Origin of the sequence: Clostridium sp. C8-1-8, from assembly GCF_009928445.1 — a bacterium.
Taxonomy (GTDB): domain Bacteria; phylum Bacillota; class Clostridia; order Clostridiales; family Clostridiaceae; genus Clostridium_AR.
Map to the genome: position 1 here is coordinate 28,349 of NZ_JAABNO010000015.1, position 57,671 is coordinate 86,019.

General features: G+C 31.2%; 40 protein-coding genes and 1 riboswitch (1 of these 41 cut by a window edge). Of the genes, 35 read left to right on the forward strand and 5 right to left on the reverse strand.

Annotated features, from left to right (window positions below):
* Window positions 1-372: 372 nt before the first annotated feature.
* From uxaC to GXK57_RS15435, 10 genes are all read left to right on the forward strand, one after another.
* Complete coding sequence (uxaC, locus tag GXK57_RS15390; protein ID WP_160678081.1) at window positions 373-1,773, forward strand: glucuronate isomerase; 1,401 nt, start codon at window positions 373-375, stop codon at window positions 1,771-1,773.
* A gap of 252 nt (window positions 1,774-2,025) precedes the next feature.
* Complete coding sequence (locus GXK57_RS15395; RefSeq protein WP_160678083.1) at window positions 2,026-3,381, forward strand: MFS transporter; 1,356 nt, start codon at window positions 2,026-2,028, stop codon at window positions 3,379-3,381.
* An 804-nt stretch (window positions 3,382-4,185) separates the two neighbouring features.
* Window positions 4,186-5,184, forward strand: a complete 999-nt coding sequence (locus GXK57_RS15400; protein WP_160678085.1) for a LacI family DNA-binding transcriptional regulator — start codon at window positions 4,186-4,188, stop codon at window positions 5,182-5,184.
* Window positions 5,185-5,697: 513 nt separating this feature from the next.
* Window positions 5,698-7,146 carry a tagaturonate reductase gene (locus GXK57_RS15405; RefSeq protein WP_160678087.1) on the forward strand — a complete coding sequence of 483 codons (1,449 nt, stop codon included), beginning with the start codon at window positions 5,698-5,700 and terminating at the stop codon, window positions 7,144-7,146.
* Window positions 7,147-7,170: 24 nt separating this feature from the next.
* Window positions 7,171-8,658 carry an altronate dehydratase family protein gene (locus GXK57_RS15410; RefSeq protein ID WP_160678089.1) on the forward strand — a complete coding sequence of 496 codons (1,488 nt, stop codon included), beginning with the start codon at window positions 7,171-7,173 and terminating at the stop codon, window positions 8,656-8,658.
* A gap of 167 nt (window positions 8,659-8,825) precedes the next feature.
* Window positions 8,826-9,470, forward strand: a complete 645-nt coding sequence (locus tag GXK57_RS15415; protein WP_160678091.1) for a bifunctional 4-hydroxy-2-oxoglutarate aldolase/2-dehydro-3-deoxy-phosphogluconate aldolase — start codon at window positions 8,826-8,828, stop codon at window positions 9,468-9,470.
* Window positions 9,471-9,510: 40 nt separating this feature from the next.
* Window positions 9,511-10,458, forward strand: coding sequence for a sugar kinase (locus tag GXK57_RS15420; protein WP_160678093.1), 948 nt, complete (start codon window positions 9,511-9,513; stop codon window positions 10,456-10,458).
* A 318-nt stretch (window positions 10,459-10,776) separates the two neighbouring features.
* Window positions 10,777-12,579, forward strand: a complete 1,803-nt coding sequence (locus GXK57_RS15425) for a methyl-accepting chemotaxis protein (protein WP_160678095.1) — start codon at window positions 10,777-10,779, stop codon at window positions 12,577-12,579.
* Between the two features lie 182 nt (window positions 12,580-12,761).
* Entirely contained in the window at window positions 12,762-13,526 is a 765-nt protein-coding gene (locus GXK57_RS15430; RefSeq protein WP_160678097.1) for a MerR family transcriptional regulator, read from the forward strand.
* Between the two features lie 174 nt (window positions 13,527-13,700).
* Window positions 13,701-14,030 carry a hypothetical protein gene (locus GXK57_RS15435; RefSeq protein ID WP_160678099.1) on the forward strand — a complete coding sequence of 110 codons (330 nt, stop codon included), beginning with the start codon at window positions 13,701-13,703 and terminating at the stop codon, window positions 14,028-14,030.
* 243 nt (window positions 14,031-14,273) lie between these two features.
* Here the strand turns inward: GXK57_RS15435 and GXK57_RS15440 are convergent, their stop codons facing one another.
* Window positions 14,274-15,938, reverse strand: a complete 1,665-nt coding sequence (locus tag GXK57_RS15440) for a cell shape-determining protein (RefSeq protein ID WP_160678101.1) — start codon at window positions 15,936-15,938, stop codon at window positions 14,274-14,276.
* A 462-nt stretch (window positions 15,939-16,400) separates the two neighbouring features.
* On the opposite strand from GXK57_RS15440, the gene queG reads away from it, so the two are divergent.
* Complete coding sequence (gene queG / locus GXK57_RS15445) at window positions 16,401-17,291, forward strand: tRNA epoxyqueuosine(34) reductase QueG (RefSeq protein WP_160678103.1); 891 nt, start codon at window positions 16,401-16,403, stop codon at window positions 17,289-17,291.
* Between the two features lie 67 nt (window positions 17,292-17,358).
* Here queG and GXK57_RS15450 read toward each other — a convergent pair whose 3' ends face one another.
* On the reverse strand, window positions 17,359-19,110 hold the full coding sequence (locus GXK57_RS15450; RefSeq protein ID WP_160678105.1) for a methyl-accepting chemotaxis protein: 1,752 nt from the start codon (window positions 19,108-19,110) through the stop codon (window positions 17,359-17,361).
* A 255-nt stretch (window positions 19,111-19,365) separates the two neighbouring features.
* On the opposite strand from GXK57_RS15450, the gene GXK57_RS15455 reads away from it, so the two are divergent.
* A complete protein-coding gene (locus GXK57_RS15455; RefSeq protein WP_160678107.1) occupies window positions 19,366-21,060 on the forward strand; it encodes a methyl-accepting chemotaxis protein in 1,695 nt (564 codons plus the stop codon).
* Between the two features lie 175 nt (window positions 21,061-21,235).
* Here GXK57_RS15455 and GXK57_RS15460 read toward each other — a convergent pair whose 3' ends face one another.
* Window positions 21,236-22,741 carry an ABC transporter permease gene (locus tag GXK57_RS15460; RefSeq protein WP_160678109.1) on the reverse strand — a complete coding sequence of 502 codons (1,506 nt, stop codon included), beginning with the start codon at window positions 22,739-22,741 and terminating at the stop codon, window positions 21,236-21,238.
* Window positions 22,742-22,745: 4 nt separating this feature from the next.
* Window positions 22,746-23,795: a hypothetical protein gene (locus tag GXK57_RS15465; protein WP_160678111.1), complete on the reverse strand. Its 1,050-nt coding sequence runs from the start codon at window positions 23,793-23,795 to the stop codon at window positions 22,746-22,748.
* 453 nt (window positions 23,796-24,248) lie between these two features.
* On the opposite strand from GXK57_RS15465, the gene GXK57_RS15470 reads away from it, so the two are divergent.
* The 6 genes from GXK57_RS15470 to GXK57_RS15495 all read left to right on the forward strand — a co-directional run bounded on the left by GXK57_RS15470 (window position 24,249) and on the right by GXK57_RS15495 (window position 30,929).
* Entirely contained in the window at window positions 24,249-24,998 is a 750-nt protein-coding gene (locus tag GXK57_RS15470) for a DUF2161 family putative PD-(D/E)XK-type phosphodiesterase (RefSeq protein ID WP_160678113.1), read from the forward strand.
* Window positions 24,999-25,130: 132 nt separating this feature from the next.
* On the forward strand, window positions 25,131-26,771 hold the full coding sequence (locus GXK57_RS15475) for a SulP family inorganic anion transporter (protein WP_160678115.1): 1,641 nt from the start codon (window positions 25,131-25,133) through the stop codon (window positions 26,769-26,771).
* A 150-nt stretch (window positions 26,772-26,921) separates the two neighbouring features.
* Window positions 26,922-27,034: riboswitch (SAM riboswitch) on the forward strand.
* A 132-nt stretch (window positions 27,035-27,166) separates the two neighbouring features.
* A complete protein-coding gene (locus tag GXK57_RS15480) occupies window positions 27,167-27,832 on the forward strand; it encodes an ECF-type riboflavin transporter substrate-binding protein (RefSeq protein WP_160678117.1) in 666 nt (221 codons plus the stop codon).
* Between the two features lie 12 nt (window positions 27,833-27,844).
* Window positions 27,845-29,545, forward strand: a complete 1,701-nt coding sequence (locus tag GXK57_RS15485) for a DUF3744 domain-containing protein (RefSeq protein ID WP_243156449.1) — start codon at window positions 27,845-27,847, stop codon at window positions 29,543-29,545.
* A complete protein-coding gene (locus tag GXK57_RS15490) occupies window positions 29,538-30,365 on the forward strand; it encodes an energy-coupling factor transporter transmembrane component T (protein WP_160678121.1) in 828 nt (275 codons plus the stop codon). The genes GXK57_RS15485 and GXK57_RS15490 overlap by 8 nt, the downstream gene beginning before the upstream one ends.
* A 27-nt stretch (window positions 30,366-30,392) precedes the next feature.
* A complete protein-coding gene (locus GXK57_RS15495; protein ID WP_160678123.1) occupies window positions 30,393-30,929 on the forward strand; it encodes a DUF402 domain-containing protein in 537 nt (178 codons plus the stop codon).
* Window positions 30,930-31,053: 124 nt separating this feature from the next.
* On the opposite strand, the gene GXK57_RS15500 is transcribed toward GXK57_RS15495, so the two are convergent.
* Complete coding sequence (locus GXK57_RS15500; RefSeq protein ID WP_160678125.1) at window positions 31,054-31,953, reverse strand: DMT family transporter; 900 nt, start codon at window positions 31,951-31,953, stop codon at window positions 31,054-31,056.
* A 333-nt stretch (window positions 31,954-32,286) separates the two neighbouring features.
* Here GXK57_RS15500 and GXK57_RS15505 point away from each other — a divergent pair, with 333 nt between their 5' ends.
* From GXK57_RS15505 to GXK57_RS15585, 17 genes are all read left to right on the forward strand, one after another.
* On the forward strand, window positions 32,287-34,446 hold the full coding sequence (locus GXK57_RS15505) for a YhgE/Pip domain-containing protein (protein WP_160678127.1): 2,160 nt from the start codon (window positions 32,287-32,289) through the stop codon (window positions 34,444-34,446).
* Window positions 34,447-34,463: 17 nt separating this feature from the next.
* Window positions 34,464-36,620 (forward strand): YhgE/Pip domain-containing protein, encoded by a 2,157-nt coding sequence (locus GXK57_RS15510; RefSeq protein WP_160678129.1) that lies wholly within the window; start codon window positions 34,464-34,466, stop codon window positions 36,618-36,620.
* Between the two features lie 191 nt (window positions 36,621-36,811).
* Window positions 36,812-38,518, forward strand: a complete 1,707-nt coding sequence (locus tag GXK57_RS15515) for a diguanylate cyclase (RefSeq protein WP_160678131.1) — start codon at window positions 36,812-36,814, stop codon at window positions 38,516-38,518.
* A 19-nt stretch (window positions 38,519-38,537) separates the two neighbouring features.
* Window positions 38,538-39,209 (forward strand): MgtC/SapB family protein, encoded by a 672-nt coding sequence (locus GXK57_RS15520; protein WP_160678133.1) that lies wholly within the window; start codon window positions 38,538-38,540, stop codon window positions 39,207-39,209.
* Window positions 39,210-39,367: 158 nt separating this feature from the next.
* Window positions 39,368-40,540 carry a malic enzyme-like NAD(P)-binding protein gene (locus GXK57_RS15525; protein WP_160678135.1) on the forward strand — a complete coding sequence of 391 codons (1,173 nt, stop codon included), beginning with the start codon at window positions 39,368-39,370 and terminating at the stop codon, window positions 40,538-40,540.
* Window positions 40,541-40,753: 213 nt separating this feature from the next.
* Entirely contained in the window at window positions 40,754-42,304 is a 1,551-nt protein-coding gene (locus tag GXK57_RS15530) for a 2-isopropylmalate synthase (protein WP_160678137.1), read from the forward strand.
* A gap of 79 nt (window positions 42,305-42,383) precedes the next feature.
* Entirely contained in the window at window positions 42,384-44,132 is a 1,749-nt protein-coding gene (locus tag GXK57_RS15535; protein ID WP_160678139.1) for an ABC transporter ATP-binding protein, read from the forward strand.
* The gene (locus GXK57_RS15540) at window positions 44,077-45,885 is read left to right on the forward strand and encodes an ABC transporter ATP-binding protein (protein ID WP_160678141.1); all 1,809 of its coding nucleotides are present in this window, start codon (window positions 44,077-44,079) and stop codon (window positions 45,883-45,885) included. Before GXK57_RS15535 ends, GXK57_RS15540 begins: the two co-directional genes overlap by 56 nt.
* A gap of 153 nt (window positions 45,886-46,038) precedes the next feature.
* Window positions 46,039-46,515 carry a hypothetical protein gene (locus tag GXK57_RS15545; protein ID WP_160678143.1) on the forward strand — a complete coding sequence of 159 codons (477 nt, stop codon included), beginning with the start codon at window positions 46,039-46,041 and terminating at the stop codon, window positions 46,513-46,515.
* A gap of 442 nt (window positions 46,516-46,957) precedes the next feature.
* Complete coding sequence (locus GXK57_RS15550; protein WP_160678145.1) at window positions 46,958-48,988, forward strand: methyl-accepting chemotaxis protein; 2,031 nt, start codon at window positions 46,958-46,960, stop codon at window positions 48,986-48,988.
* A gap of 467 nt (window positions 48,989-49,455) precedes the next feature.
* Window positions 49,456-50,460 carry an ATP-binding cassette domain-containing protein gene (locus tag GXK57_RS15555; protein ID WP_160678147.1) on the forward strand — a complete coding sequence of 335 codons (1,005 nt, stop codon included), beginning with the start codon at window positions 49,456-49,458 and terminating at the stop codon, window positions 50,458-50,460.
* Entirely contained in the window at window positions 50,444-51,241 is a 798-nt protein-coding gene (locus tag GXK57_RS15560) for an ABC-2 family transporter protein (protein ID WP_160678149.1), read from the forward strand. The genes GXK57_RS15555 and GXK57_RS15560 overlap by 17 nt, the downstream gene beginning before the upstream one ends.
* Window positions 51,225-52,022, forward strand: coding sequence for an ABC-2 family transporter protein (locus GXK57_RS15565; RefSeq protein WP_160678151.1), 798 nt, complete (start codon window positions 51,225-51,227; stop codon window positions 52,020-52,022). Before GXK57_RS15560 ends, GXK57_RS15565 begins: the two co-directional genes overlap by 17 nt.
* Before the next feature lie 367 nt (window positions 52,023-52,389).
* On the forward strand, window positions 52,390-52,953 hold the full coding sequence (locus GXK57_RS15570) for a sigma-70 family RNA polymerase sigma factor (RefSeq protein ID WP_160678153.1): 564 nt from the start codon (window positions 52,390-52,392) through the stop codon (window positions 52,951-52,953).
* A 2-nt stretch (window positions 52,954-52,955) separates the two neighbouring features.
* On the forward strand, window positions 52,956-54,320 hold the full coding sequence (locus GXK57_RS15575) for a hypothetical protein (RefSeq protein ID WP_160678155.1): 1,365 nt from the start codon (window positions 52,956-52,958) through the stop codon (window positions 54,318-54,320).
* 403 nt (window positions 54,321-54,723) lie between these two features.
* On the forward strand, window positions 54,724-56,970 hold the full coding sequence (recQ, locus tag GXK57_RS15580) for a DNA helicase RecQ (protein WP_243156450.1): 2,247 nt from the start codon (window positions 54,724-54,726) through the stop codon (window positions 56,968-56,970).
* Window positions 56,971-57,416: 446 nt separating this feature from the next.
* Window positions 57,417-57,671, forward strand: the 5' end (the start) of a protein-coding gene (locus tag GXK57_RS15585; protein ID WP_160678157.1) for an FAD:protein FMN transferase. It continues 711 nt past the right edge of the window; the window shows 255 of its 966 coding nt (coding positions 1-255); its start codon is at window positions 57,417-57,419; its stop codon lies beyond the right edge, outside the window.

Genomic DNA, 57,671 nt, shown 5'->3' on the forward strand with positions numbered 1-57,671 from the left:
CACTGAAGGAGGTAGCTTCAGTGACTTTTTTAGTATTCTTAAGTAAATAATACTTCTGATGAAATAGAGTATAAATATGGGTGCATTAATAAAAATCGTATAAGGGTAAGAATAAAAAAGTAAAATTAAGACGCCTGCCAGAATTTCTTCACATAAGTTCAGAAAAGGCAGATGCGAAAAAAGTTCATTGAAGAAGGTCGCTTCATTGACTTTTTTTTGAAGAACTTACAGTGGTGAATAATTTCACAATTTTTTTGTTCACGTGAACATTTTCCTATTGTATTCTTGAAAGAAAACGATTATAATAACATTGTAGATGATTGTTCACGTGAACAATTCTAAAAATGATTGATAAAGAGTAGGGTGATTAATATGAAAAAATTTATGGATGAAAATTTTTTGTTATCCAATGAAACAGCAGTAAAATTGTTCCATGATTATTCAAAAAACATGCCAATCATTGACTATCACTGCCACTTAAACCCTAAAGAAATTTATGAAAATAAGAGATTTAAAAATATAACTGAAGTTTGGTTATACGGGGATCATTATAAGTGGAGAGCAATGAGAAGTAATGGAGTAGACGAAAACACTATCACTGGAGATGCAAGTGACTATGATAAATTTTTAGCATGGGCTAAGACATTACAAGTTGCTATAGGTAATCCACTTTATCATTGGACTCACTTAGAACTTCAAAGATTCTTTGGAATTTACGAGCCTTTAACTGAAAAAACAGCTCCTCAAATATGGGACAAGGCTAATGAAATTCTTAGTGGAGAAGATTTTAGTGCAAGAGAACTAATTAAAAAATCAAATGTAGAAGCTATATGCACTACTGATGATCCTGTAGATTCTCTTGAATATCACATAAAGCTTAAGGAAGATACAAGCTTTGATGTGAAAGTATTACCAACCTTTAGACCAGATAAAGGTATTGAGATAAATAGAGCTACATTCTTACCATGGGTTAAAAAGTTAGAAGAAGTTTCAGGAAAAGAAATAGCTAACTACGAAATTTTCTTAGAAGCTTTTGCTTCAAGAGTAGAATTCTTCCATTCAGTTGGATGCAGAGTATCAGATCATGCTTTAGACACAGTAGTATATGCAGATGCTACTAAGGAAGAAGCTGCTGAGATATTTGCAAAGGCATTAAAGGGAGAAGTTGTAAGCTTTGAAGAAGAAAAGAAATATAAAACTTACACTTTAGGTTTTATAGCTAAGATTTATCATAAATTAGGTTGGGCTATGCAGCTTCATATCGGAGCACTTAGAAACAACAACACAAGAATGTTTAATAAGCTAGGAGCAGATACAGGTTTTGATTCTATCAATGATGGAACTGTAGCAGAAGCACTTTCAAGATTCTTAGATTCATTAAACAGAGAAGATTTACTTCCAAAGACTATACTGTACACTCTAAATCCAAAAGATAATTATGTTCTTGGAACAATGCTTGGAAACTTCCAAGGTGGTGGAATACCAGGAAAGATACAATTTGGATCTGGATGGTGGTTTAACGACAGCATAGATGGAATGCTTCAACAAATGAAGGCTTTAGCAAACCTTGGATTATTAAGTAGATTTGTAGGAATGCTTACAGATTCAAGAAGTTTCTTATCTTACCCAAGACATGAATATTTCAGAAGAATAGTATGTAATCTTATTGGCGAATGGGTAGAAAATGGGGAAGTTCCAGCTGATATAGAACTTTTAGGTAATATAGTTCAAGATATATCTTATAGAAATGCTAAAGAGTATTTTAAATTATAGAAATTAACAGTGTAATTTGCATATAATTGTTAACGTGTGCAGTAATGGAAAGATATCATTGCATACGTTGACAAATATATATACACAATATATATTATTCGATAACAAATATAAAAAGGTATTATAAAATAATTTTGTGTAAACGTTATTGAAAAACTTATATCAAAAGCTAAGTGTGGGTATTAAAAACAATTAAACAAGAGTTATAAAATTTTAAAAATATAAAATAATATTAAGAAAGAGGTAACTAGTATGAGTAAGTTAACTTTAAAAGAAAAGATTTCATACGGTCTGGGTGACTTTGGTAATGGCTTTATGTTTGACCTTGGACAAGCGTATTTGCTTAAGTTTTATACAGATGTATGTGGAATAGCATCAACTGCTGCAGGTGGAATATTCCTATTCACTAAGATATTTGATGCATTTATGGACCCTATAGCAGGTATAGCTATAGATTCAAGAAAGAATATAGGTAAAAATGGTAGATTTAAGCCAATTATGTTTTTCTCAAGTATATTACTTGCTATCCTTACTGTGATAACCTTTACTACACCAGTGGGAGCATCAGCTCATCAAAAATTAATATATGGATATGCTACATATATGATATGGGGACTAATGTACTCATTTACTAATGTTCCTTATGGATCATTAGCATCAGTAATGACTCAAGATGTTCAAGATAGAGCAAACCTAGCTTCCTTTAGACAAGCAGGTTCAGTATCTGCGCTATTAATAACAGGTGTTGCATTTATGCCAATAGTTACACATTTTTCAGATTCGAAAATTGGCTTCCCTATAGCTGCTGGAATTATGTCACTAGTAGGTGTAATATCCTTCTTTGTAACATTCAAAAATACTAAAGAAGTTGTAGAAGTTAAGAGAAGTAATGAAAAAGTAAGACCAAAAGATTTTGCAAATGCAGTATTTACAAACAAGCCATTATTAACATTAATACTTATGACAGTATTTTCAATATCAGCATACAACATAAAAACTTCGATGATGGTATACTTCTGTCAATATTACCTAGGAAACGCTGCACTTTTATCTAGAACAAACTTCTTCACAATAGGTAGTTCAATAGTTGCAATTTTATTTATTCCTACATTAGTAAAGAAATTAGGAAAGAAGAAAACAGCAATATTAGGATTCTCAATGAGCTTTATAGCTGATGGATTAAACTTCATATTACCAGTTCACATAGTTCCATTTACAATACTTATGGCTATATCATTCATAGGAATAGCTCTACCAAACGGTGCTACTTGGGCCTTCGTTTCAGACGTTATAGATTACGGTGAATGGCATACAGGTGAAAGAAGAGAAGGTATAACTTATTCAGCATTTAACTTCTCAAGAAAGATAGCTCAAGCAATAGCTGGATCACTTTCAGGTTTTGGTTTAGCATTAATAGGATATGTTCCAAATGTAAAACAATCAGCTCAAACTCTATTAGGTATGAAGGGATTATTAATGTTATATCCTTGTATAGCTTTAATAATAGCTGCTATAGTACTAGGCGTATTATACGGACTGTCAGACAAAAAATATAAAGATATAGTTGCAGATCTTCAAGCAGGAAGATATGAAAAGAAAACTGTATAAATAAATATATCTAATTGAATCACTTAATCAGATATATATTTAACTTGATAGACCTACTTATTTTTCTATAAAATAAGTGTTAGCAGTTGTTGTATATATCTAGGTTACGCTTTTAGGTAAGCTACCAATAAAAAGTTATTATAAATCCACCAAATTATATAGTGCTAATAGGTTACCTAATAAAACGTTTCTTCCTAAATAGATATAGTGAATTCCATAGGTTAAGTGATGCAACTATATAAATTAGTCAAACAAAATATATAATTATAAATACTATTTTCCGCTACTTATTTTAATTATATATTTAAATTGACATATAATATCTCTATAATTAATGAAAACGCAAGTATTTAAAATAATTAAGTGCTTGCGTTTATTTTTTTTATTTCAATAAGGCTTTTAACAAATACTATTTCTGGTAGCCTTTTATATTTATATAACATAAAGTTGTGAGCAGATATGAATACAGGATATAGGAAAGTTTTGAAAGATTTTCACGTTTTCAATTAATTGTAGCTGCTAATGTATTGACATAGGGTTATAATGTTGTTAACCTAAAATTTGATGGCTATTTTATTCAAAATAGAATGTGTATATGGTAGTACTTAATCATATTCTTAACAAGGGATATGTTTAAGAATATTGTTTAAATTAAGTGGTTATATAACAATAGCATTAACCACTTAATTTAAACACCATTATTGAATAGCGACTTAACAAGGTACTATTAATAAAATACTAATGGAAATAACAGTGAAATTGATTAAATATACATAAAGTAAATAAATAAAAAAGGGTGAAATCATGAGCATAACGATAAAAGACATAGCAAAATTGGCAAATGTATCTCATACTACAGTATCTAGAGCACTAAATGATAGTCCTCTTATAAATGAGGAAACTAAGAGTAGAATTAAATCTTTAGCTGCAGAGCTTAATTATGTACCTAACTATAGCGCTAAGAGTTTAGTGTTAGATAAATCTTATACCATAGGTTTATTTTTCTCTAGCATAAGTAAGGGAACTTCCCCTAGTTTTTTCTATGAGATCGTAAGAGGAGTAAATAGTGCAATAAAAGAAAATTATAATCTTGTAGTACGTGGTATAGATGATTATAAGGATTTTTCAGGAATCAATAGCAAAAGGTTTGATGGAATTGTGCTTATGAGCCAAAGTGACAATGATAACGAATTTATATATCATGTATGGCAAAATCAAATACCGCTTATAGTATTGAATAGAGAAGTGGAAGGAAACTCTTTGATAAATATACTTTCGGATGATGAGGAAGGCGCGTATAAAGCTGCTAAGTATCTAATAGAAAATAACCATAAAAACATAGCTATAATAGAAGGAAAAGAAGAGTTTAAGTCGAGCAAAAAAAGAAAAGATGGATTTTTAAAGGCCTTGATAAAGTATAGTGCTCCGGTTAGGAATGAATATATGGTAAGAGGTAATTATGATATAAAAGGTGGATATGAAGCTATGAAGAAGTTATTAGCTTTGTCAACACCACCAACAGCAGTTTTTTGTTCAAATGACGATATGGCCATTGGTGCTATAAAGGCAATTGCAGAAAATGGACTTGCGGTACCAAGAGATATTTCTGTGGTTGGGTTTGACAATATAGATTTTGCCCAATATGCGACACCTGCTCTTACTACTGTAAAAAGGCCTATGGAGGAAATAAGTATAATAGGTGGTAGAAGGTTAATAGATATAATAGACAACAAAGAATATAGAGGTGAGAAAGTTTATATTAAAACTGAGCTTATCGTAAGAGAATCAACGGCTAAATTATAAAATAGGGCTGTGTTAACGGAACTTGTTGAAATTAAGTTGTTAGTCATCCGATGCTTTGACAGAATACAGAAAAAATGAACTAAAAGAATTTGGTTCGTTTTTTGCAGTCTAGGAAAATATATAATTTTATGCTAGATAAACCTAGTAATATAAGGGTGAAGAACAACCATTTAGGATAGGCAGTAGATAAATCTTATTAGCCTGTTGGATTTTCATTATATACATTCAGAAAAGGCAGATTCACAAAAAATCTCACTGAAGAAGTTCACTTCAGTGAGATTTTTGCTTTAAAACTATATTGTTAAAACAAATACAAGCAAAATTGGAAAGTATAATCAAAAACTTATAAAGTCTCTAAAATTATTGAAATAAATATTTATAAAACTTATTGTTAACGTGTGCATTAGGTGCTATAATGTGAATGTAGAGAAAATAAATATAACAAAGATTGTTAATAAAAATTTTTTAAACTATTTTGCACACGTGAACAAACGTGTATGGAGGAGTCGGAAAATGAAATTAAATAAAGAAAATTTTAAAGAATACAAACAATATCCAGAAAAAGTTTTACAATTTGGAGAAGGAAACTTCTTAAGAGCTTTTGTAGATTGGCAAATAGATAAAATGAATAAAGAAGCTGGCTTTAATGGCAGCGTTGTTGTAGTTCAACCTATAGAATTTGGTATGGTTGACAAATTAAATGAACAAGATGGTTTATATACTCTTTACCTACAAGGGATAAAAGATGGAAAAGCTGTTAAAGAACATGAAGTTATAAATAGCATCAGTAGAGGAATTAACCCATATACTCAATATGACGAATATCTAAAGGTTGCTGAAAACCCAGAATTAAGATTCATAATATCAAACACAACAGAAGCTGGAATAGCTTTTGATGAAAATGATAAGTTAGAAGACAGACCACAAAAGACATTCCCAGGAAAGTTAACTGCATTATTATATAACAGATTCAAAGCTTTTGATGGAGCTAAGGAAAAGGGCTTGATAATAATACCATGTGAACTTATAGAGAAAAATGGTGAGAAGCTTAAAGCAATAGTTCTTAAATTTGCTGAACTTTGGAACTTAGGAGAAGCATTTGTAAACTGGATAAATGAAGCTAATACCTTCTGCGGAAGCTTAGTTGACAGAATAGTGCCAGGATATCCAAGAGATACTATAAAAGAAATAACCGAAGAATTAGGTTATGAAGATAATCTAGTAAATGTTGGTGAACAATTCCATCTGTGGGTAATCGAAGGTCCTGCATGTATAGAAAATGAATTCCCAGTAGGAAAAGCTGGATTAAACACTATATTTGTTGAAGATATGACTCCATATAGAACAAGAAAGGTTAGAATCCTTAATGGTGCACATACTTCATTAGTACCAGTTTCATACCTATATGGATTAGAAACAGTTGGTGAATCAGTTGATCATGAAGTAATAGGTGAATTTATAAAAGGTGTTGTATATGACGAAATAATTCCTACTTTGGATCTACCAGTAGAAGAATTAAAATATTTCGCTCATGCAGTTCTTGAAAGATTCCAAAATCCATTTGTAAATCACTATCTAATGAGTATTGCACTAAACTCAATGTCAAAGTTTGAAACTAGAGATCTTCCTACATTATTACAATACATAAACAGAAAAGGAGAACTTCCTAAGAAGTTAGTATTCTCACTTGCAGCATTGATAGAGTTCTATAAAGGCAAAAGAGGAGAAGAAGCTATAGCTTTAGCTGACGATGCAGATATATTAGATTTATACAAAAATGCATGGGGTAGCTGTGATGGAACAGAAGCTGGTTTAAGGCAAGTAGTTACTACAGTTCTTGGCTATGAAAAGAACTGGAAGATGAACTTGAATGAAGTAAAAGGCTTAACAGATGCTGTTACTTATTACCTTGAAAAGATAGAGACACTAGGAATTAAGGAAGCACTTAAAGAAGTTATGTAATTATAAATAGAGAGAGGTAATTTCATGAAAAGTGTTCTTAAAATAAATGAAAATGATAATGTAGTTGTTGCATTAATGGACTTGAATAAAGATCAAAGTATAGAAGTTGATGGTAAGGTTATTACACTAAAGGAAGACATTAAGAGAGGGCATAAAATAGCTATAAAAGCAATAAATCTTAATGAAGATGTTGTTAAATATGGATTTCCAATAGGACATGCTATAACTGCTATAGAAGAAGGCCAATGGATTCATACACATAATACGAAAACAAACCTTGATGGAATAAAAGATTATTCTTTCAATCAAAAGTTAGTTGACAACATTTATAACCATAAAAATCTGACCTTCAAAGGTTATAAAAGAGCCAATGGTAATGTTGGAATAAGAAATGAACTATGGATTGTTCCTACTGTAGGCTGTGTTAATGGTATTGCGGAGAGAATGCTAGATAGACTTAAGAAGGAAGTAGGAGAACTACAAATAGACAATACTTTAGTTCTTAAGCATAACTATGGATGTTCCCAATTAGGTGATGACCATATAACTACAAGAACTATTCTTGGAGATGCAGCTAAGCACCCAAATGCTGGAGGAGTTTTAGTTCTAGGACTTGGCTGTGAAAACAATAATATGGCTGAATTTAAGAAATCTTTAGGTGAATTTGATGAAAGCAGAATTAAATTTCTAGTTTGTCAAGAAGTATCAGATGAACTTGAAGAAGGAGTAAAGCTATTAAAAGAGTTATATGAAAATATGAAGAATGATGTTAGAGAAGAAGTACCTCTTTCTGAGCTTAAGGTTGGTCTTAAGTGTGGAGGATCTGATGGATTCTCAGGTATAACAGCTAATCCGCTAGTGGGAAGATTTTCAGATTTCCTTGTAGCTCAAGGTGGAACAACTATACTTACTGAGGTTCCAGAAATGTTTGGAGCTGAAACTCTACTTATGGATAGAGCTTTAGACGGAGAAGTTTTCAATAAGGTAGTTCATCTAATTAATGACTTCAAAGAATACTTTATAAAGTACGACCAACCAGTATACGAAAATCCTTCACCAGGAAATAAAGCCGGTGGAATTACTACATTAGAAGATAAGTCTTTAGGATGTACTCAAAAAGCTGGTACAGCTACTGTAATAGATGTGCTTAAATATGGAGATACCCTTAAGAAAAAAGGATTGAACTTATTAAGTGCACCAGGCAATGATTTAGTTGCTGCTTCTGCTTTAGCATCAGCAGGGTGTCAAATGGTTCTATTTACAACTGGTAGAGGAACTCCATTTGGATCATATGTTCCAACACTAAAGATATCAACTAATACTCAACTATACAATTTGAAGCCACACTGGATTGATTTCAATGCAGGAAGTCTTCTTGAAGATAAAGATGCAGAGCAAGTTTTAAAGGAATTTATTGATCATATTATAAGTGTAGCAAGTGGAGAGCTTGCTAACAATGAAAAAAATGATTTTAGAGAATTAGCAATATTTAAAACCGGTGTAACACTATAAAGAAAATTAAAAAAATGAATATATAAGCATACGCTGCTTTTTATAAATACTTTACTTTATAAATACTTCTGCCATTTGTACTTTAAAGCAATAGTAATCTCTTAAAGTAGCGTATCCCAAGATATTTTATTAGTAGGTATTACATCTATAAATATTAGGAGGACTAAATGAAAAGAATACAAACTATTCAAAAAATAACTGAATGCGGTGTAGTAGCTGTTATAAGAGCGGAGTCTAAGGAACAGGCTATAAAGATAATAGATGCAGTAAAAGAAGGCGGAATAAAGGCTCTAGAAATTACAATGACAGTGCCTGGAGCAGTAGAGATAATAAAAGAGATATCAGAGATTTATAAGAATGAAGATTTAATAATAGGTGCAGGTACAGTTCTAGATCCAGAAACAGCTAGAGCATGTATTCTTGCTGGAGCAGAATTTATAGTAAGTCCTTACTTTGATGCAGAAACTGTTAAGCTATGCAATAGATATAGAGTAGCAGTAATGCCAGGAATAATGACTGTTAAGGAAGCTGTTGCTGCACTTGAATATGGTGTTGAAGTTCTAAAGGTTTTCCCAGGAAATGCTTATGGGCCTTCAATAATAAGTTCCTTCAAAGGACCTTTGCCACAAGCTAACTTCATGCCTACAGGCGGAGTTAACTTAGAAAACATAAAGGATTGGGTAAAAGCTGGAGCAGTAGCTGTTGGAACAGGTTCTGATCTAACTAAAGGAGCAAAGACTGGCGACTATGCTTTAGTTACTGAAACTGCTAAAAAGTTTGTTGATGCATTAAATAAAGCAAGAGAAATATAATATTATTTCTAAAGATTATTTGAGAGATGGTGTAAGCACGATGGAAGTATTAACTTTTGGTGAAACTATGGTTCTTTTCAATCCTGAATCTAATGGACCATTAAGATATGTTAATAGTTTTGGCAAGTCAGTAGGAGGAGCAGATTCTAATGTAGCGGTAGCTCTTGCAAGACTTGGACATGATACAGCGTGGTTTTCAAAGTTAGGAAATGATGAATTTGGAAGACAAATCCTCAATGTAGTAAGAGGCGAGGGCGTTGATACCTCTAGAGTTAAGCTTGATAACGAAGCAAATACTGGTATTATGTTTAAGGAAAGAATAGGTGGAGACAATCCAAGTGTTTATTACTACAGAAAAGGATCTGCAGCAAGTAGACTTTCTGTACAAGATATAGATGTGGATTACATTAAAAAAGCTAAGATAATTCATGTTACTGGTATTACTCCAGCTTTATCTGAAAGTGCTAGGGCCATGGTGTTTGAGGTTCTTAAGATAGCAAAAGAAAATAAAATAACAGTTTCTTTTGATCCTAACATAAGGTTAAAGTTGTGGACGATTGAAGAAGCTAAGCCTGTACTTTTAGAAATGGCAAAGATGGCTGATATAATTTTCCCAGGATGTGATGAAGGGGAGCTACTTTTAGGAACTAGTGATGAAAAAGAGATAGCAGACGAGTTTATGTCAATGGGAGCTAAGATAGTAGCGGTAAAGCTAGGAGCAGAAGGCTGTTATGTAGCTAACAAAGATGAAGCTGTTTACGTTAAAGGCTTCAAAATAGAAAAGCTTATAGATTCTGCTGGGGCTGGAGATGGTTTTGCAGCTGGATTCTTATCAGGAGTTCTGAAAGGCCTAAGCTTAGGTGAGTGTGGTAAGCAAGGAAATGGAGTTGGAGCAATGGCAACTCTTGTTCAAGGGGACATGGAAGCATACCCATATATGGATCAGCTTATGACCTTTATGGGGAAAAAGAAAGTTATAGATAGATAAAGATATATATAAAGTAATCATATAGATTACTACGATTCTTAAGGATAATAAGTATATTATAAGAAAATGTTTTTGGACGAACATTATATAAAAAGCTGTGCATTAGAGTAACTCTATGTACAGCTTTTTACTTTTGTAACTTATTATAGTATAATTACTTGAAGTTTTGCTTTTTTATACAATATTGAGGTTAAGTTATAGTATTGCCATATTGAGTTTAACTTTAGTAACATTATCAAATAAAGTATAAATTCCTCAAGGAAATACTTAAATATTAATTGATAATCAACGATAATAAACAAAAGGAGGATTGATGAGTTGAATAATCATAAAAATTTATTTTTTAGATCAGTGGCTAGTATTGAAGTTTTTACCTATATAGTTCCAGTTCCACTGGTAGCGTACATAATATTAATTCTTGGGAAATACTCTGAAAGTTCCTCTGCTATATTAGGCTATTTTTTTGGACTTACGATGGCAACGGTAATAACTTTAATTCATGGTATTTTAAATAAGTTATTTTATAGAAAGATTGAAAGTGACTTAAACCATTATGAAGCCTTAACTGAGGAAAAGATTAGATATCATAGAGCAACTTTATTAAGATATCCATTTAAAGAAGGTATTTATACTTTTATAAGATGGTTATATGGAGTAATGCTAGTACCTGTGTTTGCAGGAGTTTTTACTGAAATAACTAGTTCTAGACTTATAGTGTGTGCGGCAGCTGCTATAATGGCAGCCCCATTAGGTTTTGTTATAAATTATTTTGGAGCTGAGGCTATTAACTATAATATTCTATCTAACCAAGTTTTCTCTAATATAAGTGGAAATAATGAGGAAAAGAAGGATTTTAAGCTCACAACAAAGTTTTCAATGTTAGCAATTGTTATATTCTGGCTTTGTTTTACAGCGTTCTTTAGTATTAGCTATGCTAGCATAACTGATATACTAGATAAGAATAATATAATTATACACTATGGCGTAATCTCTGTTGCTATCTTATATGTGACGGTGTTTAGTCTCTTGAGATTCCATAAGATTGTAAAGAACAGATTAGGAGATATGGTTACTGTAATAAAAACAATTTCTGAGGGAGACTTAACCGTAAATATAAGTACAACCTCCAACGATGATTTAGGAGAAATATCTGAAGCTATACTGCTCATGAAAAATGCATTGAAAAATATAGCTTTAGGAACAGTTAGTGAATCAAATAATATTTCAGATACAGTTATTTTTACAACAAATAGTATGGAAGTATTATCTAAGGATATAGAGAAGGTTGCATCTATAACAGAACAGCTATCTGCAGTAACAGAGGAAACCGCTGCATCTACAATTGAAATTAGTGGATTTTCTAAAGAGATAGAAAATAATATAGAAAAGGCAACCTTGAAAGTTAACGACGATGCAATTTTAGTTGAAAATATTATGAGTAGAGCTAAAACTCTAAGGGTAAATGCAGTAAATTCAAAGAAGAACGCTGATGATGTTTATGAGTTGACACAGAAAAAGTTATTAAGTGCAATGGAACAGATAAAAACCGTTGATAAGATCGCAGTATTATCAAATTCTATACTAGCTATAGCAAACCAAACTAATCTTTTAGCACTAAATGCTGCTATTGAGGCTGCAAGAGCTGGAGAGGCAGGAAGGGGATTTTCAGTTGTAGCTGATCAGATAAGAGTATTAGCTGAAAACTCAAGTAAATTTATTGGAGAAATAAAGGTTGTCACAGAAGAAGTTATGGTGGCATCTAAGAATATTGTGGAATCTTCAAACGAGCTATTAGGGTTTATTGATAATCAAGTTATAAATGACTATGAGTCTATGGTTCAAACTGGGGAGTACTATATGGAAGATGCAACTAGGGTTGAAAATCTTATAAAGAATATTAGGAGTACCTTCCAGATGTTACTCTCTTCATCATCAAATATATCTAGTATCATAGAGCAGGTATCTCAGGCAAGTGATTCTATAGCAGAGGGTACTCAAGATATAATGATTAAGGCACAAGATGTTTTATCAAGTGCTACAAAAGTTAAAGATAATACTCAATTATCTAAGGAAAGTACGATAAACTTAATGGAGATGACTTCAAAATATAAAGTTAATTAGAATTAAGGAAGATTTGTAAAAGAATCACTGAAGAAGATATCTTCAGTGATTCTTTTACTATGCATTAAAGCTAGTAATCTTAACTAGATATAATTTTATCAATAGAGAAATAAAAGTTTATTTTTAGTATTGACATTAACGCAACGTAAAAGTTTATATTAATAATATCAGGAGGTGATGTTGTGGAGTACACAGTGCAAAAGTTAGCACAACTAGGGCGGATAAGTACAAGAACTCTAAGATATTATGATGAGATTGGAATTCTAAAGCCGGCAAGAATCAACTCATCAGGATATCGTATATATGGTCAAGAAGAGGTGGATAAACTGCAGCAAATACTTTTTTATAAAGAGTTAGGTGTAGATTTAGAAAGTATAAAGGATATAATAACTAACCCTGCTTTTGATAGGGCAAAGGCACTGAAAGAGCATAAGCAAAAGCTTCTTGAGAGAAAGGCTCAACTGGATCTATTATTAGACAATGTTGATAAAACTTTAAAAGCAATGGAAGGAGTAATTACAATGAAAGATAAAGAAAAATTTGAAGGGTTCAAACAAAAGCTTATAGATGATAATGAAGAGAAATATGGGAAAGAAATACGAGATAAATATGGTGATGACACAATTAATAAATCAAATACTAAGCTTAAGGGAATGACTGAAGAAGAATATGAAGAAGTTACTAAGTTAGGAAATGAAGTTATAGAACTTCTTTCCAAAGCTTTTGCAACAGGAGATCCAGCAGGAGAACTTGCCCAAAAGGCTGCAGAGCTTCATAAACAGTGGCTTAGTTTTTATTGGGATAAGTATAGCAAGGAAGCACATGCAGGAGTTGCGCAAATGTATGTAGAGGATGAAAGATTTAGAGAATTTTATGATAAAGAGCAGCCTGGGACAGCAGCGTTTTTAAGAGATGCCATTTTAGTTTATACTGGAATGAAAAAATAAATATCATTGTCATACCAAACTTTTCAAAGATGTATTGGAATGATAGATAAACAAAAGAATCGCTAAATAAAGTTGCTTTAGTGGTTCTTTTATTATTTAATCGCCAATATTGCTATTGACTATTTGAGGCACTAGGTTTTAAATGGTTTATATAGAATTTTATGGGGGAATGTTATGACTTTAGTTTTTATAATTTTTATAGCTTGTAGCATATTATTTATTTCCTTGGGAATTATTGTGTATAAGTTAAAAAAGATAGAAATACTTTCATATTATGATGGAACGAAAAAATATGATAGAGATACTCTTGCAAAGATAGCAGGAAAACATCTAATTGATATGGGAATATGGACTCTTATTATTAATGTAATATTTATGTTTTTATGTAGGATACATTTTGCTTTTATATTTCTATTCATGATAAGTTATTGCTTTGTATTAGTATGGTATAGTGTAAAAGTCACTAAAGATATAGAAAAGTTAGAGTTGAAAAATAATAATTAAGATCAAAAGGATAGAGAAGTAATTTTAGCAAGTATATTTAAGTCTCAAGATTGTGATAAGGATATTTTTAAGGTTAGACTATGTTTAAGGATATTGTTCAAAATAAGGGGTTATTAAATAAATACTATATGAGTGAGCTATCAGAATTAATATGAATTATAAATATAATTCATATTAATTCTGATAGCTCATATAAGCACAGCATGAATAACCGCTTATTTTTAATACAGACAAAAATGAAAATTATTTCTTTTCTGTAGAAGTCTTATTTTCTTTCTCTATTTTTTTCTGAGTATCAGATTTTCTTTGTGAAAACTCTAGATTGTCAAATCCAGTTGCATTTATAACAACGCCATCGGCATCTATATAATCAAGTTCTACCTTATCCCCAGCTTGAGTTAAGGCTAGTTCACCAGATGCATCTGCACTTACAACGAATATAACATCTGGTTTTTCCTTAGTTATGATATGGTAGAAGGTTGTCTTATCAGTAATTTCCTGGCCAATTCTCAATACTGTAGCTTGTTCATGATTTATCTTACCTGAAGAATTCAAGGATGAAAGATTGCCTTTACCAGTAAGTGCCTTTGTATAATCTGATAAGGTTTGTTTAGTTGTCTCGCCAACTCCTACGATATTATAGTCTTGTACACTTATCATTCCATACATTCTTACAATACCATCTTTATCTTTAAGTGTTGTAAAGTAGGTTGGAACATTTTCTATATTGATTAATATTGGCGAAGTTGCTTTGTAACCCATGTTCTGTACTTTACCCTCAGCTGATTTTATACTTGCCTCTTCAGTAGCACCAGAAGTTTTGTATAAGGTTGTTTGATGAGTTTTTGTATTTGTCAAAGTAAAACCTATAGTAGCACTATCCTTACCTACAGAGGTTAATCCGTTATAGTAATAGCAGTTACCTTTGTCATAAATTATTTCTCCACCTTCAGTAGTCTTAAGCTTATTGTTCTTGGTGAACCACTGAAATCCCTTTATATACTCTCCATAGAGGTTTAATTGTTTTCTAACTATATCTTCTGGTTGAATTCTATCTACCCAGCTAGGAGTATTATTTATATCATAATTTTTTACTTCTCCAGTTTGTGCATTTACTATAGCTGTACCTAACACTTTTTCCCCAGAAAAACCTATAGTGTTTTTGTATCTAGTTATAACCCAATAAGGAGCACCATTATCATCAATTTCAAAAGAGTAGTCAGTTAAACCTACAAATTCATTGCCTTGATAATAAGTATGTCTTAGAAGATCATCGCTTAAAAAAGCATTAGGCTGATATTTTAAATGTATAGGCTTGCCATTAAGTTCTTTAACGAAAGTTACATCATCAGCATTTGTAGCGCTTACTACTATATATCCTGGAGTACCTTCACGATTGCTTGACCAACTGAAGAAGCCTGAGTGCAATAACGGAACAATCCAGCAAAGTTTATCTTTAACAATTTGTTTTACAGGCTCTCCTGGAGTTACTTGGCTACCTATAGCTCCAGCTTCTCCAAGCTTCTTTTCAGCCAGTTTTTCTGCATATGTCTTGTCTACTACAGGTAGTTGAGTTATATCTATTGGCGAAATATCTTTAGAGAAGGTTTCTTCTTTTATTGTACCAATTAGGTTTTTGTAATCTTTGGCTCTAAATATGCCACTAGATATTAGGCAGTACCCCAGGAATACTAAAATAATTATAGGTATAATAACTACTACCTTCTTGTTTCTTAGAATTAGTCTAGCTAAGACTGATAGAAAAATAATGGCTATTGAAACAAATAAAGTTGTTGATATAAATCCTAAAGTTAAAGGGAATAAAAATAGCCAGTGAACAGCTAGTGTGATCAGAACAATAAAAATTACCGCAGCTAAGAAAAACTTAGAGTTTGCCTCTTTTTTCATATTAAAATCTCCTTATAATTAATTAATAGTTATTGCGAAACTTAGACATCTGGATTGAAATATACTCAATTTTAGCATATGTACAAAATAAATAAAATGTAAAGAAATTCTATAATTATAGTAATTTAAGGTTGCTTTTATAAAAAGTACAAGAAAGTGTCAATAAAAACTATAAGTAAGTAGTTAAAAGTCTACATGCTTATCTTTTTTATAATATGGAAATAATAAAGCTAATTAAGGATTTATTAATTTGAATTAATAATTTACATTAAGATCACTTTATAATTATATAGGTATCCAACTTAACTATTGCTTTATAAATGCCCGATAATTCCCAGAAGCCGTGATTATAGGGTATTCATAAATTAAGTTTTCGTAAAGTATACCTATAGGTAAGATGATACTTTATCTTGAATAACTAGTATGCTTATTTTTCTATATACAAGTAAAGGAATGATTAGAGTGAAAGAAAAGCTTATAGATTTTTGTAAGTCTATTGGAATAGAGTGTGTAGGAATTGCGCCTTCAGGACCTTATCTTGATTTCGAAGAACTTTGGAGAAAACAAATTGCTAAAGGTAAAATAACTGGCTTCGAAGAAAAAGATATTGAAAAAAGAGTTTATCCCAATTTGACTTTACATGATTGTAAATCTGTAATAGTGTGCTTGTTTCCATACTATATAGGGGAAAGAGAAGGAGCCAATATATCTAAATATGCATTCAGCAAAGACTATCATGTTATAGGTAAGAAAAAATTAGAGCAAATTGGCTGTTTTTTAAGTGAAAGCCTTGAAGGTTTTAATTATAAGGCCTTTGTTGATACTGGTCCTCTAAGTGATAGATATTTAGCTTATAGAGCTGGATTGGGATTCTGGGGGATAAATAATCACATAATAACTGATAGATATGGTTCTTATGTGTTTATCGGGTACATATTAAATAACTATCCATTTGAAGTGGATAAACCTCAAGATAGAACTTGCTTTCAGTGCTTTACTTGCGTAAAAAGATGCCCAGGGCAGTGTATCTTAGGAGATTTTACTATTGATCCGCTAAGATGTAGATCTTATATAACTCAAAAGAAAGGTGAACTATCAGAAGAAGAGACTGAGATACTAAAAAAGACAGATATGATATGGGGGTGTGATGTGTGTCAGGATGTTTGTCCACATAATAGAAAAATTGAAGAAACTAATTTAGAGGAATTTAGAAATGATTTAAAGTATAGAATCGAATTAGAGGAACTTGAGGAAATATCCAATAAAGAATTTATGAGACGATATAAAGATAGAGCTTTTAGTTGGAGAGGAGGGAAAGTTATACTTAGAAATCACCAAATACTTAAAGATTAATGATTTAAAGAGACTATTGAGAAAGTTAATCCTACAGATAGTCTCTTTAATCAAATAGCTTAAAGCTTTATATCTTAAATTTTGATACTATAGACATAAGTTTTTCAACATTTTCCTTTGATTTATTCGATTGATCTATGACTTCGCCTGCCATGTCAACAATAGTATTTGTCTTTTCAGCAATTGTAGTCATGCCAGAAGCACCTTCATTGGTTGCATGGCTTACTTCGTCAATTGATCTATTAACATCTTGGATTGAAGCTAGAAGTTCCTCAGCAGTAGAGCTTAAGTCCGTAACTAAATCATTAAAGGTTAATGAATCAACATTATATTGATCCCCAGTAGTAACTAGCTTTTTATAATCAGGAATAACTTGCTTTTCAATGAAAGCTAACACATCTACAGAGCTATCTTTAAGCTTATTAACTGCATTTATTACTAAATCTGTAACTGTTTGAATCTGCATGGCGCTTTGCTTTGAAACTTCAGCTAACTTTCTTATTTCATCAGCTACAACTGCAAAACCTTTGCCAGACTCTCCAGCTCTTGCAGCTTCGATAGCGGCATTTAATGCAAGCAAGTTAGTTTGAGAAGATATTTCCAATATACTAGCAGTAAGGGAGTTGATTTGCTCTACAGCCTTTACTTCTTCAAGAGATGTTTTAAGGTTTTTATCTAATGTCACTGTCATTAGCTTAGAATCTTTTTGAGACTCAATAGCTTCAGATTTTAATGTAGTTGCTCTTAAGCTTATCTCTTTTGAAGAGGAAACTCCATCTTCTGATTTTGTTGCAATACTTTCAACTGCTTTTTCTATTTCTACGGTAGAAGCATTCATTTCTTCAGTAGCGGCAGAGGTTTCTTCCATTCCAGCAGATAGTTGCTCCACGGTTTTTGATATTTCTTCAAGCTCTGCACCTAGACTTACCATATTTATATTTGAACTTTCTACCATTTCATTAACAGACTTAGTGGAAGTAATAACATCACTTAGAACTTGTCTGAATTCTTTTCTGGATGCACCTTCAGCTATTATTATTTGCCCAAATTCATCTTTGTCTTCTAGATACTTTGTATAGCTATCATCATATATAAGATCAAGTTCTGCTGTTTTATTAATCAAAGAGATTGCAAGCTTTGCTCTTCTATTAATGTTAATTATCAAAGCTATTCCAAGGAGTAAGGATAAAGTTAATGTTATTAAAGAAGTTGTTAATATAATCCCTTCTACACTTTTCACAGATGAACTGCTATTGGATATAACAGTCTTGGCGTAATCATCAAGGATTTCCTCTATTTGATTAATATTGCCCCTTGCCGAATCGAAGGTGGCATAGAATTGCTTTTTGTCCTTGATAGAGTTATTTTGAGAATCATAAAGACTTGTCCACGATTTGAAGTCTTTATCAAATTTTTCAAATAACTGAAATGTGTTCAAATTAGAATCCTTATGAGTCAGCTTACTTATATTAGCTTGATCCTTAAGCAATATGTCCTTAGCTTTATTAACCCTTTCGTAAGTTTGTTTTACGTTTTCATCGTAGGTGCTTTTTAGCTTACTGACATCATCTGAAGCATCAATAGACTGAAGTTCGGATACAGCGGATATAGCTTGGTAAAAATCTCGGTCTGCATTTAATAACCAATATTCACTTAGGTGTGTCTCATCATAAAGATTTGAGACTAGTTTTTTTGTTAGACTATCAATGTTTAAGAGCGATACTGCTGAAACAAAAAACAATGATAATACAGGCACTAGCATAATAATACTCATCTTAGCACCTAATTTTAAATTATTGATTTTTAGAAATTTAAGCATATAAGTTCACCCCAAATAAAATTTATTTTTTTGAAAAGTCAGAAAACTTAGAATAATGTATATATAGTGATTGCTATCAACAGTATATAACAAAATATTATTTCTTTCTACAAAAAATTCACTTCAATTTTGGATTAATTATAGAAAAGTAACACATTTTTCATATAAGTAAAGAAATATAGAAGTTTTACGATAAAATGACTATATACTTTGAAGTATATAGAAAGTTATACACTTTTGGAAAGGGGATACTAGATGAAATTAAAGGGGAGAATATCTTTAATCATTTCTATTACTCTTGTTTTGTTTTCTTCGTTGTTAGGTGGAATTATTTATCTTAAGGTTACTAATATTATTGATATGAAGATACAAAGTGAGCTTAATACAAACTCAAATATGGGGTTATTGATTCTGGATAAAAAGTATCAAGGACAATGGAAGGTTCAGGATGGTAAGTTATATAAAGGGGAAAACATTATAAATAATGATTCTTCTGTAATAGACGAGGTCAAAGAAAAGACAGGCATGTATGCTACTATTTTTATGGGGGATACAAGAATAGCTACTAACATTAAAGATAAAGATGGCAATAGAAGTGTTGGTACTAAGGCAAATTCTGATGTTGTGAATACAGTTATAAAAGACGGTAAAACTTATGACGGCAAAGTAAATATACAAGGGAATGAAGTAAAATCACACTACGTACCATTGAAAGATGATAGTGGAAATATAGTAGGAATGTGGTTCGTTGGTATAGCACAAGAAGATGTATTAAAGCAGCTCACAGAAATGGCTATATACATAGCAGGTTTTAGTTTAATTCTAATATTAATTGGAGTATTTATTGCTATCAGAATTGCAAAATACATAACAAAAGACTTGGAAATCTTGCAGAAAGATATAGCGGCATTTTCTTCAGGAGATTTTAGTATAAAGATGAATAATAAACTTCTAGCAAGAAAAGATGAGATTGGACAGATTAGTAAAGTAGTTGAGTCTATGCAGAGTGGTATCAAGGGTATAGTAGGTAATGTTATAGAAGAAACTAAGGCTATTGAAAGTAATGTAGATACTATAAATGAGAGACTAAATAGGCTTAATGTGGACATAGAAAGTATATCTTCAACTACTGAAGAGTTATCAGCAGGCTTAGAACAAACTTCTGCTTCTGCTTATGAAATGAATGAAACTTCTTCAGCTATAGAATCAAAGGTAGAAGAAACTTCAGAAAAAGCTAAAAGTGGAAAGCTGGCATCTAGAGAAATAAAACTAAGGGCTGAAGAGTTGAAGGCAAAGGCTGTAAATTCACAAAAGTTTGCTAAAGACATATATGATAAAACACAAAAAAACATGATTGTATCTATAGAAAAATCAAAGTCCATTGAAAAAATTAAAATATTATCTGAAACAATATTAAAAATATCAGCTCAAACTAATTTGTTAGCTTTAAATGCTGCTATAGAAGCAGCAAGTGCAGGAGAAGCTGGAAAGGGATTCTCTGTAGTAGCAGATGCGGTAAGATCTCTAGCAGAAAATTCTCAAAACGCTGCAACAGAGATTCAAAATATAACTAAGCAGGTTATTGAATCAGTGGATGAGCTAGCGGAAAATTCCCAAGATATGCTGGAATTTATGGATAATACAGTTTTTCAAGATTATAAGACTTTTGTACAGACTGGTGAACAGTATAGAGAAGATGCAGTTTTCGTAGAAGGCTTAGTTACAGATTTTTCAACTACTTCAGAGGAGTTAGCAAGATCTATAAATAATATGGTAACAACCATAAATGAAATAACTAGTGCGGCAAATGATGGAGCAATTGGCTCTACTAGTATAGCGGAGAAAACTATAGCTATGGTTGATAGTATAAATACTTTAGTTAATGAAGCCAAAAATACTAAAGAAAGCTCTGATAGATTAGAAAATAGTATAAGTGAGTTTAAGGTGTGATAGTTATAGCAATTATGACTATAGGTGCTGTTAAATGTCTGTATTGACAATAGGTTATTAGTAACCTGGCCTTTATAAGCTTAAGCAAATAATTAATAGGATTTTATCATATTACATTATTAATGATATTAATTTAGTGATTTTAATTAATATAAGACACTAATAAGACAGTCAGCTAATGTCTAATCTTATTAGTGTCTTTTTGTGTTTTATTTTTCACTAGATTTCTCGCAATACAGGTACGTTTCTTTTCATCCGAAGTAAGATTTTTCGGTAATTTACCTATGCATTGCATAAGATTAAGTTGCTTTAGTGCCACTAAAACAATACCTTCTCTTTCAGTAGGTTTAATCCTTTGATAAATTAAAGGAAGCATAACATTATCAAAAACGCTGAACTCTCCTAATAGATCACAATCCTTTGATTCAAAACTTGTATCTTTAGAGATTGTTTCTTTAAGATGACTCTTTTCCATGGATAATATAATCCGATGACTTATCGTAACCACTATAAGACCTAACAATGCTACTACAACAAGAACAGTTAAAAAAGAAAAATTCACAGCATAATTATGTTGATCAAATTGTACTGAACTATCTTGATCAAGAGCTTGGAGTACATTTGCATTAGAATATTTTCTTATAGCAATAAAACTCAGAATTATAGAAATAAAGCTTTCTAGTATAAACTTAATTATAAGACCTGTGAAAGCTTGATTATTACTAGCTCCTAAAGATAGTTTTATAACTAAATCATTTTTATTATGGTACAGTTCACTTATGATACAGCCTATAAAAGTTAAAGTGGAAATAAATAAAACTATAATATTTAGTGTTAGTGAATATGGTATGTTATACTTTTCATTAAAAAAATTGTTTCTTACATCCTTAGGTTTATTAACATAATAGGAATAGTTAAACATACTTAGTTTATTTGTAGCTTCTTTAACTTTGTTCTGAAGGTATGATGAGGAAGCATTATCTTTGAATTCTATCAAAAAGCTGTTGTAAAAGATCTGATCTCGTAAAGATATATTATTAAGCTCAGCAGTCATTGGAGTTAGAGCTCTATTATCCAATAAATCTACAGCATCATGATTATAAATGGCATTACCCAAAGGTGAAGGGCAGTACTGTTTTATAAATCCAATTATATTATAGGTTCTGTTCCCTATGGCCAAATTGTCACCTAACTTTAGAAATTTCGAATAATTATACCCTAGTATTATTGGAATATGATTTCCCTCAGAAGAATTAAAATCAGAATGAGTAAAATACCTACCTGATAAAAGGTCAATTTTAAAATATTCTTGAATTTTATCATCAATTATAAGAGTATTAATCTGTATCCTCTTTTTATTTGAAGTAAATTGATAATCTTTAGCATAATAGTGACTGATATTCTTTATTTTAAGACCAGTTGATAACTCATTTATAAAGGTATTGTAATTTACATTTGTAATCTCCTTCGAAAAGATATTTTGATCAATTGTAGATGTAAGTTGAAAAATACTATCAGAAGAGGGAAGTTTATTTATAACATCACAGACATATTGGTATTGGCTGAATCTATTCTCTATTGTTATTGAAGAAGAAAATATAATCATAAGCAATACTATCATGCTTACATTGCATATAAGTGCTTTTTTTATACTAAAAATTCCATCATAAAGGTAAAACATAAAGTCACTTCCTTAAAAAAAGTAATTTTAGATATTGAACTGTGGATATAAAAAATGCTGCAACAATTAAAAATATCGTATTGATTTCTAGCATTTCTTTAGTTAATGGCATTGTATAGTAGGTTAATAGGATTTTGTGTATCAACGGTGCTAATAAATATATAAAAAATGTAGAAATAATTAGACTAATAATACTTGTAATAAAATTATCTTTTAAGATTATTAGACTTGTTATATGTGATGGTTTATTTAAAGTAGTGTTAAATATAATGTTATTATTACGCACTTTAAAACTGGAAAGTAATAGTATTGGTATTATTGAGAGTAGAATCAGAAAATATGTTTCTATATCAGTAAATGTATTAGGAAGAAATTTAGTATAACGATTAAGAGACATATTTTTAATCGTACAATTTATAGAAGCCTTTGTAAGAACATTTTTTAGAGTAAATATATCTGAATTTATTTTGGAAGTAGGATTAGATATATAGATATTTATACTTTTATTAACTAATAATTCATCTATTAATTCATCTGGAAAGGAATTAATAGGGATAATTACTGTAGGATATGGAGACTTGTCCGTATCTACTGAGCCTAAAATACCGATTAATTTGTAGTCTCTAATAAAGTTAGGTAAGTCCTCTTTAGACACTGTATTAGAGAGTAGCATGGATTTATTATCTCTAATAGAAAAGTAGGTTCCCCTTAGCAGTTGAGTTTTATAATAATATTTATCTTTAAGATTTGTAGTAATAATATTTATGGCTGATAGAGGAGTTTTTACTGATAAATCACTAATAATTAAGTCACTATCAAGGTTTGTAGCCCCTATAACTTTTATGAGGTTATTTAGCATGTTTTTATTTTGTATATGTATAGATATGGTATAACTTGTACCATTTGTCCTTATGGTATTGTTAAAATTAGAGTAGCTTTCTGAATCTATTAAGATTAAGTATAGATAAAATGTAATAAAGGAAATAATCAGTAAAGCTATATTAGGAAGTATAAAAAAGAGGTTATTTATCCATTTATTTGATGATGTATTCATCTAGAGTACTCCTTTTAGATTAGTTTTATATAGGTATACTATTTCAAAGTAAAATATATAAAGTAATAGTTCAGTTAGAAACTCTATAGTAGAGTTATAAGTAGAAATATCAAAGCTATGATTGCTCTAATATATATTTATAAGAATTATGATATGAAATTAAGTATTGCATTACAATATATGTAAAAATATATTAACTAAAAGTTATGAAAGTTTAACATTAGTTTGTAGATATTATTATGAAAAATCTAGATGTGCAAAAATATCACTGAAGAAGGTGTTTTTTATTTTGTGATATAATCACTATAAAAGAGTTGATATATAGAAACTAATAGTTGATTGACAAGTTCTATATAGTTTTTCAACTACAACTATTAAGTTTTCGTAATATTCATAGAATTAAGGAAGCTAATTGTTACATATAAATATAAATTAAGTGGAGACTTAGGAATTATGAAGAAAGACTTTTTGCTTGAGGAAGAACTATATATTCCTGTTAAGGAGTATTTTGTTAGTATAGGATATGAAGTAAAAGCAGAGGTAGGACATTGTGATGTGTTTGCTATGAAGGAAAATAAAGTTACAGTGGTGGAACTAAAGAAAGGACTTACTATAGAGCTATTAATACAAGCTGCTAATAGGCAAAGATTTGCTGACATTGTTTATATAGCTATACCAAAACCTAAAATTAATTTCTATAGTAAGAAGTGGAAGGATACCTTACACCTTCTTAGAAGACTACAGCTAGGTTTAATTCTAGTATCAAAAAAAGATAATGAGCATAATATAAAGGTTGCTTTAGAACCAACGGCCTTTGATATTAAAAAGAGTGTAAGTGCTGGCAAGAAGAAGAGAAATGCTTTAGTGAAAGAGTTTAAAAGTAGAAGTTTAGAAGATAATGTGGGTGGGAGTAGAGGAAAAAAACTAATGACAGCATATAGAGAGCAAGCTATAAAAATTGCAGAGTATATGATGGATAATGGATCAACTTCTGCAGCAGATCTTGCTAAAATAGGATTTGATCACAAAAAAGCTTATTCGATCATTTATAAAAACTATTATAACTGGTTTGAAAAACTTGAAAAAGGCAGGTATATACTCAATAAAAAGGGTATAGAAGAAATTGGGGCTAGAATAAAACATAAAGAAATAGAAGAACTTAATGATTCTAAGAGCTGTGAAACTGAAACTTATTGCCCTTAAAGGCAAGCATTGTGTAAGAACCTATTCAATAAATAAATAATTTAAAAAATTGGAACAGTTTCTGTAAATTTGGATTTTTGTGTTATAATTTCTACGGTTTAATAAATTATTTTAAAAAAGTGGGGGATAAAAATGCTAGTTCCAAAGTTGGTAACTTGTTTAAAAGGGTACACAAAGGAACAATTTCTAAGGGATATAGTTTCAGGGATAATAGTAGCTATAATAGCATTACCATTGTCTATAGCTCTAGCCATTGCTTCAGGAGTATCACCAGAAAAGGGATTGTATACAGCTATTTTCGGTGGTTTTATAGTATCTTTGCTTGGGGGAAGCAGGGTGCAGATAGGCGGTCCTACTGGAGCTTTTGTTGTTATTGTATACGGAATTATACAAAAGTATGGATTAGATGGACTTATAGTATCTACAATGATGGCTGGAGTTTTTCTAATCATAATCGGTTTTTTAAAGCTTGGAAGTTTTATTAAATTCATTCCTTCCTCAATTACCACTGGATTTACAAGTGGTATAGCGGTTGTAATATTTTCAACACAAATAAAGGATTTGCTTGGTCTTAATATCAAGTCTGTACCTTCAGAATTTATAGGTAAGTGGGAAGCGTATATCTCAAATATAGGAACTATAAGTTTTTCAGCAACTATTATAGCTTTGCTTACGCTTGCTATCATAATAGCATGGCCTAAGATAAATAAAAAGATACCTGGTACCTTTGTTGCTATAATAATTGTTACTATAATTACTTCTGTATTCAAACTTCCTATCAATACTATAGGAAAACAGTTTGGTCACATCTCATCAGCCTTACCTAGTTTTACTTTACCTAAAATAAATATGCAAATGATAAATGAACTTTTAATGCCTTCATTGACCATAGCTATATTAGGTGGTGTAGAATCATTACTCTCAGCAGTGGTTGCTGATGGAATGATAGGTGGAAGACATCGTTCGAACATGGAACTTATCGCTCAAGGAACAGCCAATATATTTTCAGCAGCTTTTGGGGGTATACCAGTAACTGGTGCTATAGCAAGAACCGCTGCTAACGTTAAAAATGGAGGAAGAACACCCGTTGCAGGAATAGTTCACTCTATTGGATTATTAATCATACTTCTAATTTGTATGCCTTATGTTAAGCTTATTCCAATGTCCTCATTGGCAGCGATTCTTGTTATGGTCTCTTATAATATGGGAGAATGGACAGTGTTTAAAAAGGTATTCAAAGCACCAAAAAGTGATTCTCTAGTATTTATTGTTACCTTCATACTTACAATTGTATTAGACTTAGTAGTGGCTATAGGAGTTGGAGTAGTACTGGCATCTTTATTATTTATGAAAAAGATGGCTGAAGTCACTGAAGTTAAATATGTACTAGATGACATAAAAGATTTAGAAGATAACAGCTTAAATGAATATAAGAGCATATCAGAAAATGTTGCTATTTATGAAATAACTGGACCATTTTTCTTTGGTGCAGCAAGCAAGTTTGTAAGTGCTATAAGAGAGATGGGACAACCGCCTAAAATCCTAATCGTAAAGATGACTAAGGTTCCTTATATGGATTCTACAGCTTACAACTCCTTTGAGATGCTAAATGAGATGTGCGTCAATAATAATACAAGACTAATGATATTAGATGCTCAAGAGCAGCCGATGAAAATGCTTAAGAAATATGGCTTTGTAGATATAATCGGTGAGGAGAACTTCTGCAGCACTCTAGACGAAGCTATGTCTATAGAAACTGAGAAGGTTAGCTAAAAAGTCAGATGGTACAAAAGATGACCTTAGAGAGTCTTCTTATGGACAAAGATTGCATAAAAAACATATATTGACATATAATTAACTAACGAATATAATAAAAATATAATCTAAAGTACGTACATTGATTATAAAAAATATAATAATATTCACTTATCGAGAGTGGTGGAGGGACTGGCCCTATGAAGCCCAACAACCGGCATTATTATTGCAGCGGTGTTAATTCCTGCAGAAAGTTTAATTTAACTTCTGAAAGATAAGACAAGTAGTGGTATGTTTATTTAAGCTATTTTTCTTATTTAGAAAAATAGCTTTTATTTTATGATTCAAAATAGGCTATGTTTAATTTCTACACAGTACTTTAACAGAGCCTAAAAATAAAAGGGGGCTTTTTAATGGATGGAATAAAAGGTTTTTTTACATCAATTGCTACAGTTCAAGGTATTATATCTATAGTAATATTGTTGCTTCTAATCGCTGCAGTGGTTTACTATGCAAAGAGAAAAGGAAATAAGGTAAGTCTTTCAACTAAGGGGGTAGTAGCTATTGGTATCGGTGCAGCACTTTATGCAGCTTTATCTTTTATATCAATACCTATTGGGCCAAATACATCTTTTAGACTTGCAGTAGCAATTCTTCCTATTTTCGGAGCTATTTTTGGACCACTAGTAGGATTCTTAGTAGGGTTTATAGGACATGCATTGAATGATGCCTTAGCATACGGTTCTGTTTGGTGGAGCTGGGTGTTTATGTCTGCGGCTATAGGATTATTTGGAGGTTTCGTAACTTTTGATAAGAAGTTTAATCCTTTAGCTGGTCTGATTTCTAAAAGAAACTATATACAGCTTTATGTATATTCTCTGATTGGAATAGTGGCAGGAAGTGTAGTTGCTTACTTTGGAGATGTGTTTTTATACTCAGAATCAGCTGGAAAGGTATGGCTTCAAATAATATTAGCTGGTGCTACTAATCTAGCTATACTTTTTGTTATTGCAAATCCAGTGATAATAGCAATTGCTAAACTAAGAAAAAGCAATAATAATTTAGAGGTAAGTGAATAGGGGGAAGTATTGGTGTCAGCTATAGAATTCAAAGAATTTAGCTTTAAGTATAGTAGTGTAAAAGATTATACCTTGAAAAATATAAATCTTAAGATCAACGCAGGTGAAAAAGTTCTAATAGCTGGTCCAAGTGGTAGTGGAAAATCAACTTTAGCTCATTGTATAAATGGGCTAATTCCTTTTATGTATAAGGGAGAAATAAAAGGGATTATCAAAATAGATGATTTAGAACCACATAAGAGCAGCTTACATGAGGTAAGTAAGCATGTAGGAACAATTCTTCAGGATCAAGATGGTCAGTTTGTAGGTATCAGTGTAGGTGAGGATGTAGCTTTTTTTTATGAAAACCATAATGTATCTAAGGATATCATGAAAGATGGAGTAGAGAAGGCTCTAGAAGCAGTTGGTATGCTTGATTACATAGAGGAAAGCCCACAAAATTTGAGTGGAGGACAAAAACAGAAGGTATCAATGGCTGGAATTTTGACTTCCAACTGCAACACACTTTTGTTTGATGAGCCACTTGCCAACTTAGATCCTTTTAGTAGCAAAAAAGCTATGGAAAAGATAGTTGAAATAAATGAAAAAACTAATAGTACTATAATTGTAATTGAGCATAGGGTTGAAGAGGTGCTAGAACATAATTTTGATAGAGTCATTCTGATAAGTGATGGAGAAATAAAATATGATGGTACTCCGGATGAAATTCTAAGCCTTAATCTGCTTTCTGCATATGGAATAAGAGAACCGTTATATATAGAGGCAATAAAAAAATGTAATTTAAGTATTAGTAAAGATGACAATATAGTTAATATAAACAACTGTATCAAGTATAAAGAAGCTATACTTGATGAATTTAATAACAAAGATGTACATATAAGAGAGAAAGCTAGTTGCAAGTTATTAGACGTTGAAAAACTAAGCTTTAAGTATTTTAAAGAGAAGGAAGATATACTAAGTAATATCAGTTTTTCTATAGAAAAAGGTGAGATGCTAGCTATATTAGGAAACAATGGTGCTGGAAAGTCTACATTGATGAAAATACTTACAGGGATAGAGCGGCAGAGCAGCGGAACCATAAAGTATTTAGGTAAATCAATAGATAAATGGTCTATAAAAAAGCGTTCGGAAATAATAGGATATGTAATGCAGAACCCAAACCAAATGATAACTCAAAACATGATTTTTGATGAGGTTGCTCTAGGTTTAAGAAATAAGGGCTTTGAAGAAGTGTTCATTAAATCAAGAGTTGAAGAAACTCTAAAAGTCTGCGGATTGTACAAATATAGAAAATGGCCAGTAGGGGCCTTGAGTTATGGCCAAAAGAAGAGGGTTACTATAGCTGCTATACTAGTTACAAAACCTGATATACTAATTTTAGATGAACCTACAGCAGGACAAGATTATAGAAATTATAAAGAATTTATGGGATTTATTGAGCATATTAAAGCTACAGGAGTTACAATTATTATGATAACTCATGATTTAAATCTGACCTTGGAATATGCTGATAGAGTTATTGTACTATCAGAAGGAAAGCTTATTGGCTGCGGCTCTATATTTTCAATAATGAATAATAAGGAAATAATAAAGAGAGCTAGTTTAAAAGAACCTTCTTTATACAAAATGGCAGAGGTATTAGGGGTAAAGGAAAGAGATAAATTTACTTCTTATTTTATTGATAAGATAAAGGAGGATTGCACTTATGAATAGAAGTGGTTCATTATATATTGAGAAAGATTCAATATTCCATAAACTTGATGGAAGTGTTAAGTTATTAATGATGATTATTTGGACTATATTTATATTCTTCTTTATGGATGCCCGTGTGTTTTTAACTATGTTAATCATAGGGTTTGGCTTTATACTAATTGCAAAACTTCCGTTTAAGAGCATAGCTCCACTAATAGTATTTATATTTATTTTTACGATATTTAATTCTTTGCTACTATTTATAGTAACTCCGGCTTATGGATCTACTTTAGTTGGAAGGTATACAACCTTACTTAATTTTCATGGATATAAGTTAACTTATGAAACTTTATTTTATGCCCTAACCTTATCACTTAAGTATTTAGCTATAATACCTTTAACCATTATATTTATATTTACTACCCATCCTAGTAAGTTTGCTAGTAGCCTAAATAGAATAGGGATTTCTTATAAGGTGGCCTATGCAGTAAATATAGCTTTAAGATATATTCCTGATGTGAAGGATGAGGTTAAGAATATAGTTAATGCACAGCAAGCTAGAGGTATTGCTTTTAAAAAGGAGGATGCTCCATTTTATAAAATATTAAAAAACTATACTATTATACTTTTCCCACTTATAATATCCTCTCTAAACAGGATTGAAGTGGTTTCTAATGCCATGGAGCTTAGAGGCTTTGGTATTAGTAAAAAAAGGACATGGTATAACAGAGAAAATTTAAAGGCTTTAGATATAATTTTTATTACGTTATTTATCCTTCTTCTGGTAGTTGGACTAATATTTAAAAAGAATCTTTTTACTCACTTTTGGTACCCTTGGTAGAACGATGAAAGACTTAGGAGGTTTTTTATGAAGAGAAAGTTTATTGATAGAAGCTCTTGGAGTAGAGTTGACAAAAGTACATCTAAAACCGTATATATTGAAAATCAAGAATTTAAGGGGTATGTATATTACATACTTTGTGAAAAGGTTAATAGCTGTTTAGAAGTTAACATGCAAGGAAAGAAAGTACATTTAGTGGATGATGGCTATAAATGGCTACAGATATTGCCTTTAGATAAGAGGTATTCTATTACAACCATGATTGATGATAAAGATGAGATAGTACAGTGGTATTTTGATATAACAAAGAAAAATGGAATTGATGAAGAGGGAAAAATCTATTATGATGATATGTATTTAGATGTGGTTGTATTACCATCTTCTGAGATAATATTACTTGATGAAGACGAATTAGAGGAAGCCTTGGAGAATAACTTAATTAATAGAGAAGATTATGATTTAGCTTATAGTGATGCTAAGGAAATAATGAATGGTTTAGCTAGGGATGTAGAGAAGCTAAAAATATTTACTACTAAGTTTTTGAAAGAAGTTACTGTAAAATAATAATACATTTAGAATAGTAATTTAATACAAGGTTATAGTAATATAATTAAAGGTGATACAAGATATACTTATAAGTTATCTGTATCACCTTCAATTATTGTTATGGGTTCTAAATAGCCAAGCTTTATTTGAATTTATTAGTGCCCCACACTCCAGTAAGTATAAGTATTGAGCCTACAAAATGATATATGTGAAAACTCTCATTAAGGATTAAAACACCTGCAACTATAGATACAATAGTAGATATATTAGAAAATACTGAGGTTTTTGATGCTTGTATCTTAGATAATGTAAAATTAGTTAAGAAGTAAGCAATTATGGACGATATTATTCCTAAATATAATATAGAAATAACAAAGGTTCTGCTTTTTAAAGGCTCGAAGTAATTGTAGATATTTCCATTGATTAGAACATCTACTATGTTCATTATCGTAAAGCATAAAGCAGCGAAAAACATCATAAAATAAGTAATCTCAACAGGAGTATAGTATTTAGATACTTTTCTAGATATTATACTGTAGAAGCCGGCAGAAGTGACTGCACCTAAAAGTAGTATTATTCCTCCAATAGAGGTTCCTTGTCCACCAGTGCTGCTCATTATTCCAATGAGAGCTACACCACTTACGGATAATACTATAAATAGTATTCTTTTTATGGAAGGTACTTCATTTAAAAAATAAGCTCCTAGTAAGGTTACTGCTATGGGAATCAAAGCTAGCATAAGTCCTGCAACGGATGAAGAAGCATTTTTAACTCCGTATGTTTCGAATATAAAATATATTACTGGCTCAGCAAGACCTAATACTATTAAACCACCTAGAGGTTTATTTTTATAGTTAACCTTTATTATTTTAAATATTATCAGTATTGTCATCACTAAAAAGGCCAATAAGAAACGGAAGGAAACAAGCATAAAAGGCGTGGCTACAGTTAGTGCCATTTTTGAAAATAAAAAGCTTAAACCGAAAATTACAGAGCTAATTGATACAGCAATATAGGGCAAGAAATTACTTTTTTTGTCCATATAATAAATCTCCTTAAAATGAAAGTATATATAAGTATATGTTTGTAAATCATATATGGATAAAATGTTTTGATATATCTTAAAATATATAATTACAATGAGATATTATATTTTATAAGACTTATGCTGTCAAACAATGTTATTAAAATTTAAAATAAGTATGATTTTTTAAAACTTAATCATAGCTTCTTAAGATAGAATAATTAGTCATTTTTAAGAAGATGTAAATTGTATTAAACAAGAATCTAGTATATAATACATACGCTAGCATAGGACAACTATTTTTGTTATTGATTTATAGAGTGCACGTGCAATAATAGATGGAGGAGTAAGATGAAGAATATTTTAAAAGTATTTAAACGAGATATGAAGAGTATAGCAAAAAATCCTGTTGCTCTATTGATAATTGGAGGGTTGTGTGTTATACCTTCGCTGTATGCTTGGGTAAACATAAAGGCATGTTGGGATCCTTATGAAAATACAAGCACAATACCAGTTGCAGTTGTAAATAACGACAGACATGTATCTTTTAGAGGAAAAGAAATAAATATAGGTGAACAAGTAGTCGAAAAGTTAAAAGATAATAAGAAAATTGGATGGACTTTTGTTAACTCCAAGGACGCAGACTTAGGTGTAGTAGATGGAACCTACTATGCAGCTGTAGAAATTCCAGAAGACTTTTCTTCAAGGTTCGTAAGTGTATTGTCTGACAATCCGAAGAAGCCTCAAATAAACTATAAAGTTGATACAAAGGCAAATCCGGTGGCCACTAAGATAACCGGAGTAGCTAAGAATACTCTAACCGAGGAGATAACCTCTAATTTTATAGAAACAGTAAACTCAACCATTTTTACCTCGCTTAATGATGTAGGACAAAATGCTGAAAAGAACAAACAAGACATAATTAAACTAAAAGATAATATTATTCTAATGAATAAAAATATGGATTCTATAATTGATGGATTAAAAAATATACATACAAGATCTGGAGACTTAAGTAAGTTCTTAACAGAAATAAAAGCTACAATGCCATCAATAAGCAGCGGACTTAATGTGGTTATTCAAAGTAATGATAATAATAAGCAATTGATTAAGTCAACTCAAAATGCAATGAATAACTCCTTTGACAATATTGGACTTACTTTAAACAATTCGCAAGCCTCAGTATATAGAATTCAGGCTTTAGTTTCAGAGCTTAATACTTCTGCTTCATCAACTGCCACCTCACAGATGAACTCTACAGTTGGCCAGATAAGCATGGAAATTACTAATTTAAATAATGGAATAAATTCTACTATAGATTTTTTACAAAAGCTCAATGAAACAAATCCAAATGGTGAAATAACAAAAATGATAACATCATTAAAAAATATTCAAAATGCACTGAATGACGAAAGTAAAAGATTAGATAATCTGAAAAGTCAGTTAAGTGCTGCAAATAAAATTAATAAGGATATGATAGATTCAATAAATAATGGAATCTCTAACCTAAACGTTCAAATAACTAATACTACAAAGCTATACAATACCAGTACAAGAGCATCGTTAAATACCATAGCTAATAATCTAATAGTTGCTACAGATGATGCTACTGATTTAATAAAATCAGCGCAAGATCTTGGTAGTCAGATTGACAAACTTATGAATACAGCTATAGATGGAACTAACTTAGCTAATAAGGTATCAGGTGACTTAGATTATAGATTACTTCAATTTAAGGATGTAATAGGTAAGCTAAGTGAAAAGCTGCAATTAATAAATAACAATGATTTAGTACAAATAATAACAATATTGCAAAGTAATCCTACGTTTATGGGAGATTTTATTTCAGATCCTATAAATCTAAAGGATGAGGCTATAAATGCAATTCCAAACTATGGTTCAGCTATGGCCCCAATTTATACTGTTCTAGCTCTATGGGTAGGATGCTTACTGCTTACTTCTCTATTAAAGACTAAGGTAGCACCTTTTGAAGGTAGTGAAAAACTTACCTTGAGAGAAAAACATTTTGGTAAGATGTTGACTTTTATAACTTTAGCAGCAATTCAAGGCTTCATAGTATCGGTGGGCGACAAGTTATTGCTTAATGTATACACAGTAAATACAGCTTTGATGATTATCTTTTCGGTAGTGTCATCTATTGTATTTGCCATAATTACTTATACTTTAGTTTCTATATTAGGAAACATAGGAAAGGCAGTAGCTATAGTGTTTATGATAATACAATTGGCGGGTAGCGGAGGAACCTACCCTATTCAAGTGGATCCGATGATCTTTAGGATACTTCAGCCTCTTTTCCCTTTTACCTATAGCGTAGGAGGTTTTAGAGAAGCTATAGCTGGACCGCTTATAAGTAGTGTAGTTTTAGATTTTACTGTGCTTCTTATAATAGCAGCAATATTTATCTTGATTGGTTTCTTCTTTAAAGAGCCTTTGCATAATCCAATTCATCGATTTGAAGAAAGGTTTGAAGAATCAGGTATAGGAGAATAAAACTTAAGGAGCGAGTTATGAAGAAGGTTTTTAAAGTATTTAAACGAGATTTAAAAAGTATAGTTAAAAATCCTGCAGCATTGGCTATAGTAATAGGACTATGTATTTTACCTTCTCTTTACGCATGGATTAATATAAAAGCTTGCTGGGATCCTTATGCCAATACAGGCAATCTTCCAGTAGCTATAGTTAACAATGATGAAGGAACAAACTTTAACGGGAAAAATATAAATGCAGGTGATGAAATAGTAGCTCAATTAAAGAATAACAAAGCAATTGGATGGGTTTTTGTGGATCAATGGCAGGGAAATTACGGGCTAAACGAAGGAAAGTACTATGCCCTAATAGAGATCCCTTCGGATTTTTCAAAAGGGTTGGTTAGTCTGACTACTGTAGCACCAAAAAAACCAGATATAATATACAGAGTTAATCAAAAGTTGAATGCTATAGCAGCTAAGATTACTAATGCAGCCAAAGAGAGCGTAGCTAAAAGTATTAAGGAAAACTTTGTAGATACTGTAAATAAAGAAGCTTTAAAGACTATAAATTCAGTGGGTGAAGAGTTTAAAGTGAACAAATCACAAATAGTCCAGCTTAAAGATACTATGGCTGAAGCAAATAGTAATATAGGTGATATAAGAAAATACATAACAGAAGCAAATAATAATTCTGAAGATATTCAGAAGTACTTAAATAATGTAAAGACAAAGTTGCCTAAGATAACAGAACAGATAAATAGTCTTCAAAAAGTTACAGAAGCCAGTAAGGACTTAACTATATCTACAAAGCAAAGTATCAACACCATAGCATCATCAATAAATACCGATATAGGTAAGCTTCAGAATATAAACCAGCAGAATCAAAGCCTTTTACAGAAGCTTAAGGATATAAATAATGGATTAAGTTCAGAAAACTTTGATACTATTGTTAGTGAGATGTCAAACTTAATGGATTCTTTAAAGAGTATTATTGATGCGGATACTAAAAATTTGCAAACTATAAGCAATTTAAAGCCTAATAACCCTTTAGGAGGAAATATAAATTCTTTCAATACATTGAAAAGTACTGCAGATATGGAGCAAAAGGCTCTTAATGATTTGAAGAATGCTAAGGATAGCGGAGGTAGTAAGGATTCTATCAATTCATCATTAGATCAAATATCTCAAACAAGCGATAATTTGACTAATCAGATCATAAATGTTTCAAATAGTTTTTATTCCAATGGCATTGCTGTTATCAATAGTGTGGCAGACGGTATTACAACAGGCTTAGACAATGCTAATTCAATTTTAGAAACTACTAAGGTTATTGTTCCACAGTTAGATGCATTAGCCAACTTTGGAATAGCAAGTAGTAAAGCATCAGTTAGCGAGGCTAGTGAACTCAATGGCAAGTTGGCGGCTTTGCAGGTAGAGTTAAATAATCTAAGTGATAAGATGAAAGATCTAACCGATGATAATATAGACCAGATAGTAAAGCTTATGAAGATGAATCCAGATGAAATAGCCGATTTCATATCTTCACCAATAAATGTTAAAGAGGTTGATGTATATGATTCAGGTATATTTGGTGTTGGTCTTACACCGTTTTATACAGTACTAGCTATATGGGTAGGAGCACTACTTTTATCATCTTTACTTACAGTAGAAGCTCATGATTTTGAAGATGGAGAAAAGTTAAATCTACTTCAAAGACATTTTGGTAAGATGTTATTATTTTTAATGATTTCCATGATTCAAGCTGTAATAGTAACTTTAGGTGATAAGTATATATTGGGAGTAAAACCAGTAGATTTGAGGCTTATGTTGATCTTTGCCTTACTTTCAGCAGTGACTTTTACTATTATAATATTTACGCTAGTTTCAATATTTGGTAATGTAGGCAAGGCTATAGCTGTTGTAATAATGGTATTTCAAATAGCTGGAGCTGGAGGCATATATCCTATACAAACTAATCCGAAAATATTTGGAATACTACAGCCTTTATGGCCATTTACCTACGCAATAAATGGTTTTAGAGAGGCTATTGCAGGACCAGTATGGGATAGTGTTTACAAAAACATAAATGCGCTAATTACTTTTGCCTTATTTTTTGCAGTCCTTGCAGTTCTTAAGAGACCGTTCCATAAGCTTACAGAGTTTATGGAGCATAAGTTTAAGGAAGCTGGAGTATAGATAAAAGAATAAAAAAATCGCTAAAGTGAACTGCTTTAGCGATTTTTTTTCTATTATTTCTTTTCTAAGGTACATGAGGAAAAGCTGTTCGGAGATATAAGTTCTTGCTTGTAAATTATATTTTTAGCTACATATAAAACTATTGTCTATTCCGGTCGATAATATAAAAAAGGATACGGAGGATAAATAAGATGCAATTATTAAAACCTTCAGTTGCATTGATGAGGAACTTAAGATATATTAGAAAATTTGAATTAATATTCGCAATAATGCTTTTACCTATGTCTATAATGATGTTTATATTTATATTTCAGATAAGTAAAGAATTAAACTATGCTAAGAAACAAAAAATAGGCTTGGAATATAACTTTGCATTAGATAAACTAACAGGGGATATTCAAAGACATAGAGGGCTGCTTAGTGTTTATCTTAGTGGTGATGTAGCATTTAACAAATATATTGATGAAGATGAAAATAATATAAAGAAAGATATAGAACAAATTGAGATACTAAACACAAAATATGATGAGGATTTAAAAGTAAAGGATAAGTGGAAAGCACTTAATGCTCAGTGGCTTGAAGTTGAAAGTAACATAAGTATATATACAAGGGAGGAATCTTTTGATGAGCATTCAAAGCTTATATTTAATATAAATGATATGAGTCAGTATGTAGCAGATATATCACTTCTTAGAGTTCAAAAAAAGATAGAAGATCATTATGTAGCTAATGACTTAATTAATACTTTACCTAATATCATCGAGCAAATGGGACAGGCTAGGGCTATTGGTGCTAGGTCTGCTGCTAGAAAAAATCTTACATCTTATGATAGTGAAAACTTGGAGTATATAACTAAGGAGATAAAACAGAGATTAAAAGAAACAGAAAAAAGTATGAAAGTTATATCTAATAACTCTAATGATAAGAAAAAGCTTACACAATCCTATGAAGGATCAATTAAAGCAATTGACGATTTGATATATACTCTTAATAGTGAATTTTCATATAAAAAGGATATAACAATAGGTCCTGATGAGTTTTTTTTCTATGCCACAGAGAAGATGGATGAAGTTAAAAAGTTATCTATGGTTGAAGCTGACATATTATTAAAGCAATCTGAAAGTCAGATCAGAGATTTGGATTTTTCTAGAAACCTTATAACATTATCAGTTTTAGCAATATTAGCTTCAATAATTTACTTGTTTTTAGGATTCTATAAATCTATTTTAGATAGTATTCTATCTATTAAAGGTGTTGCTGCAAAAATAGCAGAAGGAGATTTATCAGAAAGAATACATTTAGAATGTGAAGATGAAGTTAGGGAAATAGGTGATTCGGTAAACAAGATGCTTGACAGGCTTATTGATAACTATCATGAGGTTAGAAGAGCAAGAGATATATCAGAAAAGGTAGCTAACCATGATTGGCTTACTGGAGTACCTAATAGAGCTTTTTTTATGAGAAAACTTGAAGATCTTATAGAAGAGTATAAAGATACTGAAACAAAATTTGCAATTTTGTTCATTGATTTAGACAGATTTAAGTGGATAAATGATAACTTAGGTCACCAAATGGGTGATATAGTTTTAAAAGAGGTCGCAAAGAGGTTAGTGGATGTAATAAAGAAAAAAGGTATAGTTTGTAGACTTGGTGGAGATGAGTTTACAGTAATTTTAACTGACTTTCAAGATAAAAAGGATATCATGGATACTATTGCAAAAATTGAAAAATATATTGAAGAACCTTTAACTTTAGGTAATAATAAATATAGTGTAGGAGCAAGTATAGGATCAGTAATCCATCCGGATGAAGCAGATGGGTTTGATGAACTTATACAAAAAGCAGATATAGCGATGTATGATGAAAAAAGAAAAAAGAAGTGTAAAAATTTAAGCTAATTATGGCAAAGGTGATATAATGGATTATAGGTTGTTGTTAGAGAACTTACTAAGGCTTCTATTAGCTTCCTTTTGTGGAATTTTGGTAGGATGGGAACGTAAAAGTAGGATGAAAGAGGCTGGAATACGGACTCATTTCATAGTGGCATTAGGAGCTGCACTAATGATGGTTATTTCTAAATATGGGTTTCAAGATCAAGAGGCTTTTTTAAAGGTACCTATAGATCCCACTAGAATTGCTGCTCAGATAGTAAGTGGAGTAGGATTTCTTGGTGCTGGAGCAATCTTTATGCAGAAAAATACAATAAGGGGACTTACTACAGCAGCTGGGATTTGGGTAACAGCAGGAATAGGAATGGCCATAGGCGCTGGAATTTATTTTGTTGGTTTTGCCGCTACTATAATTATAGTGATAGGGCAGACTGTGCTTCATCGCGATTATAAATGGTTAGCTTCCCCTAAGGCTGTACCTATGAATATAATAGTAGTTGATCATGAAAAGGCAATCAAAGATATAAGCGATAGATTTAAAGAAAATGATATTACAGTGTTAAAGATGAAAGTAGTAAAGAAAACTGATGAACAACTGATAGATTTGAGGCTTATACTGAAAGTAAGTTCATCGCTTACACCTATTGATCTTATTTCTCTAATAGAAGAGGATAAAAATGTGAGATCAGTAGAAATTTAAATGGATAAAAGGTCTCTAAAGCTTCTTTCTTTAGAGACTTTTTACTTTATAGAAATATAAAAAAATTTGCTAGCTTAATCTAGTGAATTCAGTGTCTTAGGGAAATTTACTAGGTTTAGCAGTGAAAAATAAAACAAATTTTGGGGAGGATATAAACTATGAATTATTTTGAAGAAAGCTTAAGGGTTCATGAAGAACATAAGGGGAAGATAGAAGTAGTTTCTAAGCTTAAGGTAGAGACTAGAGAAGATTTGAGTATCGCATACACTCCAGGAGTAGCAGAACCATGCAAGAAGATACATGAAAATAAAGATGATGTTTATAAGTATACTGCAAAGGGGAATCTGGTTGCAGTTGTAACTGATGGAACCGCTGTTCTAGGACTAGGAGATATAGGACCTGAAGCAGGGCTGCCTGTTATGGAAGGGAAGGCTATACTTTTTAAAGAATTTGCTGGAGTTGATGCATTTCCTATTGCTTTAGCCTCTAAGGATCCGGATGAAATTGTTCAAGCTGTGAAGCTAATAGCTCCAGGTTTTGGGGGAATTAACTTAGAAGATATTTCAGCACCAAGATGTTTTGAAATAGAAGAGAGGTTGAAGAAAGAACTTGATATTCCAGTATTTCATGATGACCAACATGGAACTGCTGTAGTAGTTTTATCTGGAGTTATAAATGCTTTAAAGATAGTACATAAAAATATAGAAGACATAAAAGTAGTAGTAAATGGCGCTGGTGCAGCTGGTACAGCTATAGCTAAGCTTCTGCTATCACTTGGAGTGAAAAATCTTATAGCTTGTGATAAAGTAGGTATTTTATATGATGGAATAGAAAATGTAGATGATGCAAAGAAAGCATTGGCTAAAATATCTAATCCTGATAAAATAAAAGGAATTTTATCAGATGCATTAGTAGGTGCAGATGTATTTATAGGAGTATCAGCTCCAGGAATATTGAAAACAGAAATGGTTAAAAGTATGAATAAGGATGCTATAGTATTTGCAATGGCAAATCCTGTCCCTGAAATAATGCCAGATGAAGCCATAAAGGCTGGAGTTAAGGTAATAGGTACAGGAAGATCTGATTTTCCTAACCAGATCAATAACGTATTAGCTTTCCCAGGAATATTTAGAGGCGCTTTAGATGTAAGAGCAAAAGAAATTAATGAAGAGATGAAGATTGCAGCTGCTTATGCTATAGCTGATTTTGTTAAGGAAGAAGAATTAAGTACGGAAAATGTAATACCAAGTGCTTTAGATAAAAATATAGCGAAGGTCGTTGCTGAAGCAGTGGCTAAGGCAGCAAGAGAAACTGGAGTTTCTAGAATATAATTAAAGTGAGATTAGAGCAGAGAAAATATGTCTATTAAGTATAGGCATATTTTTTTATTATTAAATAGAGGCTAAGTTTATTATATAAAAACAAACGGCACAATTACATTTCCAAAGGTGTATAATTATAGATATGCCACCTTATAATTTGTACAGGTGTTGTATGGATCTGTCTTTAGTTATTAACCTATATACTGTTTGGAGGATAGATATATGAAAAAAATTATAGTTTTAGATACAACCTTAAGAGATGGAGAACAAGTTCAAGGGGTAAAGCTTAACTTATATGAAAAGTTAAAGATTGCAGATCAGCTTAAAAATCTAAATGTTGATATAATTGATGCTGGGTTCCCAGCGGGGTCTACTCAAGATTTCAAGTCTGTTGAGAGTATTTCAAAAAAGCTAGGAAGTTATACCTCAATATCTGCCATAGCTAGAGCTGTTAAGGAAGATATTGATCTAGCATACAAATGTTTAAGGTTTGCAGAGGATCCTCTAATTCACATATCCATAGGTGCATCAGACATACATATAGAAAAAAAGCTTAGGAAAACCCGTGATCAAATATTAATACAAAGTAGTGAAGCTATAAGATATGCTAAAAAGTTATGTAATAACATACAGTATTCTGTTGAAGACGCAACAAGGGCAGATTTTGATTATCTTTGGGAAAATATAGAGAACGCAGTAAAGGCAGGAGCAACAATCATTAATATAGCTGATACTGTAGGTTTTGGATTACCGGAAGAATTTGGATATTTGGTAAAGAAAGTGAACTATAATTTGAAGAACTTAGATCAAAATGCAATATTAAGCGTTCACTGTCACAATGATATGGGACTTGCTACAGCTAATACCTTAGCAGCAATAAAAAGTGGTGCTGATAAGATAGAAGCTACTATAAATGGTGTAGGTGAGAGAGCTGGCAATGCCGCTTTAGAAGAGATTGCTATGGCTCTTAAGATAAGAGATAGTTATTATAATGCCTATACTAATATAATATCTACAGAACTAAAGAAAACCTCAAAGCTAGTGAGCTATATTATGGGCTTGGATGTTGCTGCAAATAAGGCAATAGTAGGAGGAAACGCGTTTGTTCATTCTTCAGGAATACATAAAGCAGGTGCCATAAAAAGCAGAGATGTTTACGAAATAATACACTCAGAAGATATTGGTAGTGAAGAGTCGGATATAATATTAACTATGCATTCAGGAAGAATTGAGCTAAAGGATGCACTCTCTAAGTTAGGTTTTGAGAAGTTAGATGATGAAGAGCTAAATAAGATATTTGATAAGTTTCAAGATATAGTTGAATTGAAAAAAGAAGTGTATGATTACGACCTATATTATCTAATAGAAAGTATAGTAGATATAAATCCTGATTTAGGTGATGAGATAATCGAAAAACGAAAAAATCTTTACGAATTAGTAGAACTTCAAGTGATAAGTAATAGCATATTTCCGTCTGCAAGTGTAAAGATTAAAAGAGGCGATAAGACATACAAAAAAAGCAGCATAGGTAATGGAGTTGTTGATGCACTTTATACTGCTATAAAGGAAGTTGCTGAACTAGAAGTTGATTTAAGAGAATATAAGATAAGTAGCATATCTAAGGGAAAAGAAGCCCTGGGTAAGGTTACTATAAACCTAAATTATAATAAAAAGAACTATATTTCCAGAGCTATTGATACGGATATAATAAAAGCTAGTGCATTGGCGTTTATCAATGCTCTAAACAACATAATGATGGATAAGATCAAATAAAATTATAAATATCATATGTGCAGAAAAATTCACTAAAGAAAATTTTTTAGTGAGTTTTTTATGAAAGGGGGGCGCACTGTTGAAAGATAATTTAATTTTAAAGTTTGTAAAAGAAAATAAGTTAACTTACTTTATTGGAGTAATATTCATGTTTTTAACATCCTATATTCAATCTTTGTTTCCTAATATTTTAGGAAATACCATTGATATTTTAAAAAAAGATAATTTTGATTCGAGAAGTGTAAAACTGAATATTATATATTTACTTTTAGTGGCTATTGCTACTTTTATAACAACTTATCTTTGGAGAAATTTTGTTATAGTCAATGCAAGAAAGTTAGAATGTTCTCTTAGGGAGAGGTTATTTGATCACTTTCTAATGTTGTCGCCGGATTTTTACAACAATCGTAAGACTGGAGATCTTATAGCTTATGCTATTAATGATATATCTGCAGTTAGAATGACTTTTGGTCCTGCCATAGCCATGTCTATAAATGGAGTAGCTATTTGCATAATATCAATTTATTCTATGGCTAGATCTATAAACTGGAAGATTACCTTAATCTCACTTCTACCAATTCCAATAATATTACTTTTTATGATGAAGATAGGTACCTTGATACAGAAAAGATTCAAGATAGTTCAAGAAAGCTTTGGAGCTATATCTGATAGAGTGCAAGAAAATATATACGGAATAAGAGTTATAAAGGCTTATGTTCAAGAGGAGCATGAGCTTAATAACTTTGAGAAGTTAAATCAAAATATGAAGGATGCTAACATAAACATGATTAAAGTGTCATCCTTTTTATCACCAGCCATAGAGATATGCTTTAGTATAAGCTTTGTTATTAACTTAATATATGGTGGAAACGCAGTTTTAAAGGGATCAATTTCCCTAGGAAGTTTTATAGCTTTTAATGGATATTTAACTATGATAATGAATCCAATACTATCTATAGGTCGTGTAATAACTATTTTCCAAAGAGGTATGGCTTCTTTAAAGAGATTGAATGATATATTTAGCCAAGAACCAGAGGTTATAGACGGTAAGAAAAGATTTATAAAAGATATAAAAGGAAATATAAAAATTACTTCTTTAGATTTTTCGTATAAAGGAAGTGATAAAAAAGTGTTGAAAGACATTAGTTTGGATATTCCTTTAGGAACCACCTTAGGAATAGTAGGGGAGACTGGTTCGGGAAAAAGTACTTTAGTTAATTTATTGCTGAAGTTATATAATGTTAAGGAAGGCTCTATCTTACTAGATGGGAAGGATATAAATGATTATACCCTATCCACATTAAGAAAGAATTTTGGATATGTACCACAGGATAACTTTTTATTTTCGGCCTCAATAAAAGATAATGTAAAGTTTTTTAAGGATCAATTCAGTGATAAGCAAGTTGAAGAAGCAGCTAAAAATAGCTGTATATATGATAGCATAATTAACCTTCCCAATGGCTTTGATACTGTACTTGGAGAGAGAGGTGTTAATCTTTCTGGTGGGCAAAAGCAAAGAATAGCCATAGCAAGAGCATTAGTAAAGGATCCATCAATACTGATATTAGATGATTCATTATCAGCAGTGGACACTATAACTGAAGGTGATATAATAGAAAATTTGAAAGAAATAAGAAAAGGTAAGACCACTATCATAATTGCGCATAGAGTTTCAGCAGTTGAGATAGCAGATAAAATTATTGTAATGAGACATGGAAGGATAGTAGAGTTTGGTAACCACAAGGAGCTTATGAGTAAGAGGGGGCATTATTATGAAATTTATATGGAGCAATACAACCAGAAGAAACAGGGACTTGAAGTTTCATAAAGCCAAAAGTCTCACAAGGCTATTACAATTTACTATGCCATACATAAGAAAAATAATTCTGGCTGCTGCATGTGTAATATTAGTAAATATAGCTCAGCTTCTTAAACCTTATATATTAAAACTTATAATTGACGATTTTTTAATTAATAGGAGTGTACAGTCAGGTATTCATTCTATAGATGCTATGGCATTTTTGTATTTTATAATAGTTTTACTTGGGGGTGTATTTACCTTTGCTCAGGTAAATCTAATTAATAGAGTTGGACAGGATATAATGAAGACTCTAAGAAGTAAGGTTTTTAAAACAATTCAATTATTACCATTATCATATCTAGACAAGAATTCTTCAGGCAGACTCATTACTAGGGCTACTAATGATGTAGAAGCTCTCAGTGAGATGTATACCGATGTTATTATAAACCTTTTTAAAGATGTCTTTCTATTGATAGGAATTGTTTATGCCATGGTAACTTTAAATCTAAAGTTGGCTTTAATATCCTTTTCAGTAGTTCCAATTATGTTTTTTATAGTGTTTTTACTAAAGAAAAAGATTAAAGATAATTTTACCAATATGAAAAGTCTAATAGGTAGAATAAACGGGTTCATGGCTGAAAGTATCTCAGGAATGAAGGTAATACAGATTTTTCAGGGAGAAAAAGAAAAGAAACAGCAATTTCTTAAACTAAATGGTGATTATTTTGATACTACTTTATTTCAAGTAAGGTTAAATAGTATATTAAGGCCAGCCGCAGATATATTTCAATCCTTAGCAGTGGCTATAATTATATGGTATGGCATGGGAAAGATTGCTGGTAAAACCCTTGAAATTGGTGTGCTTTACGCTTTTACAACCTATATAAAGCAGTTTTTTGCACCAATATCAGACCTAGCGGACAACTATACTACAATTCAGTCAGCCTTAGTGTCTGCGGATAGAATTTTTGAACTATTAGATGAAGAAGATACCTTGGAGGATATTGGTAAAGGCTTAAATATCAATAAAATAGAAGGAAATATTGAGTTTAGGCATGTATGGTTTTCCTATAACAATAAGGATTGGGTGCTTAAGGATATAAGTTTTAAACTTAATAAAGGTGAGATGGCTGCCTTTGTAGGGGAAACAGGTTCGGGAAAGACTACAATAATAAATCTTATTAGTGGATTTTATGATATACAAAAAGGGGAAATACTTATAGATGGAGTAAATATAAAGGACATCAGTAAAAAAGATCTGAGAAGAAACATATCAGTAGTGTTGCAAGATGTGTTTTTGTTTTCTGGGAACATAAGAATGAATGTAACTCTAAATGACACTATAGATGATAAAGTTATAAATGAAGCGTTAAAAACCTCATATGCTTCAGATTTTGTAAATAGTCTTGGAGAAGGCTTAGATCATCCTGTTATGGAAAGAGGTAGTACTTTCTCATCAGGGCAAAAGCAGTTGCTTGCTTTCGCTAGAGCTCTTGCTCACAAACCATCAATATTTGTATTAGACGAGGCCACAGCCAACATTGATACCCATACAGAAAAATTAATACAAAAGGCTATTGATAATGTGGTTATTAATACAACAACTATAGTTATTGCTCATAGACTTTCAACTATTAGAAATTCTGATAAAATAATAGTTTTAAAAAACGGAAGTATTGTGGAGATGGGGAATCATAATGAATTAGTAACTCAAAATGGATATTATAAGAAGTTACTAGAAGAGGGGCTGGAAGAAGATACTCAAGAATATCTAGCGTAAAGTATGTAGTAATCTACCACTATATTTCATAAATGCACTTTATATGGTATATGATGAAAAAAAATTTTCTTATAGTTATATTTGGTATAGAAAAATGTAGAATATGGTGTATAATTTACTAGAGAACAAATGTTTTTGTGGGGAAGGGAAGGAATGTACACCGTAATTGATTTAATTGACAAACTTATTGAGATTGACAGAAGCTCAGAAGAATACTATCTAAAAATAAGCGAGGATGATAAATTAAAAGAAAAGATAAAAATACTTACGAAGGCCTTAGCTAAAAAGGATAGGAGACACATTGACAGATATCTTGAAATAAGATCAAAAATTCAAGATGATGATGATGTAGAAATAGATTTTTTTACCTATGATAAAGCAGTTAAATTGATTTATGAATTCACTGGATTTAGGAAAAAAGACGAATTTAGTCTAGGTATTAGAGAATTTGTGCTAGATGCACTGGAATTTGAAAAGGAAAGCTTAGCCTTGGTATTGAGGATAAGAGGTCTTTTGGTAAATTCTCAAGCTGATACCTATAAAGAAAACTATAAAATTCTGACAAGCATAGTAGAACTAGAAAAAAGCCACGTAAAAGATATAGAGGGGCTTAAAGAATATATTAGTTAAATAAGGGCTTTGGTAAAATTACTAAAAGCTCTAAATAAAAGCCATACATAAAAGAGGATGTTACTCTTTTTATGTATGGCTTTTATTTTTGACTCTGCTAGTGCCAGCTTGAAATTAAGCAGTCAGTTATTGAGATTTTAATAAGATTGGGAAAAAAATTATTATAGAGTAAATAGGTGAAAATTTATGTTGGATATTGAAAGATTTTAAGATGTTTTATTGCAAGGATACACTAATATATTAAAATATTATAGAAACAAATATATTTTAATTTAAAAAACTATTAAATATTGTGGATTTATCTAAAAGGATTTGAGCTGAGAATATAGAATATATATTGTAAGCATTTAGTGTTTTAGTAAAAGTAAGTAGGCACATGTATGTATACGGTTTCCTAAAGACAAAACAGATATCATTACTTTCAAATTAAAGGAGGATAAAAATGTCTATAAAGAAGAGATTACCAATAGTAATAATTACAATAATAATTGTATCTGTAGGATTACTTTCACTGGTGACATATGTTAATATGTCAAAAGCTCTAAGAAATCAAAGCGATGGCGAGATGAAGTCCTTAACCACAGAAGGTGTAAAAACTTTAGAGGCGTTAATAGAAAAAGAAAAGCAAGCTAATTCTATGCTTGCTAGTAAAAATGAATTTATTGATATACTTTCAAGAAAAGCTAGTGGCGAGGAGTCAGAGGATTTAAGAGCTAAGATAACAGATGCTACAACCTGGCTTAAAAACTACTCAAGTAAGGCTGCGAACTTGGACAACGTATTTGTAGTTGATAAAAATTACAATTCTGTAATAGAAGGGACATCTAGTTTTGGGAAGGATCATAAGAATGAAGATTATCTTAAAACTGCATTATCTGGCATAAGTGTAATAAGTAGTACTTTGACCTCTGGATCTACAGGAAGTCAGATAATCGTATTTGCTTCTCCAATAGTGAAGGATGGAAATGTGATTGGGGCTGTGGCTTCGTCAGTTACTTGCGAAAGTTTTTCTAATTACTTAAAAGATTTAAAAGCATCTGCTTCAAAGTCTAGTTACATATATATTGTTGATGGAGCTGGAAATGTTGTGTACAACCCAGATGACGACAAAATAGGAAAGACTGTTGAAAATGACAAAATAAAGGATGTAGTAGCAAAAGTAAAAACTAATCCAGACCTAAAGGGTGATAAAATAGAATATACCGAAGCTGGAAAAGCTAAGTCTGCTTACTACGAGGTAACTGTAGGTATGAACTGGATTGTAGTTCTAGCAGAAGATAAGTCAGAAGTTATGAGTCCAATAATTAATACTATGATTACTTATCTTGTATTGGCAGTAATTATAAGTGCTTTTGCAGGTATATTTAGTATATTTTTCTCAAATAGAATAACAAAGCCTATATCTGATATAACAAGTCTAATAAATGATACGGCGGAACTTAACTTGGTGTTTAACGAAAAGTATGGTAAATATGAGAAGTATAAAGATGAAATAGGTACAATGTTCAAGGCTGTTACTGCTACTAGAGGTATACTTAGAAGCATTGTCAATAATTTAATATCAGTGTCTGATCAAATAAATGATAATGCTATATTAATAGAGGATATGACTAAAAACTTAAGAGTATACGCAGATGAAACTTCATTAGAAACAGAAACCTTATCTGCTAGTATGGAGGAAAGTGCTGCTACAGTTGAGGAGATATCCGCATCTTCAGGGGAAGTTAGCAATGCTATTGAATCCATATCAGAGAGAGCTTCTGAAGGTAGCATGGTGACTAATGATATTGCAGAAAGATCCAAAGAGCTAAAGGATAACGCCGTTAGTTCGGGTAATAATGCAAAGAGCATATACTTTAGCGTTAGAGAGCAACTAGAGACAGCTATCAAAAAATCAGAAGCAGTTAAGCAAATTGATATATTAGCACAATCAATATTGGAAATAACAGAACAAACCAACCTTCTAGCACTTAATGCAGCAATTGAAGCGGCTAGAGCAGGTGAAGCTGGAAAGGGATTTGCTGTTGTTGCAGATGAGGTTAGAGCATTGGCAGAGCAATCAGGTAATACTGCTGCTAATATTCAAAATGTGGTTAAAACTGTTAATGCATCAGTTAAGGATTTAAATTCTCAAGCCATGAGGGTATTAGAGTTTATAGATACGCAAGTACTTCAAGACTATGAAAATTCATCAAATTCATCAGAACAATACAACTCAGATTCACTAAAGGTTAATAATTTAATGCTTGAGTTTAGTGCAACTTCTCAAGAACTAACTGCTACCATTGAAAGTATGTCTACAGCTATAATAGATATAGCTCAAACTGTTAATAATGGAGCAGCTGGGATAACAAATATAGCGACAAAATCTTCTGAAGTTGTTGAAAAGGTAAAAGTTATAGAGGATAGCATAGCTAAGAGTAAAGAAAGCTCAGAGAGCCTAAGAGAAATAGTAGCTAAATTTAAACTTTAGGACTGTTAAAGTATAATTTCAACAATATTATTAAACATAGCCAAAAATATTATCAACATATTTCAGAGTATGATAACTGTATTGTAATTTTTTGGTGCAATATATAACAAAGTTACAAAAATATGAACTAGGTATGAATAGAGGTTTACAATTAGTGGTAAATAACATATAATATTTTTAATATGAGAGTGTACCTAGGGTTCCGATATTAATATATGTCTGGTCCGAGCGGTACAGGATTTTTTCTACACTTTTAGGATAAAAGCCTAAAGGACGAGTCTCAAGCTGAGATTTGTCTTTTGGGCTTTTTTTTATTGTCTAGGAAAGTTCTTAGCTAAACCTATTAATTTCAAGGGTTTAGAGAATGTATTTAGGATTAAAAGTAAAATAATCTTATTCGCCTGCCGGATTTTTCTCATATGTATTGGTAAAGGTAGATGCGTAAAAAATATTAGGAGGAGAGAAGTATGGAAATAATCAAAGTAAAAAATCTATGCAAAAACTTTAAAGTAAAGACAAAAGCCCCAGGGCTAAGAGGTAGTGTTAAATCTATTATTTCACCTAGCTATAGGCAAATTGAAGCAGTAAAAAACGTATCTTTTCAAGTTGAAAAAGGAGAAATATTAGCCTTTATAGGACCAAATGGAGCTGGAAAGTCAACTACCATAAAAATGCTTACAGGTATACTTCATCCTAGCAACGGTTATGTTGAAGTAGCTGGATTTAATCCATCAAAAGAGAGGAAGCGGTTAAGTTATAGGATAGGTACAGTTTTCGGGCAAAAGTCTCAGCTTTGGTTTCATCTACCACCTCTTGACAGTTTTAATCTTTTAGGAAATATATATGAAATTGATAAAAATAAGCTAAAAAAAAGGATAGACTTTCTGAAAGAAATCTTTGAGATTCAAGAGCTGATGGATATACCTGTTAGAAAGCTTTCTCTTGGACAAAGGATAAGATGTGAGATTGCAGCTTCCATACTTCATGAGCCAGAAATAATATTTCTAGATGAGCCGACTATAGGCTTAGATGTAGTAGTAAAGCAAAATATAAGAGATTTAATCCTTAAGCTAAATAAGGAAGAGAAAACCACTATATTTCTTACCTCTCATGATTCAGGGGATATAGAACAGTTGTGCAAAAGAGCAATAATTATAAATCATGGAGAACTAGTGCTTAACGAGAGTATCAAAGATCTTAAGCATAATTATTTAAATAAGAAGGTTATAAGTATAAAGTATGATGAACCAGTTAAACTCATAGATAATAATTTTAAGGTGATAAAAAATAAAGAAGGATCAGTAAAAGTAGAGGTTGATACATCAAAAAATGATATAGAAGTTATTTTAAGTGGTCTTATAAGTAAAGGAAAGGTAAAAGATATAACCATATCAGATCCTCCACTGGAAGATATAATATCTCATATATATAAGGAAAACAGGGAGGGAGATAGGAATGCGGTTAATTCGTAAGTATTTACAGATATCAAAGATAAATATGTCCAATAACTTGGTTTACTTTTGGAACTTTTTAAGTAAAAATCTGTTTTTCATATTTATAATGTTTATATATTTGATGCTATGGAGAAATATATACGGAACTAAAGGAAGCACTGTAGCAGGTTTTACCTTAAATCAAATGATATGGTATTTAGTATTTACCGAGCTTGTGACTTTGACCAGAACAGATATACATCTTCAAGTAAACGATGATGTTAAATCAGGTAATATAGCATATCTTCTAAATAAGCCTTACAATTATGTAGCGTACTGTTTTTCTTACTTTATTGGTGAATTAGGGATAAAATTATTAACCAATGGAGTAATAGGAATTGTGATCGGACTAATCTTTGTGGGACCTTTACAAAGCTTCAACTTAGCCTTCTTACCATTTATTTTCTTATCACTTATCTTAGGTTGTATAATAAATTTCTTTATTTATATAAGTATTGCTTTATTATCTTTTTGGTTTGAAGACAATAATGCCTTCTTTTGGATATATTCAAAGCTTATTTTTACTTTAGGTGGTATGCTTATGCCTATAGAATTTTTTCCGAACTGGCTAAAGACCATAGCTCACTTTCTTCCATTTTCTTATGTAACCTACGTACCTGCTAAACTTGCAGTAAACTTTTCCTTTTATGATTTTTTTAGAGGGTTCTCAGTGCAACTAGTATACCTAATGGTATTTGTGTTACTTTCCGCAACTATGTATAGAAAGGGGGCAAAGAATCTAAATGTTAACGGAGGTTAGAAAATCCATAAAGTTAATTGCTTTTTATTTTAGATTCAACTTATCATCGGTAATGGAATATAGGGTAAGCTTTTTAATTCAAACCTTTGGTATGATATTAAATAATTCAGCTTTTATATTTTTTTGGTGGATACTTTTTCACAATGTAAGTTCTATAGGAGGTTATGGCTTTAAAGATGTTATGATGCTGTGGTCTATAATGTCAACAGGTTTTGGAATAAGCTTTGTAGCCTTTGGTAACCTGAGCAATATAACAAGGATGATATTAAATGGTGAGTTAGATACCTACTTGCTTCAGCCTAAAGACCCACTTTCAAATATAATCTGCTCAAAGACTGTAGTATCTGCTTGGGGAGATACAATGTATGGGTTAATATTGTTTATAATACTGAATGGAGTTCATATAAAGAGTTTACTTTTGTTCATCACATTTTCTATAACCGCAGCTTTAATTTTTGCTTCAGTACTTGTGACCTGTCATAGTATTAGCTTCTATGCAGGAAATGTAGACAGCTTGGCAGGCCTTATCACTGAGTTTATGATAAGTTTTTCTATATATCCAGAAGGTATATTTAGTGGTGTTATAAAGTATGTTTTATATACTGCAATACCAACAGTATTTATGGTGTATATGCCTGTAGAGATAATAGCAAAATTTTCAATTGAAAAGACAGCTGCAGTAATCGTAGTAACAGTACTATGGATAATTATTGCTTACACTATGTTTTATAAAGGTCTAAAAAAATATGAGTCTGGTAATTTAATAATAAATAAGCTTTAATGGTATAAAAAATTAATAAATAATAATTAAGCCATACATATATAGGATATAAGTTCCTTGTGTGTATGGTTTTATTCTTTAGGAAATGTTTATGAAAAAAGGCTTTGGCAAAGTATAATTAAAAAGAGCTTATTTCTTTCCTGTTAAATTACATTTTATAGAACCTTTGTATAAGTATGGTTAAAAGAGCTTAATTTTAACTTAGGTAAAAAATAACAAAGACATAAGCTTTATGTTAGTTTATTTGAAAAATTAATATAAATGCATGAGAGATTTTATCTAGTTAAGTTGTATATATTTATGAAATTAACGTTAATTGAATATCAATAAGAAGTAAATTGGAACATTTTTATATGGAGGACTGAGCTTGAAGATTAATGATGACAATTATTTATTAGAACTAAGAAATAAAAATCCTAAGGCACTGAAGTATATTATGGAAAAGTACACGAGACTTTTATATGGAGCTAGTTTAAGTATACTAGGCAGCTATGGCACCAAGGAAGATATAGAGGAGTGTGTTCAAGATACCTTCATCTATTGCTGGGACAACATAGGTAGCTTTAGTGAAGCTAAAGGAAGTTTTAAAAACTGGCTTGTGATAATATGCAGAAGCAAAAGTTTAAATAAAAGAAAGAATTTATCTAGAAATTCTAAATTGATCGATATAGATGAAGTAGACATAGAATCGATTACGCAGCTGGAAGCAGATTATATAAGCAAAGAAAACAGGCAAAAGCTAATAACTGCCATTAAGGATTTAAAAGGAGTAGACAGAGAAATATTTATAAGAAAGTACTTTTTCTATGAAAGTAGTGATTCTATATGTGAAACTTTAAACCTTACAAGAACTGCTTTTGATAATAGAGTTTATAGAGGAAAGAAGAAAATCAAAGAAATGCTTAAAGGCTATTACATGGAGGTGCTTTAGTAGTGAGTAATAGAGAAATTGATATATTAGATGGGTTTACTGAAGAGGAATTAGCTGAAATTTTGAAAGACACTGATATTGAATTTAAACATGATATAGATGAAGTGACAAAGCAAAGGATTATGAATAATACATTTTCTAAAATAAAGGCTAACAAGGGAAGCTTTAGGCTTAAAAGCTTAAAAAGAAGAAATATTATAGCAGCTTCCTTGGCGTTAATTGTGGTATTTTCAGTCTCACCTTTTGGTAACAAAGTATTTGCAATGGTCAAAGAGACTTTAGTGCTAATTCCTGGAATTGGTGCACAAAAGAGCACTGGAGGAGATGAAAGTATAAAGTATGTTTTGTCTCAGCCTATAGGTTGGAAGAATGGAAAGGAAGCCATACTTATCAAAGGAGCTACCCTTTCAAAATCTAAGTTAGAGATAACTTTTACTGGAACCTCAGAAAAACTTTTCACTCCAGAATACTTCGCCAAAACTGAAAGAAAAAAGATAGAAGAAGATCAGACTAATTTAATTTATGTTAAAGATAAAAGTGGAAAAGTATATAAAACGGAGAGTTGTAGTATGGGAGATGATGATGACAATAATTTTCATGGGAAATTTACTTTTGAGGGAAGTGAGGAAAATCTAAAAGAGTTTGAGTTGTATACAAATAACAAGCTTATTTCCCATGTTGCTTTGAAAAAAGCTGAAGAAGTAGCAATTGAAGATATTCCTAATAAATCAATAAATCAAGGAATTACAATAGGAGCCTCCAAAGTTGAAGTTGATGATAATGTTATTTTGACTCTTATAAGTCCAAACTTCGGATATGATGTTAGAGAAAAAAGAGTTGGCGGCTTTGGCTATGATGAAAAACTTGGAGAAAGGACTAATACCTTGGTTGATGCAGAGGGCAAGAAAGTTGATTTAAAGTATGGCAATTCATATGAAGCATTAAATGATATAACTTTTAAGAATACAGGAAAGTTCCCATACACATTAACAATACCTACTGTAGGCTTAGATTATGAAATAAATGAAAAAGTTCAAGTGGATGTACCTAGTAAAGAGGAAAGTATAAACAAGGATATTATCCTTGGAAAGTTTAAGGGAAAGTTAATTAAAGCAACAAAATATAAAAAGGAAAATAAAGAGGTTTTATCAGTATACTTAAAAGTTCACGGTGGAAGTGAAGTTGAAAGTCCAACATATGCATCCGTTAAGGATGATTCATTCAAGGCTTCTAGCATGTACACTCAGGCTGATGGAGTACAGGTATTTGAGTTTGAGATAGATGATAATACGAAAAAAGTAGACTTAACTTTCGATAGAGTAGGGGCTAAGCTCAAGGGTCCATGGGTTATAAAAGTAGATAAATAATCTGTAAAATACCTATATGTGACAGATCAATTTATAGTATTGAAATATATTATAAATTGGTCTGTTTTTATATTTAGATTTCTTAAAGTGCTGTGTTTAAAAATAGTCCAATATTTAAAGATATATAACTGCATTTCATAATGTATTAAAACTATTCTTTCAATCAAATCTAAAAAAAAATATTTATTAGTTATGCTATAATGAAAATGGATATAATCATAAAGGAAATACTTATATTTATGGTTATAAGAGGCTACAAAGCCGTATTAACACTATATATTTATATGATTATATGTTTTTATAATTATATAAATATATAATTTTAGTTAAATTAATTTATTAGAAGTTGAGCTGAATTAATACTTAATATAAGGATAAATATTATTGGAGGAACAACGTACTTATGGATCTACAAGCAAATATGGATATTAAAGAGTTTGATGATAAGGCCTTAGAGATTCTGAGCAAATATTTTGGATATAACTCCTTTAGGCCTGGGCAGAAGGAAATAATTGACGAGATACTTAAGGGTAATGATACTGTAGCAATAATGCCTACTGGTGGAGGTAAATCTATATGTTACCAAGTACCAGCCATGATTATAGAAGGCTTAACTATAGTTGTTTCACCTTTGATATCTCTTATGAAGGATCAGGTTGACGCAATTAGAGATATTGGGATAGAGTCGGCTTATATAAACAGTACCTTAAGCAATAAAGAGATAGATGAAATTTTTCAAACTGCTCTATCGGGAAAATTAAAGGTGCTTTATGTTGCGCCTGAAAGATTAGAGACTTCTCAATTCCTTAACTTAGTTTCTACAATTGAGGTTGGGTTTGTAGCAATAGATGAAGCTCACTGCGTATCTCAATGGGGACATGATTTTAGAACAAGCTATAGATTCATAAAAAGTTTTATTAATAGCTTAAATAAGAGACCTATTGTGGCTGCTTTTACTGCTACAGCTACAAGTGAAGTTAGAGAAGATATTGCAAAGCTTCTAGGCTTGCAGCAGCCAAAAGTTTTCATCTCAGGCTTTGATAGAGAGAATATAAAAATAAATATAATAAAAGGTGCCAATAAAAAGCATTTCATTCTGGATTTTATAAAAGAAAACTTAGAATCAGCTGGAATAATATATGCGGCAACAAGAAAAGAAGTGGATAGTATTCACGAATATCTAAGTTCTAAAAGCATAAGTTGTACTAGATATCATGCAGGACTTAGTGATGATGAAAGAAGTAGAAATCAAGAGGACTTCGTTTATGATAGATATAATGTTATGATTGCTACCAATGCTTTTGGTATGGGAATAGATAAACCTAATATTCGATATGTCATACACTATAACATGCCTAAAAATATAGAAGGGTATTACCAAGAGATAGGTAGAGCGGGAAGAGATGGGGAAGAAAGTCAGGCTATACTTCTATTTTCGCCTGGAGACATACATACTCAAAAATATATAATTGATATTGGAACAGGTAATGAACTAAGAAAGGTAAATGAGTATAAAAAGCTTCAAAATATGACTGACTTAGTTTATAGCAACGATTGTTATAGAAAATATATATTAAATTATTTCGGTGAAGAGTATGATAAAAAATGTAATAAATGTAGCAATTGTGAGGTAGAAGGCGAACTTACCAATAAGACCTTAGATGCTCAGAAGGTTTTATCTTGCGTATATAGAATGAAAAGACCTTATGGAGTTACGGTTCTAATTGATACCTTAAGAGGCTCTGAGAATAAAAAGATAAAAGAGATAGGATTTCATAAACTTTCAACTTACGGAATAATGAAGGATTATTCAAAAGATGAACTTAAGAATTTCATAAATACTTTAGTGTCTCATAGAATATTAGCTTATGATGAAGGGGAGTATCCGGTTGTAAGATTGAATGAAAAGTCTATGAGTGTACTTAGAGGTGAAGAAGAGGTTTGGTTTAAGGAAATACAGAAGGCTAAGAAGATAGTAGAGGATAATTCTTTATTTGAGATCCTAAGAAATCTGAGAAGAGAAATAGCCTCAGAAGAAAAAGTTCCGCCTTATATAGTTTTTGGAGATGCGACTTTAAAAGAAATGAGTTCTAGATTTCCTAAAAACCTAGAACAATTAGGTGATATATCCGGTGTAGGTGAACTGAAATTAAATAAATACGGAGAAAGATTTGTTAATACTATAGCTAGATATTTAGTAGAGAATCAGCTAGATGTATCTTTTGAGTATAAAAAGAAGGAAAAGACTGTTAGAAGTGCTTCAATTTCAAAAGAGTCTGATGAAAAGCATTTAGAAAAGTTAATAAAACAAAAAGAAAATGCAAGTAATAAAGAAGTTAAGAAAAAGTCCTATATGATTACAGTTGATATGCTTAGAGACAGGTTGAGTTTGTTAAGCATAGCAAAAGAGAGAGAAATCACTATTTCTACAATTTGTAGTCATCTTGAACAATACGTTTTAGAGGGTAATGAAATAGATTTTCAAATTGATTTCACAGATTTTCTTAGTGTGGATAAAGAAAAGTTAATATTAGAAGCGGTGAAAGAAGTAGGGGATGAGAAACTAAAACCTATAAAAGAAAAGGTTGCTGATGAAATCTCTTATGATGAAATAAAAATTGCTCTTTTAAAGAATAGACTGATAGTGTAGTTAGTGTTAAAGTTCTTTTTTGAAATTAAATTATTAATCATCACGTACTATAGTGAGCTTATATTACTTTAGAAGAATATTAAATATAGGTTAAAGTATTATTTAGTGATAAGACTTTAACAGTTATAATTATTTCTGTTTTTAACAAGTTTTTTGAGATAAACAATAAAAAACATAAACATATAAATGGTAAAATGGTTAACTTAGTAAAATATAGAGTAGCAAGCACCATATAAAAAGAGATTTATGACGTCTTTTTATATGGTGTTTTATATTGGAGATGATATAGTAAGTTAAAAATTTATCTTGATAAAGAAAAATTAACATAAAACTTTGGTAAAAGTTATTGCAATTAGCAAAAAAAAGCTTTATAATGTGAAATGTTTGACAATGAAAATCGATATCAATAACAAACTTAAGGTGATTTTACGTGAAAGGATACTGGTATGAGCAATTATTATGAAATTGAAACATTATGCATGGGGACTATAATAAGTCAAAGAGTATATGGTATCAATTCGGAGATAGCAGCAATTAAGGTTGAAGAAGAGATGAAGAGACTAGAGTACATCATGAACTTTTTCTCTGAAAATAGTGAAGTTTCTAGAATAAATAAAGCAGCGGGAAAATATGCTGTGGAGGTCGGTGCAGAGGTTTTATATGTGCTTAATAGAGCAAAATACTTTTCGGAAGTTTGTAAA

What these genes read in the sequence shown, in the direction of transcription:
- GXK57_RS15395 (WP_160678083.1), top strand. Translation starts at nt 2,026, where the DNA reads ATGAGTAAGTTAACTTTAAAAGAAAAGATTTCATACGGTCTGGGTGAC.
- GXK57_RS15450 (WP_160678105.1), bottom strand. Translation starts at nt 19,110, where the DNA reads ATGCTTAAATTTCTAAAAATCAATAATTTAAAATTAGGTGCTAAGATG.
- GXK57_RS15515 (WP_160678131.1), top strand. Translation starts at nt 36,812, where the DNA reads ATGCAATTATTAAAACCTTCAGTTGCATTGATGAGGAACTTAAGATAT.
- GXK57_RS15465 (WP_160678111.1), bottom strand. Translation starts at nt 23,795, where the DNA reads ATGAATACATCATCAAATAAATGGATAAATAACCTCTTTTTTATACTT.
- GXK57_RS15400 (WP_160678085.1), top strand. Translation starts at nt 4,186, where the DNA reads ATGAGCATAACGATAAAAGACATAGCAAAATTGGCAAATGTATCTCAT.
- GXK57_RS15470 (WP_160678113.1), top strand. Translation starts at nt 24,249, where the DNA reads ATGAAGAAAGACTTTTTGCTTGAGGAAGAACTATATATTCCTGTTAAG.
- GXK57_RS15415 (WP_160678091.1), top strand. Translation starts at nt 8,826, where the DNA reads ATGAAAAGAATACAAACTATTCAAAAAATAACTGAATGCGGTGTAGTA.
- recQ (WP_243156450.1), top strand. Translation starts at nt 54,724, where the DNA reads ATGGATCTACAAGCAAATATGGATATTAAAGAGTTTGATGATAAGGCC.
- GXK57_RS15405 (WP_160678087.1), top strand. Translation starts at nt 5,698, where the DNA reads ATGAAATTAAATAAAGAAAATTTTAAAGAATACAAACAATATCCAGAA.
- GXK57_RS15540 (WP_160678141.1), top strand. Translation starts at nt 44,077, where the DNA reads ATGAAATTTATATGGAGCAATACAACCAGAAGAAACAGGGACTTGAAG.
- GXK57_RS15440 (WP_160678101.1), bottom strand. Translation starts at nt 15,938, where the DNA reads ATGAAAAAAGAGGCAAACTCTAAGTTTTTCTTAGCTGCGGTAATTTTT.
- GXK57_RS15545 (WP_160678143.1), top strand. Translation starts at nt 46,039, where the DNA reads ATGTACACCGTAATTGATTTAATTGACAAACTTATTGAGATTGACAGA.
- GXK57_RS15525 (WP_160678135.1), top strand. Translation starts at nt 39,368, where the DNA reads ATGAATTATTTTGAAGAAAGCTTAAGGGTTCATGAAGAACATAAGGGG.
- GXK57_RS15455 (WP_160678107.1), top strand. Translation starts at nt 19,366, where the DNA reads ATGAAATTAAAGGGGAGAATATCTTTAATCATTTCTATTACTCTTGTT.
- GXK57_RS15460 (WP_160678109.1), bottom strand. Translation starts at nt 22,741, where the DNA reads ATGTTTTACCTTTATGATGGAATTTTTAGTATAAAAAAAGCACTTATA.
- GXK57_RS15565 (WP_160678151.1), top strand. Translation starts at nt 51,225, where the DNA reads ATGTTAACGGAGGTTAGAAAATCCATAAAGTTAATTGCTTTTTATTTT.
- GXK57_RS15560 (WP_160678149.1), top strand. Translation starts at nt 50,444, where the DNA reads ATGCGGTTAATTCGTAAGTATTTACAGATATCAAAGATAAATATGTCC.
- GXK57_RS15555 (WP_160678147.1), top strand. Translation starts at nt 49,456, where the DNA reads ATGGAAATAATCAAAGTAAAAAATCTATGCAAAAACTTTAAAGTAAAG.
- uxaC (WP_160678081.1), top strand. Translation starts at nt 373, where the DNA reads ATGAAAAAATTTATGGATGAAAATTTTTTGTTATCCAATGAAACAGCA.
- GXK57_RS15480 (WP_160678117.1), top strand. Translation starts at nt 27,167, where the DNA reads ATGGATGGAATAAAAGGTTTTTTTACATCAATTGCTACAGTTCAAGGT.
- GXK57_RS15420 (WP_160678093.1), top strand. Translation starts at nt 9,511, where the DNA reads ATGGAAGTATTAACTTTTGGTGAAACTATGGTTCTTTTCAATCCTGAA.
- GXK57_RS15520 (WP_160678133.1), top strand. Translation starts at nt 38,538, where the DNA reads ATGGATTATAGGTTGTTGTTAGAGAACTTACTAAGGCTTCTATTAGCT.
- GXK57_RS15500 (WP_160678125.1), bottom strand. Translation starts at nt 31,953, where the DNA reads ATGGACAAAAAAAGTAATTTCTTGCCCTATATTGCTGTATCAATTAGC.
- GXK57_RS15510 (WP_160678129.1), top strand. Translation starts at nt 34,464, where the DNA reads ATGAAGAAGGTTTTTAAAGTATTTAAACGAGATTTAAAAAGTATAGTT.
- GXK57_RS15490 (WP_160678121.1), top strand. Translation starts at nt 29,538, where the DNA reads ATGAATAGAAGTGGTTCATTATATATTGAGAAAGATTCAATATTCCAT.
- GXK57_RS15475 (WP_160678115.1), top strand. Translation starts at nt 25,131, where the DNA reads ATGCTAGTTCCAAAGTTGGTAACTTGTTTAAAAGGGTACACAAAGGAA.
- GXK57_RS15495 (WP_160678123.1), top strand. Translation starts at nt 30,393, where the DNA reads ATGAAGAGAAAGTTTATTGATAGAAGCTCTTGGAGTAGAGTTGACAAA.
- GXK57_RS15410 (WP_160678089.1), top strand. Translation starts at nt 7,171, where the DNA reads ATGAAAAGTGTTCTTAAAATAAATGAAAATGATAATGTAGTTGTTGCA.
- GXK57_RS15550 (WP_160678145.1), top strand. Translation starts at nt 46,958, where the DNA reads ATGTCTATAAAGAAGAGATTACCAATAGTAATAATTACAATAATAATT.
- GXK57_RS15435 (WP_160678099.1), top strand. Translation starts at nt 13,701, where the DNA reads ATGACTTTAGTTTTTATAATTTTTATAGCTTGTAGCATATTATTTATT.
- GXK57_RS15505 (WP_160678127.1), top strand. Translation starts at nt 32,287, where the DNA reads ATGAAGAATATTTTAAAAGTATTTAAACGAGATATGAAGAGTATAGCA.
- GXK57_RS15530 (WP_160678137.1), top strand. Translation starts at nt 40,754, where the DNA reads ATGAAAAAAATTATAGTTTTAGATACAACCTTAAGAGATGGAGAACAA.